Source organism: Chloroflexota bacterium, assembly GCA_020850535.1.
Taxonomy (GTDB): domain Bacteria; phylum Chloroflexota; class UBA6077; order UBA6077; family JACCZL01; genus JADZEM01.
Window position 1 is genome coordinate 1 of record JADZEM010000081.1, and the last position, 57,671, is coordinate 57,671.

The 57,671-nt window shown below is 68.9% G+C and carries 45 protein-coding genes and 1 pseudogene (1 of these 46 running past the window's edge); 16 read left to right on the forward strand and 30 right to left on the reverse strand.

The window, feature by feature from the left end; translation table 11 throughout:
- Positions 1 to 181: 181 nt before the first annotated feature.
- The 8 genes from IT306_12015 to IT306_12050 all read right to left on the reverse strand — a co-directional run bounded on the left by IT306_12015 (position 182) and on the right by IT306_12050 (position 6,926).
- Positions 182 to 802, reverse strand: a complete 621-nt coding sequence (locus IT306_12015; GenBank protein ID MCC7369144.1) for a hypothetical protein — start codon at positions 800 to 802, stop codon at positions 182 to 184.
- Between the two features lie 51 nt (positions 803 to 853).
- Positions 854 to 1,516 (reverse strand): hypothetical protein, encoded by a 663-nt coding sequence (locus tag IT306_12020; protein MCC7369145.1) that lies wholly within the window; start codon positions 1,514 to 1,516, stop codon positions 854 to 856.
- Between the two features lie 21 nt (positions 1,517 to 1,537).
- On the reverse strand, positions 1,538 to 2,902 hold the full coding sequence (locus IT306_12025) for a hypothetical protein (protein ID MCC7369146.1): 1,365 nt from the start codon (positions 2,900 to 2,902) through the stop codon (positions 1,538 to 1,540).
- Positions 2,903 to 3,150: 248 nt separating this feature from the next.
- Positions 3,151 to 3,795, reverse strand: a complete 645-nt coding sequence (locus IT306_12030; GenBank protein ID MCC7369147.1) for a cupin domain-containing protein — start codon at positions 3,793 to 3,795, stop codon at positions 3,151 to 3,153.
- Positions 3,796 to 3,869: 74 nt separating this feature from the next.
- Entirely contained in the window at positions 3,870 to 4,958 is a 1,089-nt protein-coding gene (locus IT306_12035) for a Gfo/Idh/MocA family oxidoreductase (protein MCC7369148.1), read from the reverse strand.
- Positions 4,959 to 5,109: 151 nt separating this feature from the next.
- Positions 5,110 to 6,144, reverse strand: coding sequence for an LLM class flavin-dependent oxidoreductase (locus IT306_12040; GenBank protein ID MCC7369149.1), 1,035 nt, complete (start codon positions 6,142 to 6,144; stop codon positions 5,110 to 5,112).
- Positions 6,145 to 6,308: 164 nt separating this feature from the next.
- On the reverse strand, positions 6,309 to 6,599 hold the full coding sequence (locus IT306_12045; GenBank protein MCC7369150.1) for a hypothetical protein: 291 nt from the start codon (positions 6,597 to 6,599) through the stop codon (positions 6,309 to 6,311).
- A gap of 48 nt (positions 6,600 to 6,647) precedes the next feature.
- Positions 6,648 to 6,926, reverse strand: coding sequence for a MoaD/ThiS family protein (locus IT306_12050; protein MCC7369151.1), 279 nt, complete (start codon positions 6,924 to 6,926; stop codon positions 6,648 to 6,650).
- 289 nt (positions 6,927 to 7,215) lie between these two features.
- Here IT306_12050 and IT306_12055 point away from each other — a divergent pair, with 289 nt between their 5' ends.
- The 3 genes from IT306_12055 to IT306_12065 all read left to right on the forward strand — a co-directional run bounded on the left by IT306_12055 (position 7,216) and on the right by IT306_12065 (position 10,564).
- Complete coding sequence (locus IT306_12055) at positions 7,216 to 8,535, forward strand: MFS transporter (GenBank protein MCC7369152.1); 1,320 nt, start codon at positions 7,216 to 7,218, stop codon at positions 8,533 to 8,535.
- An 86-nt stretch (positions 8,536 to 8,621) separates the two neighbouring features.
- The gene (locus IT306_12060) at positions 8,622 to 9,500 is read left to right on the forward strand and encodes a hypothetical protein (protein ID MCC7369153.1); all 879 of its coding nucleotides are present in this window, start codon (positions 8,622 to 8,624) and stop codon (positions 9,498 to 9,500) included.
- A gap of 95 nt (positions 9,501 to 9,595) precedes the next feature.
- On the forward strand, positions 9,596 to 10,564 hold the full coding sequence (locus IT306_12065) for a phytanoyl-CoA dioxygenase family protein (protein ID MCC7369154.1): 969 nt from the start codon (positions 9,596 to 9,598) through the stop codon (positions 10,562 to 10,564).
- A gap of 56 nt (positions 10,565 to 10,620) precedes the next feature.
- Here the strand turns inward: IT306_12065 and IT306_12070 are convergent, their stop codons facing one another.
- Positions 10,621 to 11,799 carry an LLM class flavin-dependent oxidoreductase gene (locus IT306_12070; GenBank protein ID MCC7369155.1) on the reverse strand — a complete coding sequence of 393 codons (1,179 nt, stop codon included), beginning with the start codon at positions 11,797 to 11,799 and terminating at the stop codon, positions 10,621 to 10,623.
- Between the two features lie 259 nt (positions 11,800 to 12,058).
- On the opposite strand from IT306_12070, the gene IT306_12075 reads away from it, so the two are divergent.
- Positions 12,059 to 12,661, forward strand: a complete 603-nt coding sequence (locus IT306_12075; protein ID MCC7369156.1) for a DNA-3-methyladenine glycosylase I — start codon at positions 12,059 to 12,061, stop codon at positions 12,659 to 12,661.
- A gap of 87 nt (positions 12,662 to 12,748) precedes the next feature.
- On the opposite strand, the gene IT306_12080 is transcribed toward IT306_12075, so the two are convergent.
- A complete protein-coding gene (locus IT306_12080; GenBank protein ID MCC7369157.1) occupies positions 12,749 to 13,252 on the reverse strand; it encodes a GNAT family N-acetyltransferase in 504 nt (167 codons plus the stop codon).
- A gap of 210 nt (positions 13,253 to 13,462) precedes the next feature.
- Here IT306_12080 and IT306_12085 point away from each other — a divergent pair, with 210 nt between their 5' ends.
- The gene (locus IT306_12085; protein MCC7369158.1) at positions 13,463 to 14,194 is read left to right on the forward strand and encodes a haloacid dehalogenase type II; all 732 of its coding nucleotides are present in this window, start codon (positions 13,463 to 13,465) and stop codon (positions 14,192 to 14,194) included.
- 430 nt (positions 14,195 to 14,624) lie between these two features.
- Here IT306_12085 and odhB read toward each other — a convergent pair whose 3' ends face one another.
- The 7 genes from odhB to IT306_12120 form a co-directional block, all read right to left on the reverse strand.
- Positions 14,625 to 15,875 (reverse strand): 2-oxoglutarate dehydrogenase complex dihydrolipoyllysine-residue succinyltransferase, encoded by a 1,251-nt coding sequence (odhB, locus tag IT306_12090; GenBank protein MCC7369159.1) that lies wholly within the window; start codon positions 15,873 to 15,875, stop codon positions 14,625 to 14,627.
- Positions 15,865 to 18,684 (reverse strand): 2-oxoglutarate dehydrogenase E1 component, encoded by a 2,820-nt coding sequence (locus IT306_12095; GenBank protein MCC7369160.1) that lies wholly within the window; start codon positions 18,682 to 18,684, stop codon positions 15,865 to 15,867. Before IT306_12095 ends, odhB begins: the two co-directional genes overlap by 11 nt.
- Positions 18,685 to 19,002: 318 nt before the next feature.
- The gene (locus IT306_12100) at positions 19,003 to 19,770 is read right to left on the reverse strand and encodes a gamma-glutamyl-gamma-aminobutyrate hydrolase family protein (GenBank protein ID MCC7369161.1); all 768 of its coding nucleotides are present in this window, start codon (positions 19,768 to 19,770) and stop codon (positions 19,003 to 19,005) included.
- A 597-nt stretch (positions 19,771 to 20,367) separates the two neighbouring features.
- On the reverse strand, positions 20,368 to 21,462 hold the full coding sequence (locus IT306_12105; protein ID MCC7369162.1) for a M24 family metallopeptidase: 1,095 nt from the start codon (positions 21,460 to 21,462) through the stop codon (positions 20,368 to 20,370).
- Positions 21,463 to 21,982: 520 nt separating this feature from the next.
- Positions 21,983 to 22,525: a hypothetical protein gene (locus IT306_12110; GenBank protein MCC7369163.1), complete on the reverse strand. Its 543-nt coding sequence runs from the start codon at positions 22,523 to 22,525 to the stop codon at positions 21,983 to 21,985.
- A gap of 15 nt (positions 22,526 to 22,540) precedes the next feature.
- Positions 22,541 to 24,127 (reverse strand): sulfurtransferase, encoded by a 1,587-nt coding sequence (locus tag IT306_12115; protein MCC7369164.1) that lies wholly within the window; start codon positions 24,125 to 24,127, stop codon positions 22,541 to 22,543.
- 104 nt (positions 24,128 to 24,231) lie between these two features.
- Complete coding sequence (locus tag IT306_12120) at positions 24,232 to 24,813, reverse strand: hypothetical protein (protein MCC7369165.1); 582 nt, start codon at positions 24,811 to 24,813, stop codon at positions 24,232 to 24,234.
- A 724-nt stretch (positions 24,814 to 25,537) separates the two neighbouring features.
- Between IT306_12120 and IT306_12125 the strand changes: the two genes are divergently transcribed.
- The 3 genes from IT306_12125 to IT306_12135 are packed head-to-tail and all read left to right on the forward strand — an operon-like array spanning position 25,538 to position 29,940.
- Positions 25,538 to 26,917 (forward strand): peptidase M75, encoded by a 1,380-nt coding sequence (locus tag IT306_12125; protein ID MCC7369166.1) that lies wholly within the window; start codon positions 25,538 to 25,540, stop codon positions 26,915 to 26,917.
- Between the two features lie 33 nt (positions 26,918 to 26,950).
- Entirely contained in the window at positions 26,951 to 28,489 is a 1,539-nt protein-coding gene (locus IT306_12130) for an FTR1 family iron permease (protein ID MCC7369167.1), read from the forward strand.
- A gap of 8 nt (positions 28,490 to 28,497) precedes the next feature.
- Positions 28,498 to 29,940, forward strand: a complete 1,443-nt coding sequence (locus tag IT306_12135) for a c-type cytochrome (GenBank protein MCC7369168.1) — start codon at positions 28,498 to 28,500, stop codon at positions 29,938 to 29,940.
- Positions 29,941 to 30,041: 101 nt separating this feature from the next.
- On the opposite strand, the gene IT306_12140 is transcribed toward IT306_12135, so the two are convergent.
- Positions 30,042 to 30,527 carry a DUF4411 family protein gene (locus tag IT306_12140; protein MCC7369169.1) on the reverse strand — a complete coding sequence of 162 codons (486 nt, stop codon included), beginning with the start codon at positions 30,525 to 30,527 and terminating at the stop codon, positions 30,042 to 30,044.
- 1 nt (position 30,528) lies between these two features.
- Positions 30,529 to 31,707 (reverse strand): ImmA/IrrE family metallo-endopeptidase, encoded by a 1,179-nt coding sequence (locus tag IT306_12145; protein ID MCC7369170.1) that lies wholly within the window; start codon positions 31,705 to 31,707, stop codon positions 30,529 to 30,531.
- Between the two features lie 345 nt (positions 31,708 to 32,052).
- On the opposite strand from IT306_12145, the gene IT306_12150 reads away from it, so the two are divergent.
- From IT306_12150 to IT306_12175, 6 genes are all read left to right on the forward strand, one after another.
- The gene (locus IT306_12150) at positions 32,053 to 32,919 is read left to right on the forward strand and encodes an aldo/keto reductase (protein ID MCC7369171.1); all 867 of its coding nucleotides are present in this window, start codon (positions 32,053 to 32,055) and stop codon (positions 32,917 to 32,919) included.
- Between the two features lie 412 nt (positions 32,920 to 33,331).
- A complete protein-coding gene (locus tag IT306_12155) occupies positions 33,332 to 34,336 on the forward strand; it encodes a Gfo/Idh/MocA family oxidoreductase (GenBank protein ID MCC7369172.1) in 1,005 nt (334 codons plus the stop codon).
- A 448-nt stretch (positions 34,337 to 34,784) separates the two neighbouring features.
- The gene (locus tag IT306_12160) at positions 34,785 to 37,268 is read left to right on the forward strand and encodes a biotin/lipoyl-binding protein (GenBank protein MCC7369173.1); all 2,484 of its coding nucleotides are present in this window, start codon (positions 34,785 to 34,787) and stop codon (positions 37,266 to 37,268) included.
- Positions 37,269 to 37,383: 115 nt separating this feature from the next.
- Positions 37,384 to 38,205, forward strand: a complete 822-nt coding sequence (locus tag IT306_12165) for an ABC transporter ATP-binding protein (protein MCC7369174.1) — start codon at positions 37,384 to 37,386, stop codon at positions 38,203 to 38,205.
- Positions 38,206 to 38,282: 77 nt separating this feature from the next.
- Complete coding sequence (locus IT306_12170; protein MCC7369175.1) at positions 38,283 to 39,551, forward strand: ABC transporter permease; 1,269 nt, start codon at positions 38,283 to 38,285, stop codon at positions 39,549 to 39,551.
- 42 nt (positions 39,552 to 39,593) lie between these two features.
- The gene (locus tag IT306_12175; GenBank protein ID MCC7369176.1) at positions 39,594 to 41,219 is read left to right on the forward strand and encodes a hypothetical protein; all 1,626 of its coding nucleotides are present in this window, start codon (positions 39,594 to 39,596) and stop codon (positions 41,217 to 41,219) included.
- A gap of 823 nt (positions 41,220 to 42,042) precedes the next feature.
- Here IT306_12175 and IT306_12180 read toward each other — a convergent pair.
- The 3 genes from IT306_12180 to IT306_12190 are packed head-to-tail and all read right to left on the reverse strand — an operon-like array spanning position 42,043 to position 44,917.
- On the reverse strand, positions 42,043 to 43,056 hold the full coding sequence (locus IT306_12180; GenBank protein MCC7369177.1) for a VWA domain-containing protein: 1,014 nt from the start codon (positions 43,054 to 43,056) through the stop codon (positions 42,043 to 42,045).
- A gap of 42 nt (positions 43,057 to 43,098) precedes the next feature.
- Positions 43,099 to 44,058, reverse strand: a complete 960-nt coding sequence (locus tag IT306_12185) for a DUF58 domain-containing protein (GenBank protein ID MCC7369178.1) — start codon at positions 44,056 to 44,058, stop codon at positions 43,099 to 43,101.
- Entirely contained in the window at positions 44,039 to 44,917 is an 879-nt protein-coding gene (locus IT306_12190; protein ID MCC7369179.1) for an AAA family ATPase, read from the reverse strand. Before IT306_12190 ends, IT306_12185 begins: the two co-directional genes overlap by 20 nt.
- 493 nt (positions 44,918 to 45,410) lie before the next feature.
- On the opposite strand from IT306_12190, the gene IT306_12195 reads away from it, so the two are divergent.
- Positions 45,411 to 45,839 carry a hypothetical protein gene (locus IT306_12195; GenBank protein ID MCC7369180.1) on the forward strand — a complete coding sequence of 143 codons (429 nt, stop codon included), beginning with the start codon at positions 45,411 to 45,413 and terminating at the stop codon, positions 45,837 to 45,839.
- Positions 45,840 to 46,464: 625 nt separating this feature from the next.
- The gene (locus IT306_12200) at positions 46,465 to 46,656 is read left to right on the forward strand and encodes a hypothetical protein (GenBank protein ID MCC7369181.1); all 192 of its coding nucleotides are present in this window, start codon (positions 46,465 to 46,467) and stop codon (positions 46,654 to 46,656) included.
- A 28-nt stretch (positions 46,657 to 46,684) separates the two neighbouring features.
- On the opposite strand, the pseudogene IT306_12205 reads toward IT306_12200, so the two are convergent.
- From IT306_12205 to IT306_12240, 8 genes and pseudogenes are all read right to left on the reverse strand, one after another.
- Positions 46,685 to 48,757 (reverse strand): annotated as a pseudogene (locus IT306_12205) (hydantoinase/oxoprolinase family protein).
- A 117-nt stretch (positions 48,758 to 48,874) separates the two neighbouring features.
- The gene (locus IT306_12210) at positions 48,875 to 49,864 is read right to left on the reverse strand and encodes a hypothetical protein (protein MCC7369182.1); all 990 of its coding nucleotides are present in this window, start codon (positions 49,862 to 49,864) and stop codon (positions 48,875 to 48,877) included.
- A 19-nt stretch (positions 49,865 to 49,883) separates the two neighbouring features.
- Positions 49,884 to 51,299, reverse strand: a complete 1,416-nt coding sequence (locus IT306_12215; GenBank protein ID MCC7369183.1) for an SWIM zinc finger family protein — start codon at positions 51,297 to 51,299, stop codon at positions 49,884 to 49,886.
- On the reverse strand, positions 51,289 to 52,461 hold the full coding sequence (locus IT306_12220) for a VWA domain-containing protein (protein ID MCC7369184.1): 1,173 nt from the start codon (positions 52,459 to 52,461) through the stop codon (positions 51,289 to 51,291). Before IT306_12220 ends, IT306_12215 begins: the two co-directional genes overlap by 11 nt.
- On the reverse strand, positions 52,445 to 54,931 hold the full coding sequence (locus tag IT306_12225) for a hypothetical protein (GenBank protein MCC7369185.1): 2,487 nt from the start codon (positions 54,929 to 54,931) through the stop codon (positions 52,445 to 52,447). The genes IT306_12220 and IT306_12225 overlap by 17 nt, the downstream gene beginning before the upstream one ends.
- 20 nt (positions 54,932 to 54,951) lie before the next feature.
- Complete coding sequence (locus tag IT306_12230; GenBank protein MCC7369186.1) at positions 54,952 to 56,052, reverse strand: AAA family ATPase; 1,101 nt, start codon at positions 56,050 to 56,052, stop codon at positions 54,952 to 54,954.
- A 191-nt stretch (positions 56,053 to 56,243) separates the two neighbouring features.
- Entirely contained in the window at positions 56,244 to 57,239 is a 996-nt protein-coding gene (locus IT306_12235) for an oxidoreductase (protein ID MCC7369187.1), read from the reverse strand.
- 3 nt (positions 57,240 to 57,242) lie between these two features.
- Positions 57,243 to 57,671, reverse strand: the 3' portion of a protein-coding gene (locus IT306_12240) for a haloacid dehalogenase (GenBank protein MCC7369188.1). The gene runs 240 nt beyond the window's last position; only the last 429 of its 669 coding nucleotides appear in the window; its start codon lies beyond the right edge, outside the window — the gene reads right to left on this strand; it ends in the stop codon at positions 57,243 to 57,245.

Below are 57,671 nucleotides of genomic sequence, written 5' to 3' on the forward strand. Positions count from 1 at the left end.
CCTACTACTGCGCCATGGTGAATACGAGGGGTGTCATCCCGACCGAAGCGAGGCACGAGCGGAGCGGAGGGATCTTCTCCGGCCACACACCAGGTCCACCGGGGAAGATCCCTCGACTTCGCTCCTTCGTCGCTTCGCTCGGGATGACGGATACGCCCATCAGCTTCATCGTGGTCGTGTACTACGCGCGCCGTCGGAGATTGAGCAGGGCCAACCCGCTGAAGGCCGCCAGCGCCAGCCCGGCCAGCGCACCCACGACGACACGCTCCTCGCCGGGATCAGGCAGGCTCGCCAGGACGCGCCCGCCGAACCAGCCGACGACCAGCATGTTCAGGCTCAGCGCCAGCAGCGCGTGGAGCGGCGCCAGGAACGATGCACCGTGCCAGGAGCGGTGCAGCACCCACCACTGCGTCAGGCCGGCCACCATGCCACCGAGGGCTGGCGAGAGCCGGAACACGGCGTCCCGATCCAGAACGATCCACGGAGCGATCCATCCGATCGTCATCACCGTCAGGAAGAACGCGATCAGGTAGAACCAGAGCGAGCTGATCCCCAGGACGACCGCCGCGACGGCGATGACGGTCGGCTTCTTCGAGGTTGGCGCGAGCGGACGGAGCAGCAGCGTCTGCATCGCGCCGATGGCGACGGGATACCAGAATGCCCAGTAGACTGCCTGCGCCTGAGGTGTTGCCCGGGCGTTGACCACCAGCACGGCCAGCAGCGCGGCGTGGGTCGCCAGCCAGAGCGTGACCAGCGGCCGGCTCACGAGCGGCCGAACGTCTCCACTTCCCGCCAGCATCATCCAGGGCCGCGCCTCCTCATCAAGCTCAACGGATTGCGCTGCGCCCGAGGGTCACGCGGGAGCCGCTGCGCCTCGGGCGGCCAGCAGGCACAGGGTCGCTGCGCCGAGGAGCAGGGCGGCGGCCAGGCCACCAATCGCTGCCCCCGCGACGGTCACAAACACCAGAATGGCCATCGGGCCGAGGCTGCCAGCGGGCGAACTGAACAGCAGGAACGGAAGCCACCGATGCGACGTGAGCAGGATCGGCGGCGCGAGCGTGTGCGCCAGCAGGAAGCCCACCGCCACACCGTGACGGCGGACCGCCCCGCCGAGCAGCCGGCGCTGCACCACGCCGAGGCCGAGACCAGCGCCGGCCGCTGGCGTCAGGATGACCGTGTCCAGGGCGTCAGACGCAAGCTCAGCAGAGACCAGACTCAGGAGCAGTACCAGTGCAGTGGCGCACGCGGCCGCGATCAGGCCGCCGACGGCTGGCACGACGATGGACGGCAGCAGCCACCCCCGTCCCAGCGAACGCGCCGAATGCGTCCCCGGCCGCAGGATGAGCGCCTGGAGCACGCCGAAGGTGGGGCCGTAGCCGAGCGCGCCGAGCAGGAGCATCGTGCCTGCGGAGGATGCCGCCACACTGGTCAGGCTGGCGAGGATCATATGGCCGAGCAGCCACGCCACTGTGAGCACGCTCAGACGCGCGCCCCCAGCGGGCGTCACGGTGGACATGCCTCACAGTATCTCACACCGTCACGCGGCGAGCTGCATCGGCGTGTCCTGGGCTGGCCGCTCGGGGCGGACCATCAGCCAGAGCGCTCCGCCCACCAGCAGCGCGACCACCAGCCCCGCCACGCCGGCCCCGGCCACCGCGTAGACCGACCGATGCACCAGCAGCGCCCCACGCACTCCCTGGTGACCGGGCGACACGAGCAGCAGCCCGTGGGTGATCCCCATCAGGACGAGCGGCGCCAGCGCCTGCGCGAGCAAATACAGCCCGCTCCAGCCCGGGCCGCGGCTGTACGAACGGATGCGCCGCCACTGGAGCCAGCCCAGCGTCAGGCCCACACCCGGGAACGTCGTGACGGCCAGGTACGGCGACAGAATCGGGAAGCCGGCCGGCGAGTGGCCCACCGGTGACGGGATGAGGTGGATCATCGCCGCCGCCGTGAGGAGCCCCAGCCCCAGAATCAGGGACGGGATGCCGGCCAGCGGCGGCAGCACTGCAAGGCACATGACGCGGACTTCCGTGAGGCCGGTGTCGCCGCCGAGCCACGGTCCAATCAGCAGCGCTTGCAGCAGCCCGACCGTCAGCGCGTAGCCGAGCAGGCCGAACAGCGGCGACTGCGGCACGCTGGGAATGATGGCGTTCAGCACCACCAGCAGCAGCACATGCGCGCCGAGCCACAGCCCGACGATGAACGCATCGGGCCGCTGGGCAAGGTCACGGGGCGGCGGTGGCTCCGTCGTTGTGCGCGCAGACGGCAGGTCAGGCTGTGGCTCGAGGCGGCGCAGCACAAGCCAGATACCTGCCGCCACGCCCAGGCCCAGCAGCGCGCCGGGCGCGAGCCGCATCGGATCCCAGAGGTCACGGGTGGTCATGAACAGGCCTGGCACGCCCGTGAACAGGCCAGCAGCGATGCACCCCACCAGTGTGGCGAGGATTGCGTGGCCGCCCACCAGCAGGATCGTGCGCTGCCAGTACGGACGGAGCACCCAGGCCTGCACCAGCCCGGCCAGCGCACCGGTCAGGGCCGGCGTGAGGAACGGCAAGATCTCGTCGCTTCGCGGGATGAGGCGAAAGAACACCTCGAAGACGAGAAACAGCAGCAGCACGGCCACCATGTAGAGCGGCAGCCAGAGGAGGCCGACGACGACCGGCGCGCAGGCGACGATCCACGGTCGGCGCGACCCTGGCGTCACCGAGCGCAGCGCGACGACCTGGGCCGGGACCAGGACCACCGCGTAGGCTACCCCGATGAACACCACCAGCGAGTAGGCATCCCGAACGTTGAGCGCGCAGATGCCCGCCAAGACGGCCGCGTTGACGCCAAACCAGATCGACCAGAAACGACCACCGTGAGGAACTGCCGGGGACAGATGCCGCGGATGCATCATCAGTGTGCGCCTCCGTGATAGGAGAACGCTCTTTCGACCGGGGAAGTGTCGCAATGTCGGCGCGGGCGACCGTGGCCCGCGCCTGACGCACGGTCGTCAGGGGTCAGTGGTCAGCAGCCTGCCGACGTCAGGCGGCCTGCACCTTGCCCGGTCCGCCCCAGTTGCAGAGACCGATGGCGAGGTGGTCAGCAGCCTGCCGACGTCAGGTGGCCTGCGCCCGACCGCGGGCCGCCTGACGTCGGCGGTTGCTACGGGCGGTCGGCCGCTCGCGGCGCGAGGTCGTTCCAGGCGTTCGTCATGGCGTCGAGCCGATCGTGGCTGGCGCGGACGTGCGCCCACAGGCCATCCATCGCGGCGACGACGCCGGCCTGGTCATCAGCCTCGGCAGCTGCCGTGAGCGCCGCGATACCCTGCTCGTGGGCCGCGGCAGCCGCCCGCACGGTCTCGGCGAACTGGCGGAACGCCTGGAGCTGGCGCTCGGCAAGCTCGACGGTCGGGACGCCGGCCACCCGGTCCGGCTGATCGAACGAGCCGGGCGGATTGTAGCGGGGCGGCAGCTGCTCGCCCGTCTCCTGGTCGTAGTGGGTGTGGGTCGGCTCGACGTGCGGCGTCACCGAGAGATACATCGTCATCGGGACGGTACCCGGGTTGCTGGCCTGATGCATCTGATGCGCCCAGGCTACGCACATCTGCCCGGGCAGGAGCCGCTCGGTCTGCCCGTCGATCTCCATATCGCAGATGCCTTCCAGAATCAGGAAGATCTCGTGCCCGAGATCGTGGCTGTGGCGTCGGGCCACCTCGCCCGGCTCCATCTTGAGGAAGCGGCTCCGAATCCGCGAGGTGAAGAACAGACTCTTGACATCGGTACGGTAGTCGAACACCTGATACGGCATGGTCACTCCGACGCTCGCGGTGCGGATTCTCCATCATTTCGTTCGCCGTGTTGCCGAGGCCGACGCAGGCGGGGTCAGCGGTTCAGGTACGCCAGGATGATGTCGCGGGTCAGGGCGATATCGTCGCGGGCGTCTCGGCCGGGCGTGATCGGCTGGCGGCCCGCCAGGATACTCTCACGGAAGTGCCGGATCTCGATCTTGAACGGGTTGTCGTGCCAGGCGTACCCCTTCGTCCAGGGCGTCCCGTCTTCGTCCATGCCCTTGACCGTGACGTGGGTCGGCAGGCCACGCGAGAACCCGGTCGGGAACGACACGATCACCCGATCCCGCGAGCCGTACACCTCGAACGTTTCGTCGAAATCCTGAAGCTCGGGCAGGTCAACCCAGCTCACCACCGCGCGGATGTCGCCCGCGTACTGCAGCACGATGGTGATCGCCCGGCCGCCGCCCCAGATCTCCGTCGAAACGACGCGCTCGGGCGGTCCGAAGCAGCCGTACAGGTTACCAAGGTCGTGAATCAGGCTGCCGAGCACCAGGCTGAACGCCTGGACGATGTCGTCGGGCGCCGAGGGCAGGCCGAGCGCTTCGGCCACCAGCCGGCGATGCTCCGCCCGCACGGCATCCCGCGCGCCGGGCGGGAAATCGTCGAACGTGTGCAGGTTGAACTCGGCGAGGTGCAGCGAGTTGTCGGGATGCAGGTGGTTGACCTGGATGAACCTGACATCCGGGATCGCTTTGATCCGCGCCTGTGCGAACTGGTAGGCCGGCTCGTGCCGCTTCATGTAGCCGACCTGGAGGATCACGCCGGCCCTCTCGGCGGCAGCGACCATCGCGTCAGCCTCGGCGACGGTCACGCACATCGGCTTCTCGACGAACACATGCTTGCCGGCCTCGGCGGCGGCGATGCTGGCCGGGGCATGCGTCCCAGACGGACAGACGATCACCGCCTCGACATCCGAGGCCAGCAGGTCGCGATAGTCCTGGAACTGGCGTTCCGGCGAGACGCCGTACTCCTGGCCCAGCCGGGCCATCAGGCCCTTTGAGAGGTCGCAGAGCCCCGCGATCTCGAAGTCATCAGGCAGCTCACGGAGATGCGGAAGGTGCTGAACCTGGGCGATGGCGCCACAGCCAATGATGCCGATCTTCAACCGGGTGCTGGCCACACTCGTCCTCCTCGACGACCGGCCGGTGCGGCTTCGCGCAGGGAAGCCCGCGACGGCCACGCGACGGCCTCGCCGCCGCGGCCAGAGGATAGCCCGGCGGGCACGGCGAGCGCGTCAGCATGGCAGTCGCGGTGGCCGTAGCGCGAGGGCGTCAGACCGTCGCGGCGACAGACGGCTCGGGACGGCCAATCCCGTCAGCATGCAGGCCACCCACCGCCTCGGCCACGATCTCCAGCGAGCGCACTCGCGCCGCGTGGTCCCAGATCGCGCTGACCAGCATCAGCTCACTGGCCCCTGTCTGCTGGACAATCCGCTCCAGGCCCGCCCGCACCGTCTCCTTCGAACCGACGATGGCGTACTGGAGCTTGTGCATCACCTGCGCCTTCTCCTGCAGGGTCCAATAGCTGTCGATGTCGTCGGTGGGCGGCGGCAACTGGCCCCGGGTGTTTCGCAGCTGGTTGGTGCTGGACTGCAGCGTTGAGGTGAACAGGTGCTGGGCCTCGGCGTCCGTCTCAGCCGCGACGACGGGCAGGCCGACCATCGCGTACGGCTGCTCGAGCTGCACGGACGGCTTGAACCGCTGCCGGTAGAGGTCGAGCGCCTCCATCAGCAGGTCCGGCGCGAAGTGCGAGGCGAAGGCGTAGGGCAGTCCGAGGATGCCCGCCAGCTGCGCGCCGTAGGTACTGGACCCCAGAATCCAGAGCGGCACGTTGGTGTCGGCGCCGGGGACCGCCTGGATGATCTGGCCTTCCTGCACGGACCCCATCAACGCCTGAAGCTCCTGCACGTCGCGTGGGAAGTTCTCGGCGGCCATCGGGTTCCGGCGCATCGCGCGGATCGTGTAGCCGTCCGTGCCGGGCGCCCGCCCCAGCCCGAGGTCGATGCGGCCCGGATAGAGCGATTCGAGCGTCCCAAACTGCTCGGCGATCACGATGGGCGAGTGGTTCGGCAGCATGATGCCGCCTGAGCCGACCCGGATCGTCTTCGTGCCACCGGCCAGGAACCCGATCACGACGGAGGTCGCGGCACTGGCGATGCCCGGGCTGTTGTGATGCTCGGCCACCCAGTAGCGCGTGTACCCGAGCCGCTCGGCGTGCCGCACGAGGTCGAGGCTGTTCTGGAGGGCATCACCGGGCGCGGAGCCACGTGGGACCGGAACCAGATCGAGGATGGAGAGGGGGACCATGCAGGCATCTCCACACCGCCATGGCGGTCGTCAGGATTTGGTCAGGCTATGGGCGTCGGCAGTTTCGCGCGTACCTCTCACCACAACACGATTCGCGGAGCCGATATTTCGCACGGACGATTGGGGCGGGGCTGGCGCGCATGCCGCCCGACGTCGGTGCGAGATCAGCCGCCGCCGCGGAAAAGGCGCGGCGCAAGCCGGGAGAGCATCCCGCGCACCTCGTCGGGATCGCCGGTGACGCGCAGGCGGACCTGGCCGCTGCTCAGACCGCCGATCCGGTAATCCTCCAGCTGCGTGAGCGTCGCCTGCCAGCCGTCGCCGTCGACGATGTCTTCGTCAGCGCCGGCCGCGCCGTCGCCACGCTCACGCGTCGTACCGCCGAGGTCTTCCAGGTAGCCGCACAGCAACCAGCGTGGCATCCCACGCAGCACGCGCTCGTGGACGGCGTCACTCATTGTCGGCCTCCCTCGCGCTCACCCGGCCCTCCACCCGGCCCTCGCACGTCAGCCTCCCCCGACCGGCGGAAAGACGTCGATCTTGTCCTGCTCGCGCAAGGGCGTCTCCATGCCAGCCGTCAGGTACGGCGCGTCGCGCCCGTTGACCATGACGTGAACGTGGCGGGCCAGCTTCCCATCCCGATCGAGCAACTGCGGCCCGAGCGCCGGGTACCGCTCGATCATCTGCGTGACGAAGCCCCAGACGGTCAACCCGTCGTACCAGTCAACGTCCACGTGCTTGCCGCCGACCGCCTGTCTGAGCGTCGCGTGAAACCGCACGTCCACTCGATACCCTCCCAGGGTCCCGTCGCCGCAGCGTCTCACGCTCGACTAGAAGCAATCGTACCGAGCGCGCGCCCCGCCCGACTACTGTGGCGACCGGCACACGGCAACATGCGCGTCGCAGCATGCACGATGTCTGGTCCCACCCGCGAGTCGCTCCGCGAACTGTGACAGGCTGATCTACTCGCCGGCCGCATCTGGCAGAGTAAAGTGGGGGGCGCGGTCGCCGACACGCAGAGGCATGGGACGGTAGTATCCGATCCGTGGGTGACGCGCAGGGGAGCGGGCAGGCGTGGATGTGACACCTGAAACAGCGGGCGGGCCACACGCGGCGCGCCCGGCGAGCCAGAGCGGGACCGGCCAGCGCATCTCGCCGCTGGCCGTCGCAAGCTGGGTCTCCTACGACCTTGCCAACACGATCTTCTCGTTCAACATCGTCTCATTCTTCCTGCTCCAGTGGGTCGTCAACGACATGGGCGGCAAGGACGGCAACTACGGCCTTGCCAACAGCCTCTCGATGGGGCTGATGTTCGTCACGGCCCCGCTGATCGGCGCGATCTCCGATCAGGCCGGCCGCCGGATGCCGTATCTGGTCGGCACCACGCTCGCCTGCATCACCTTCACGCTGCTGCTGGGGCAGGGCGGCCTCTGGGTCACCCTCGCGTTGTTCGTCTTCGCGAACTACTTCTACCAGGCAGGCCTCGTCTTCTATGACGCCCTCTTGCCCGTCGTCAGCACGCCGGAGACGCGCGGCCGGATCGGCGGGCTTGGGGTGGGCGTCGGGTACGTCGGATCGTTCATCGGCATCGGGACGGGCCTGCTGCTGGTGGCCGACAACGCCCCGGTGCCGCCGCTGATCTTCCAGGTCACCGGCCTGCTCTTTCTGGCGTTCGCCGTGCCGTGCTTCCTGTTCGTCCACGAGCCGAAGCGCCTCGACACGCAGCCGCTGAGCATGCGGACGCTCAAGGCGGCCGTCTCCGAACTGTCCCACACCGTTGGGCGGGTGCGCCACTATCCGGGCCTGGGGCGCTTCCTGTTTGGCCGCATGTTCTACGCCGACGCCGCCAACACGCTGATCGCGTTCATGGGCATCTACATCACCAACGAGATCGGCTACAGCAAGAGTCAGAGCCAGCTGCTGCTGCTGGCGGGCATCGTGGCAGGGATTGTCGGCGGCCTCGGGTGGGGACCGATCGTCGACAAGCTCGGGGCGAAGCGGACCCTCGACATCATCCTCTGGCTGTGGCTCGTCGTGTTCGGGCTGGTGGCCGCCATCGGGGCGTTCGATCTGCCGGGCTGGCTGTTCTGGATCGCCAGCCCGGTGGCCGGCATCGCGCTGGGCGGCACCTGGACCGCCGACCGTCCGCTGATGCTCCAATTGGCGCCGCCGCGCTACCTGGGCCAGTTCTACGGGCTCTACTCGATGGTCGGGCGGTTCGCCGCCATCACCGGGCCGCTGCTCTGGTGGCTGGTGGCGGACTACCTGGCGCTCGGCCGCCCGATGGCCGTGCTGACGCTGGCCGTGTGGATCGTCGTGTCGTTGGTCATCTTGCGCGGTGTCCCGAACACTCCGCACACCTGGAGACCGGAAGACCTGCCCGTCTCCGCCTGAGCGCGCCCGTCGCGTTGCAGCCGGGCCTGAAACCTGTATCGTCGCCCTGCTACACTGCCCGCGCGCAACGTCGCAGGGAGGATCAGATGCCACGGGTCAACCGGGCGATCGAGCTGCTCGCGCAAGACCAGCCGATTTACTACCACACCACGCAAGATCTGACGTACGAAGGCGGCAAGGCGGCCGCCGCGACCTGGGCCGACTTTATCAACGTCGATATGGAGCATCATCCGTACGACATCGCCGGCCTGAGCAAGTTCATGCAGGGCCTCGCCGACGCCGGCCCGACGCGCAGCGGCCATCGGATGCCCGCCGTCATCGCCGTGGTGCCCGTCACGGCGAAGGAGGAGTACATCATCCGCGCCAACGCCTGGATGTTCACCCAGGTGCTGTGCGCGGGCGTCCACGGCATCCTGATGACGCACTGCAACAGCCCCGCGGCGGTGCGGGCGTTCGTCGAGAGCTGCCGCTACCCCTTCAACCTCGAAGGCGTCGGCAAGGGCCTGGGCGAGGGCCAGCGCGGCAGCGCCGGGCAGGCGCACGCGGCCTCGATCTGGGGCCTCGAGGTGCCGGAGTACCTGGCGAAGGCCGATCCGTGGCCGCTCAACCCGAACGGCGAGCTGCTGCTGGGCCTCAAGATCGAGAACCGCCACGCGCTCCAGTACGCCGAGATCCTGACCCAGATCCCGGGCATCGGCTTCGTCGAGTGGGGCCCTGGCGACATGGGCATGTCGATGGGCCACCCGGACGCGCACGATCCGCCGTACCCGGCCGAGATGTGGGCCGCTCGCAATCGCGTCTTCGCCGCGGCGAAGGCGGCCGGCATCGCGTTCCTCGAAGGGATGACCAGGGAGAACGTGGCCGAGCGGATTGACGAGGGCGTCCGGATCAGCTCGGCTGGCCGGGGTGGCGAGGAGATCGCCGAGATCGGCCGCAAGCACTCCAAGCGGACGATGCCCTGGTAAGCTCCAGGTGACAGGTCCTGGATCGTGGGTCGTGGGGACACGTGCCCCTTGACCTGCGATCCACGACCCTCGACCCACACGCACAGGAGGCAATGATGCCCGGCCTGACCGCCGCGCAGTTGGAGCAGTTCAACCGTGAAGGCTACCTCGTCGTCGAGAACGTGCTCGACCCGGTGGCCGATATCCAACCCCTCTTCGCCGAGTATTCGGCAGTCCTCGACGGCATCGTGGATCGGCTGGTGGCCGAGGGGACGCTGCGCGAGCGCTACGAGAACCTGAGCTTCGCCGACCGCCTCACCCAGGTCTGCATGGACGCCCGGCGAGTGTTCTCGAGCAACTTCGACATCAGCCTGCCCCAGAAGGGCATCAAGTACGACACCCCGATGCATGTCGGGCCGGCCGTCTTCCGGCTGCTGACCTCGCCGCGCCTGCTCGACGTGGTGGAGAGCATCATCGGGCCGGAGGTCTACTCGAACCCGGTCCAGCACATCCGCACCAAGCTGCCGCCGAAGGTCTTCAAGAACGGGGCGCAGGGGAACGGCCTCGTCAGCAAGATCGAGTGGCACCAGGACAACGGCGTCGTGCTGCCGGAGGCCGACGAGGCGACCATCCTGACGGTCTGGCTGCCCCTGACCGACGCGACCGAGGCGAACGGCTGCATGCAGGTGATCCCGCGCAGCCACGTCGAGGGTCTCAAGGACCACTGCCCGCTCGACCAGCTCCGCATCCCCGAGATGCTGTTCGACACCAACCTGGCGAAGCCGCTGCCGATGAAGGCCGGCGGCGCCCTGCTGATGAACCAGCAGACGATCCACTCCTCGCTGGACAACGTGACCGAGGATCAGGTCCGGATCAGCTTCGACCTGCGCTACCAGCCCATCGGCCAGCCGACCGGCCGGCCGAGCTTCCCGGGCTTCGTGGCGCGGAGCCGGGTCCACCCGGAGCAGGTGCTCGACGACCCGGCCGCCTGGGCGAAGCTGTGGCTCGACACCCGCGAGCACCTCGCCCGGCTGGAAGACCCATCGTACAACCGCTGGAGCGCCGACGCGCCGGTCTGCGCGTAGGGGCCGAGCGAAAAGCCCGCACCACCGACAACCGGGGGTGCGGGCCTTTCCCCGTCTTACCCTGCCGCCACCGGCTGCCGCGTGAACTTCGGCATGACCTCCTGGGCGAACCGCTCAAGCTGCTCCAGCACAATGGCCTTCGGCATGCCGACCGGGTGCCCGATATTGACCTCCTGCAGGCCCGGCCAGCGGTCCTGAATGTCGGCGATCTGCTCGGCGATCTGCTCCGGTGAGCCGACCAGCCACGCGCCCGACGCGATCTGATCCTGCATCGTCGGGAGGTTGCCGGTCCGCGCCGTGGCCGGCGAGGCCGCCGCCGCGACCTGGGCCTCGTTCAAGCCGCGCACGAAGCCGAGCGGCGCGAACATCTTGACCCACTCCTCGTAGTACGGGGTGGCCTCGCGGATGCCGGCCTCCTGGCTGTCGGCGATGTGGACCGTCAGCCCGACGATCAGGTCGCCGCCAAGCTCCGTCTCCCGACCGTTCCGGGCCAGGGCGTCTCGCCACGCGACCGCCGTCCGCTCGCTGCCGCCGCCGATGGCCGCGCCGCCGCCCATGATGCCCTTCATGCCGTTGCGGGCCATGAAGTCCAGCCCGCGCGGACTGGCGCTGACGATAGGCTGGTAGCAGTCGACCGGGCGGGTGATCGGGCGGGGGACCAGGGTGATTTCCTGCACGTTGTAGCCACGGTAGGGGACGGGCGGCGGCACCGTGTAGTGCTTCCCCTGGTGGGAGAACGCCCGCTGGTTGAACGCTTTCAGGATCAGCTCAACCTGCTCCTCGAACAACTCGCGGTTGGCGTCCTGGTCGAGCATCGGGGCGCCGAACACCTCGACCTCACGGGTGTGGTAGCCGCGCCCCACGCCGAACACGACCCGGCCCTTCGTCAGGATGTCGGCCATCGCGTAATCTTCGGCCAGGCGGACCGGGTGCCACATCGGCGCGATGTTGAAGCCGCACCCGATCTTGAGCCGCGTCGTCAGGTGGGTGAGGTGGACGGCCATCATCAGGACGTTCGGGATGCACTCGTACCCCTCGCGCTGGAAATGGTGCTCGGCCATCCAGAACGTCGAGTAGCCGCTGCGGTCCATCAGCTTCGCGATGGCTTCGGCCTTCTCGTAGACGGTGTTCAGACGCTCGTCCGAGAGCCAGCGGTCGTTGACCGGCGTCGCTTCGTAGCCGTAGTCGTCAAGATCCACGGCCCCAGCGTACAGACTGCCGAACCGGGTGATCATGGTGCGCCCCCTTGCGCCAGCGTGAACGGGCCGAAGCGCCGTCTGAGCGCCTCGCCCAGGGATGGCCGGCCGCCAACAGGAGCCGGCACGGATACTGGCCTCACGGTACCACGGGAAGCCAGGACGCTGCCGCGCCCCGGAGCCACGGCCGGCCTTCCGGGAGGTCGCCGTCCAGCGCCATCACAGACGCGAATCAGCCGGCTCCCAGCGTAGACACCGAACACCTGTTCGGGTACGATGGTGTGGTTGGAGGGCTGGGATGAGTGCAGAGGTGGCGGAGTCGGCGGCTGGTCTGGACGTACAGGTCGGGCGGTGCGCCTGGGCGGGCACCGACCCGCTCTATGTGTCGTACCACGACGACGAGTGGGGCGTCCCCGTCCACGACGACGCGAAGCTGTTCGAGATGCTGACGCTCGAAGGCGCACAGGCCGGCCTGAGCTGGATCACCATTCTCCGCAAGCGCGAGAACTACCGCGCCGCGTTCGACCGCTTCGACCCGGTCCGCATCGCCGAGTACGGCGAGGAGAAGATCGCCGAGCTGCTGGAGAATCCGGGCATCGTGCGGAACAAGCTCAAGATTCGGGGCACGGTTCAGAACGCCCGCGCCTTCCTGGCCGTGCAGCGCGAGTTCGGCAGCTTCGACCGGTACATCTGGGGCTTTGTGGACGGCCAGCCCATCGTCAACCGTCCCCACGGCATGGGCGACATCCCGGCGAAGACGGCGGTGTCGGACGCCATCAGCAAGGACTTGAAGAAGCGCGGCTTCACGTTTGTCGGCTCGACCATCGTCTACGCACACATGCAGGCGACCGGCATGGTCAACGACCACGTCACGTCGTGCTTCCGGTACGGGCAGGTATGAGCGAGTGGTCAGTTTCGGCCTTCAGTTGCCAGAGGCTGGCCAGCAGACCGGCCGATTCACCGCGAACTGAGGACTGAAGACTGACTGCTATGCGAGCGTCTTGTAGTAGAAGACCGTCGCGTGCAGACTGCCGCCCGCCGAGCGTGCGTAGCCCGGGATCTTGCCCACGTCCAGGTAACCCATCGAGCGGTACAGGTCGTTCGACGGGTCGCCGTCGCGCGTGTCGAGCACCAGCAGCGAGCGCCCGTCGCGCCGCGCGACGTCCTCCAGCCGCACCATCAGCGCCCGTCCCAGTCCACGGCGGCGGGCCTTCGGAGACACCATCACTTTGGCGACCTCCGCGCGGTGGTTGCCGTTGGCGCGCGGCTCCAGGTGCAACTGGGCCGACCCGATGATCGCTCCATCCTCCTCGGCCAGCAGGAGCACGGTGTTCGGCCCGAGCACGCCGCGCCAGTACGCATCAGCCTCGGCGGGGGCGAGCGGCGGCAGAAAGCCGATCGAAGCACCGTCGTCCACCACGGCCACCAGCAGCTCGGCGAGTTGGTCGTACTCGGCCTGGGACAGCGTGTTGGCCTCGCGAATCTCGATCATCGCCGCTCCCCCAGCGTGCCTGACGGCTCTCCCGTTCTGCCCATAGCTGCCAACGCTTGCTCGTTTCGTCGTTCGGATGTGCGCGGAGGGTACCATTCCACGCGACAGGCCCACACGGCGATGGCGTCTCCGGGCCGGTCGGTCAGTGGCGCACCCGACGATGCGACAGTCTGCCCGATGGCGGGCAGCCCGGTGAGGGGAGCAGCAGCGATGAGCTCGGCAGGCATCGGCAGTGAGGTCAAGGCACTCGTCTTCGACGTGTTCGGGACGGTGGTGAACTGGCGTGGGTCGGTCATCAAAGCCGGAGAGCAGATCACCCGCGAAACCGGCCTGACGACGGACTGGCCGAGGTTTGCCGAGGAGTGGCGGCGGGTCGGCTACCACGAGCAGATCGCGAAGATCCGCGCGGGCACCGCGCCCTACCAGACCACCGATGAGTTCATGATGGACAAGCTTCAGGAGATGCTGCCGAAGTACGGCCTGAACGGTCTGTCCGAGGCGCAGGTGGCCTGGCTGCACAAGGTCTGGCATCGGCTGGACCCGTGGGCGGACTCCGTCGAGGGGCTGACGCGCCTCAAGAAGAAGTTCGTGATCGCTACGCTGTCGAACGGAAACGTCGCGCTGCTGACCGACATGGCGAAGCACGGCGGCCTGCCCTGGGACGCGATCCTCTCGGCTGAGCTGGTGCAGAAGTTCAAGCCCGAGCCGGAGATGTACCTCTCCTCTGGGCGGTTCCTGGGCCTGCCGATGCACCAGGTGATGATGACGGCCGCCCACCTTCGCGACCTCTACGCCTCGCGAGAGCACGGCATGCGAACCGGGTTCGTGCGCCGCGACGCCGAGTGGGGCGAGAACGGCCAGCGCGAAGGCGAGCCGGACCGCGAGAAGATCGACGTGGTGGCGACCAGCTTCGTGGACCTTGCGGAGCAGCTGGGCGCGTAGGCTGGGTCGTGGGTCGTGGGTCGTGGGTCGTGGAAGCATGCTTGCTGACGCGCGCCGCTGCGATGTAGTAAAGACGCAACTCTCCATGTCGTCCTGAGCGCAGCGAAGGACCTCACCCACTGACCGTCAACCTGCGCAGCACCCACTGACCGTCAACCTGCGCAGCACCCACTGACCGTCAACCTGCGCAGCACCCGCTGACCGTCAACCTGCGCAGCACCCGCTGACCGTCAACCTGCGCAGCACCCACTGACCGTCAACCTGCGCATCACCCGCTGACCGTCAACCTGCGCAGCACCCGCTGACCGTCAACCTGCGCAGCACCCGCTGACCGTCAACGACCGCGTCAGCGGGTGAGGTCCTTCGCTGCGCTCAGGATGACAGTTGGAGTTCGCGTCCTTACGCCTGTGTCGAACGACAGGCCAGCTCGTCACGAGTCCAGCAGCAGCGCCGTCGGGTCTTCGATCAGCTCCTTGATTCGCACCAGGAACTGGACCGCCTCCTGGCCATCCACGATGCGGTGATCGTAGGAGAGCGCCAGGTACATCATCGGGCGGATCACGACCTCGTTGTTGACGGCGATGGGCCGCTGCTGGATCTTGTGCATCCCCAGAATGCCGACCTGCGGCGGGCTGAGGATCGGGGTGGAGAGCAGCGAGCCGAAGACGCCGCCGTTCGTGATCGTGAAGGTGCCGCCGCGCAGATCGTCCAACGTCAGCGTGTTGTTACGGGCCTTCTCGGCCAGTTGCACGATGGTGCGCTCGATCTCCGCGAAGCCCTTGCGGTCGGCGTCACGCACGATCGGCACGACCAGCCCTTCACTCGCCGCCACGGCGATGCCGATGTCGTAGTACTTCTTCCGAACGATCTCGTCGCCCTGGATCTCGGCGTTGATGTTCGGGAACGCCCTGAGCGCCGCGACGGCCGCCTTGGTGAAGAAGGACATGAAGCCCAGCCCGATGCCGTGCCGTTTCTGGAACTCCTCGCGGCGGGCCGAGCGCAGGGACATGACGCCGCTCATATCCACCTCGTTGAAGGTGGTGAGCATGGCCGCCGTACGCTGGGCCTCCAGCAGCCGCATCGCGATGGTCTGGCGGCGACGGGACATCCGCGTCCGCTCCTCGCCGCGCGGGTCGGCCGGGCGGGCGCCGGCGGTGGGCGTCGGGGCAGCCGCCGCCGCAGCGGACGGAACAGGCGCAGCCGGGCGCTGCTGCGCGAGGTACTGCTCCACGTCCTCGCGCGTGACCCGGCCGCCGGTTCCACTGCCGGTGATCTGCCCGAGATCGACCTGATGCTCGTCTGCCATCCGCCGCGCCACGGGTGAGGCGTGCGGCCGGTCGGCAGCGCTGGCGGTCGCCGCGGCCGGCTCAGATGGCGCGGGAGCGGAGGCTTCGGCGTCGGCCAGGGCGGGGGCCGCGGCTGGCGCGCTCGCGGACGCTGCGCCAGGATCGGCCACCTCCGCCAGCACGTCGCCCGGCTGGACCGTCTCGCCGGCCGCGCGGATGATCCTGGTCAGCACCCCGGAGCGCTCGGCAGCCACGTCGACGTTTACCTTGTCGGTCTCCAGCTCGACGAGCGGCTCGCCGGCTTCGACGATGTCGCCCTCGTGCTTGAGCCAGGAGGCGACAGTAGCCTCGTTCACCGACTCGCCAAGCGTCGGGACGCGAACCTCAACCGGCATGGCTGACACCTCTCTCACGGATAGCGTCTAGGACGGACTCGATGATACGGCGCTGCTCCGCCGCGTGCGCGTCAGACCAGCCCTCAGAAGGACTGGCCATCGGCGGCCGGCCGGCATACTCCAGGGCGATGCCTGCAGGCAGGATCGTCCGCAGCCGCCCCTGCACGAACGTCCACGCCCCCAGATTCTGGGGCTCCTCCTGAAGCCACGTCACCGACTCCAGGTGCGGGTACGCACGGACGATGGCGGCAAGCTCGTCGGCGGGGAACGGGTAGAACTGCTCCAGCCGCACCACCGCCAACGACTCGGCAGCGGCCCGCTGCTTGTGCCCTTCAAGGTCCGTCCAGACCTTGCCCGAGCAGAGCACCAGCCGACGGATGTCGGCGCGACGGGCGGCGGCGTGAGCGTCGTCCAGGACGGGGTGAAAAGCCCCACCAGCGAGGTCAGCCGCGCGGGCGGCGGCCATCGGATGCCGTAGCAGGCTCTTCGGGCTCATGACGACCAGCGGACGCGGGCGCTCGCCCAGCGAGGCCGCCTGTCGCCGCAGCAGGTGGAAATACTGCGCGGCGGTGGAGCAGTTGACAACCTGCATGTTGTCCTCGGCGCACAGCTCGAGGAACCGTTCGAGGCGGCCGCTCGAATGGTCCGGCCCCTGGCCTTCCCAGGCGTGGGGCAGCAGCAGCACCATCCCCGAGAGCATGCCCCACTTGGCCTGCCCCGAGCAGATGAACTCGTCGATGATGGCCTGGGCGCCGTTGATGAAGTCGCCGTACTGGCCCTCCCAGAGCACCAGCGTGTCGGCTGCCTGGACGCTGTAGCCGTACTCGAAGCCGAGGGCCGCGTTCTCGGAGAGCGGGCTGTTCCGCACGTCAAACGAGGCCCGCGCCGACGGCAACGCCTCCAGCGGCGTGAACGGCGCACCGGTCTTCGCGTCGTAGAAGGTCAGGTGGCGCTGGCTGAACGTGCCACGCACGGCGTCCTGGCCGGTCAGGCGGATCGGCACGCCTTCGCGGAGCAGCGTGGCGAACGCCAGCGTCTCGGCGTGGCCCCAGTCAATCGGCGCGTCCGGCGACTCGAAGCCGGCCCGCCGCCGCTGGATGGCGCGGTCGAGCTTCGGATTCAGCGTGAAGCCGTCTGGGAAGCGCAAGAGCGCGGCGTTGAGGTCGCGCAGGGTGTCGAGCGTCGGGCCGCCACCCAGCAGCGAGGCGGCCGGCCGGTCATGGCCGTTCCTCGCCACCTGGAGGTCCGGCACCGGGGCAGCGTCGACGCCGCGCGCCAGCACCGCCTCGCGGATACGCTGCAACTCGTCCAGGCCGGCCTTGAGCAGCGCGGCCGGCTCGTCCGGACGCACGACGCCCCGCGCGATCAAGTCCTCGACGAACATCTCGCGGACCGTCGGCAGCTTCGAGATCGTCTCGTACATGGCCGGCTGCGTGAACGACGGCTCGTCGCCCTCGTTGTGGCCCCAGCGGCGGTAGCCGATCAGGTCGATCAGGAAGTCTTTGCCGAAGCGCGCGCGGTAGGCCACCGCCAGCCGGACTGCCGCCAGGCAGGCCAGCGGATCCTGGGCGTTGACGTGGACCACGGGGATCTCGAAGCCCTTGGCGAGGTCGCTGGCGTAGAGGGTCGAGCGGTCCTCGGAGGGGCCAGTCGTGAAGCCGAGCTGATTGTTGGCGATCAGGTGGAGCGTCCCACCCGTCCGGTAGCCCGGCAGGCCGGAGAGGTTGAGCGTCTCCGCGACGATCCCCTGGCCCATGAAGGAGGCGTCGCCGTGGATCAGGACGGCGACGGCGGCATCAGGATCCTGGGTGGGACGACCGGCACTGTGGCGATCCTCGTCGGCGGCGCGGGCCATCCCCTGCACGACGGGATCGACCAGCTCCAGGTGAGAGGGGTTCGGCACCATCACCACGGCGATGGTGGCCTTGCCCTCGGTGTACTCTTGCCGGCCGCCGGCGTGGTACTTCACGTCGCCGGCCCAGCCCCCCTCCACCGTGTCGTTCGGGCTGCTCCTGAGCGCCCGGCCGCGGCCCTCGAACTCGCCAAGCACCTGATCGTACGGCTTGCCGAGGACGTGGGTCAGCACGTTGAGCCGGCCCCGATGCGCCATGCCGAGCAGGATCGAGCGGGTGCCGCCCTGGGCCGCCCGCGCGATCAGCTCGTCCAGCATCGGGATCATCATGCCGACGCCCTCGACGGAGAAGCGCGTCTGCCCGGGGTAGGCACGGTGCAGGAACCGCTCGAAGGCCGAGACCTCGGTCAGACGGTCGAGCAGCTCGCGCTCGTCCACGGGGTCGGACGGCGGAGCGTAGCGGCCCTCTTCGATGGCCTCGATCAGCCAGGCGCGCTCGGCCGGCGACTGGACGTGCGCCAGTTCGTAGCCGGTCGAGTGGGAGTAGAGGGCGCGCAGCCGCCTGATGGCGATGGCGGCGTTGGCGGAGGTCCGCCCGACCGGCCCGCCGACGGCGCTGCCGGGCAGGCGCGCCAGCAGGTTCTCGTCGATGCCGTGAGAGGACGCGTCGAGCTGCGGATCGCCCGGCGGCGCGGTTCCCAGCGGATCGAGGCTCGCGCCGAGGTGGCCGTACAGCCGGATCGCCTGGGCGAGCGCCGCCGCGCCGGCAGCCGCCGACACGTCGAGCGCGTCGGCGGCAGGCGTCGGGACGACCGTGGACGGGGCGGGGGCCGATTTCCAGGCGTCGAAGATCGCGCGGGTCTCGGCATCCACCGAGGCCGGGTTCTCCAGATACTGGTCGAACAGATCGGCGACGTAGCCGGCGTTCGGCCCGAAATACTCTTCGAGACTCGTCATGCTGTTGGCCCCCGCTGCGAATCAGAGCGGCTCACTCGGGAGAGTACTGTAGCGTGGCCGAGTATGGCAGATCATCATGCTCATGGCTGGAGCGTGACGATGCTGTGCCGCCGTCGGCGCACGCTGCAAGATTGACGCCGGCAACCGGCACGATCGACAGTGCGCGCGTCCGCCCCGAGGGCCGACAGGGTGCGCGATGAAGACCGGGCGGTACTGGCCGACGGAGCGTCAGGGCCGAGCCGCCACGGACCTGGCGCGCGGGGATACCCCCTTCGACAGAATTGACGTTTTGACACAATACGCCGTGCCGCGCCCGTTTCAGGTGGCGATGGCGACCGTTGCACGGGAGCGCTCGGCGCAGGCCGCCACGAACGCCTCGAACAGGCGACGGCTCGGCTCGTGGGCGGGCGTCAGATCCTCGGGGTGAAACTGGACGGCCAGGAGCCACGGATGCTCGGTGCTCTCGACCGCTTCGATGACGCCGTCCGGCGACCACGCCACGGGCGTCAGGCCACGGCCCGGCCGCTTGACCGACTGGTGATGGAAGCTGTTCACCGAGAACTCGCCGCTGCCGAAGATCGCGGCGAGGCGTGAGCTTTCCTGGACGTTGATCGGATGGGCCAGCTCGTCGCGGAGGGCGGCGGCGCTCTGCGGATGCGCGATGCCGTGGGTCGGCAAGTCCTGGATCAGCGTGCCGCCCAGCGCCACGTTGAGCAACTGCTGCCCTCGGCAGATGCCGAGCGTGGTCAGCTCGCGCTCGGCGGCCCAGGCTGCGAGTTGCAGCTCCAGGGCGTCGAGCGGCTCATCGGCGTTGACGGTCGGGTGCGTCTCCTCGCCGAAGCGCGACGGGTGAACGTCCAGCCCGCCCGGGAAGAGCATACCGTCAAGCGTCGAGAAGATCCGTTCGAGCGCTTGCCGGTCCTCGATAGGTGGGATCAGGACCGGTGCGCCGCCGGCCGCCGTGATGGCGATGCCGTAGCTCTCTGGCAGGCGCACGTAGGTCCGGCCGAGCCGATCAGTGTGGCGGCCAATCGAGATGCCGATCAGCGGGCGGCGGGCCTGGGTGTGCGTCGACAGGCTGGACACGGTGGCCTCCTCAAGGTGCGGCCAATTGTATCGGCGGTCAACGGTCAGGCGTCAGCCAGTGGTGATTGCATGATGGGCGCGTCCTGCAGCTTCGTCGGGGCTTGATGGCGATTGACGAAGCGTTGCGGTATTCCACACGGCGTGGACGACCCCTCACCCCCGGACCCGCCGCGCGGCGGGTCGGGGGTGAGGGGCTATTGCCGCGGCACTTCGTCAATCTGCACAAACCCGCGACCGCCCGTTCACCGTGTTCGGAAACACGAGCGATTGTGCAATCGCCCTGTGTGTCATCCTGGCTGTGTGTCATCCTGCCTGTGTGTCATCCTGGCTGTGTGTCATCCTGGCTGTGTGTCATCCTGCCTGTGTGTCATCCTGGCTGTGTGTCATCCTGAACGAGCGAGCTTGCGAGCGACGTGAAGGATCTCCCAACCGTGACGGTCAGCGGGTGAGGTCCTTCGCTACGCTCAGGATGACAACTGGGACTTGCGTGCTTTCACCGACATCGTAGGTCGTAGGTCGTAGGTCGTAGGTCGTAGGTCGTAGGTCGTAGGTCGTAGGTCGTAGGTCGTAGGTCGTAGGTCGTAGGTCGCTGATGGCTCAGGCGCGTACCAGCACGTCGGGTCGGGGCCGGCCGTCCACCTCGACGCTCGGCCAGGCCGGGTCGATGGTCAGGATCTCGATGCCGCCGCGGCTGGTGATCACCGTGTCCTCGATCTTCGCGCCCGGGAGGCTCGGGTTCCAGGCGAGCGCGGTGTTCTCGTCGATGGGCAGGCCCAGCCCTGGCAGCGCGAACGCCTCGCGCGAGAGGTAGCCGGTGGTGCCTCCCTGGTGGTGCTGCTGCTCCTGGCCGGGGTGGCCCAGCTCGGCGTAGGCGCTGACGATCACGTCGTAGACCGCGCCGGCCGTCGTGCCCGGGGTCGAAGCGGCGAAGGTCACCGCCTCGACCCGCGCGACGTGCTCGATGAGCGTCTCTTCCTCGGCGGTCGGGTTGCGGAAGTAGACGAAGCGCGTCAGATTGGCGTAGAGGCCGTGCCGCCGACCGCAGAAGACCAGCATCGCGCGGGAGCCGAGCGGCTTGCGAGTGGCCGTGGCGTGGCGGAAGTGGGGCAGGCGTTCCTCGCCGCCCACGAGGGTGAGGGTCGGCTCGATGCCGCGCCGCCAGAGCGCCTCGGCGCCGGCTCCGGCCAGCTGCCACTCGGTCCAGTCGGGCGCGGCGCGGTGAAGCACCTCGGTCATCGCCTCGGCGGCGTCCCGCCCGAGCAGACGGTAGCGGTCAAGCTCGGCTGGCAGGAGCCTGCGCTTGGCGGCCACCAACTCGCCGGGGAGCGGCATCTCGGTCAGCAGCGGACGGTCGCTGACGACCTTGCCGCCCGCCACCACGCTATCCACGAACGCCTGCCGGGCCAGCCCGTCGTTCCACGGGGCGGCCCAGACCGGCAGGCCCAGCGGCGCCTCTTCGGCGGCCAGCCGGCCAGCCTCGATCTCGTCGGTCAGCACCCAGGCGGCGTCCGTCGTGATGAAGACCTCGCCGACACCGGTCTCGGTGGTCAGGATCACGACGTTGGAGCCGCCACAGGTGGCCCAGGCAAACCAGTCAACGCCGCGCAGGCGGGCAGCAACCGCGCCGTCCCGCTCCAGCGCCCCGCGAACGATGTCGAGCTTTGTCGCCAGCTCGGCCGAGATCCCGTTCATTGGTGTCGCTCCCGTTCTGTCGAGCACGCCCGCCATGCATCAGGATGCAAGCGCCTCTCCGTAGAGGGTACGCCACGGCAGGAGCGCCCTGCTTCTCCTGTCGCGAGTGTCGCAGGGGCGTGGGGCGTGGGGCGCGGGGCGTCGTCGGGGCTTGAAAGCCCCGCCTACCATCCTGCAGTCGCTGCGCGACGCTCCAGTCGCACCAGTGCCGGCCGTTCCCGGCGGCCGTCGCACAGCGACGGAGTGAGTGTAGGCGGGGTTGAAACCCCCGCCTGCGCGTTTCACGGCGTTGCGGGAACATCAACGAACGTGCAATCGCCCTGGCGAGTGTCGCAGGGATGTGGGGCGAGGTGAAAGCATGCGACCCCCCATTGTCATCCTGAGCGCAGCGAAGGACCTCACCCGCTGACGCGGGCGTTGACGGTCAGCGGGTGAGATCCTTCGCTGCGCTCAGGATGACAATGGGGGTCGCACTATTTCACCCGAGATCCCTGCCTGGCGCCTGACCACTGCGAGCCCCTCAGCGGCGCGGCGCCAGGGCGGCCACGCCGTGCAGCAGCATCGCGACGCCGGCGACGGACAGCGCGTACAGGATCACCAGCACGCCCTGGCCGTAGACCATCGCCACCAGGAAGCCGCCGACGGCGATTGACGCGCCCGACACGATGTAGACCAGGCCGCGACGGCGGTGGGCCGCCGGGTCAGTCGGCGTGGCCACCGGTTGGGCCTCAGCGCGGGCGCGGGCTTCAGCCTCCTCACGCTCGCGCTGCTGCCGAACGCGCAGCCGTTGAGCCTCGGCGCGCGCCCGCACGCTCAGATCCTGGCGGCCTTGCACCGCGTACAGCCGGCCCAGCGACTCGTACACGTCGACGTCATGGTGGCCGGCCTCGATGCAGGTCACCAGCAGTTCGACGGCCTCGTCGGGCATGCCACGCCGCTCGAAGATGCGGGCCAGCCCGATCCGCGCTGCGATTTTCTGGTCGTGCGGGCCGTCCTTGAGCACGCCGAGCCAGTGATGGGCCTCGGCCTGCTCGTTCGGAAAGCGCTGTGGCGACGATCCCATCAGGCTGGACGCCGGTCAGCTCGGCGCGTACTTCTTGCCGAGCGCCTCTTCCCAGCGCAGGTATTCGACCATGTCGGCATGGCCGCGGTCGGTGCCGGCCGGCACGATGTCATCTGGTGGGTCCATGACGCCGGTCAGGCCCCGCTCGACGGGCAGTCTGGCGGCAGCCCAGGCCCGTGTGCCGCCGGCCAGCACGGCCACGTCGTGGTAGCCGAGGTCGAGCAGCGTGGCCGCCGCCAGCGTCGCATCGACGCCGTCCACGCTCGTCACCACGATGGGCTCGGTCCAGTCTGGGATCAGCGCATCAAGGCGCGGCTCCAGCCAGCCGCGCGGCAGCCAGTGTGACCCGAGCACGTGCCCGGCCGCGAACTCGCGGCTTGTGCCGACGTGCAGCACGATGGGCGGTCCAGGGGTCTTCAGCAAGCCGGCAAGCGCCCGCGGGTCCATCGGACGAACCCGCGCCTGCGCCTCCGGCAGCCCGGCCGGGAGCTGCTCGGACGCCCCCGACTCCAGCGCTCGGCCGCTCGCCGCCCAGGCCGCGGCTCCGCCATCCAGCACCGAGACGTTCGGGAAGCCGAGCTGCCGGAGCCAGGACGCGGCGACGCCGGCCCGCGCGATGCCGTCGCAGGTCAGCACGACCGTCCCGTTCCGCACGGCGACGGCGTCGTCGCTGCGCTGCACGACCTGTCCGCCGGGAAACCACCAGAAGCCGGGGATGTGGCCCTGCTCGTACTCGGCCTGCGTGCGCACGTCGATGCAGTACAGGCTCCGACCGTCGTCGCGGGCCTGCAACTCGGTCAGTTGCTCCGGGGCCACGGTCCGCACGCCATCTTCGGCCATGATGCGGCGGGCGTAGGCCTCGGCCTGCGCGCGCGTCTCCGGGGACGGCTCGGGCAACTCCAGGCGGCGCGCGCCGGCCTCCAATTGCTGGCCGGCCAGGACCCAGCCGCTGGTGCCGTTCTTCAGCCCGACGACGTTCTGCAGACCCATCCGCTGGAGCGTGCGCGTCCCGATGATGCCGCGGGTGCGCCCGGCGCAGTTGACGACGATCTGCGCCGTCGGGCGCTCGCGCTGGATCTCGCCGATGCGGTACGCCAGCTCGCCGTTCGGGACGCTCCGGCCGCCAGGGATGCAGAACCGGGCGTACTCGTCGGGGGTGCGGGTGTCGAGGATGGTGAGATCGTCGCCCCGCGCGATGCGTGCGGCCAGCTCGCGCGCGTCGATGCTCGGGACGTGCTGCTGGATCTCGACCTTCTCGCCGAACTCCTTGCTGGGGACGTTCATGCCCCACTCGGTCGGGCGCTCGTCGGAGGCCCAGCCGTTCAGACCGCCATCCAGCACGGCGACGCGCGCGTATCCCAGCCGCTCCAGCGTCTTCGCTGCGAGTCGCGAGCGCAGGCCGGTGTCATCACAGAGGACGATCTGGGTCTGCCGCCCGGGCACCAGCTGACGGATGCGGTGCTCGATCAGCCGGCGTGGCAGCGCGGACGCACCGGGGATGTGGGCGCGGTTGTACTCGCCGTGCTCGCGGACGTCGAGCAGCGCAAGGGTCGAGCCGGTCTGAAGGAGGTGCTGGAGCGTGTCCGCCCCGATATCGAGCATGTGCGAGTCCTCGGTGGTCGGTGCTCAGTCATCAGTGGCCTGTCACGATGTCACGGCCTGCCCCTCATCTCTGATCACCGACAACTGAGCACTGACGACTCCTCTCAACAGTTATCGAACTTGCTGCTCTTGAAGTGTTGGACCTTGCCGGTCTCCAGGCTGTACTGGCAGCGGTCCAGCCCGACGAGATCCTTCCCATAGACGTGAATCTCGTAGGTTGCGCGGTCGCTGAAGTTGTCCATGGCGTGGATCTCGTCGATCTCCGGGACCAGCACGCTGACGTCCCCAGGCTTGACCAGGGTGGTACGGTCCTTCTCCAGCCGCGCGTAGTCCGCGCGGTCGCGGTCGTCCACCCGACGGTAGCGCGTCTCCTGAATCGCGTTGCCGGCCACCCCGATCATGCCCCAGGTCATGTGATCGTGCGGACCGATGTGGTCGCCCGGCCCCCACACGACCGAGCTGACGAACAGGCCCGGCCCTCGGTAGATGGCGTAGCTGCCGTGGTTCGGCCGCCGGCCCTTGCCGGACGGCACGCGGAACTCCTCGGGAATCGCGTCAGGTGTCGTGACGAGCCGCTCCAGGTAGGCCGAGCCCTTGTCGAACAGTTTCTGCTGGTCTGGCTGCGCGTCCACGAGCTCTTGCATGTCGGCGATGAACTGGTCGAGCGTGTACGTGCTGATCGCCATGCGGCCTCCTTTGCGCGCAGCCTGGCTCGGTGCCGGTCCGGTGAGCGGCGGCCTCCCCAGTATATCGCTGGCCGGGGCGCAGACGGGCCTTTCCCACGAGCGCCGCCCGGCGCGCGCCAGGCGACCTCCCAGGACCGTTCCTGAAATCTCCGTGACGCGTCCAGGGCGATTGCCTGTTCATTGGTGTCCCTGAAGCATCATGGAACGAGCGGTCGGGGACTGAAGTCCCCGCCTACAGTCACGCCGTCGCTGCGCGACGGACGCAGGGAACGGCTGGGGCTGGCGAGCCTGGAGCGTCGCGCAGCGACTGCAGGATCGTAGGCGGGGCTTTCAAGCCCCGACGCCGCCGCACGACGCGCTCAACATACGATTGCACTGGTAGCAGCATCAGGGCGATTGCATGTTGATTGGTGTACCCGAAGCATCATGGAACGGGCGGTCGGGGGTTGAAACCCCCGCCTACAGTCATTCCGTCGCTGCGCGACGGCCGTCGGGAACAGCCGTCGTCCGGTGAGACTGGAGCGTCGCGCAGCGACTGCAGGATCGTAGGCGGGGCTTTCAAGCCCCGACGAGGTGACACGACCACATCAACATGCAATCGCCCTGGGCGTACCCCTGGCGATATTGTCTTAGATCGTACTAATATACGTCACCAGTGAATGCTTGTCTCTTGTATTAGGCCTATCGAGAAGCTGTGCTCCATCGTCCTTCCCGGAGAGCCATCATGACCAGATTGATCCGCGTTCTGCTTGTCGTTGTCTGTCTGCTGCAGGCGCTACCGCGCCCGGTTGCCGCACAGGGAGCCCCGTCCGAGGCTGATGTCGCGCTGGCCTACGTCGACAACGTGGTACTGCCGACCTACACCCTGCTCGCGCAGCGTCTCACCGCGCTCAAGTCCGCCGTGGTGACGCTCAGGCAGTCGCCCACGCCAGGGAATCTCCAGGCGGCGCGGGCCGCGTGGCTGGCCGCTCGTGAGCCATGGGAGTGGAGTGAAAGCTTCCTGTTTGGGCCGGTGAGCAGCCTGGCGCTGGATCCAGCGCTGGACTCCTGGCCGATCAGCGAGGACAACCTGAAGGCGCTGCTCGCCGAGACGACGCCGCTCAACGCCGCCGTGGTCGAAGGGCTGGAGCCGGACGTCAAGGGATATCACAGCCTGGAGCTGATCCTCTACGGTGAGAAGGGCGCCAAGGAAGCCTCGGCGCTCACCCCGCGCGAGCTGGAGTACGCGCAACTGGTCGCCGAGGATATGGAGGGGATCGGTCAGACGCTTGTCGCGGCCTGGACGAGCGGCGTCGAAGGGGAGCCAGCCTTCCGCTCGGTGGTGACGGGGGCTGGCGCTGGCAACGCAGTCTACGCCAGCTCGTCCGCCGTCGTGGAAGAGCTGCTCGTGGGCATCACCGACATCCTGAACGAGGTCGCCGAGGAGAAGATCGGGCTGCCGCTCGACAATCGCGATCCGGCGCTGGCCGAGAGCTGGTACAGCCAGACCTCCATCGACGACTACCGCAACAACGTCCAGGGTGCGCTCCAGGCCTATGCGGGCGCGCTGCCGGGGCGGGCGGCGGCCACCTCCCTCCAGGCGCTGGTCAAGGCGAAGGATCCGGCCCTCGATGCCGACATCATGGCCGGCTTCCAGCGGACCCGTGCTGCCCTCGACGCCATCCCTGCACCATTCGAGCAGTCCGTATTGAACGCCGCCAGCAGTGCCCAGGCTCGGGCGGCACGCAACGCTGCCGCCGATCTGGCCGATCTCTTCGACAACGAGACGTATGCCCTCCTGATCGGGGAGCACGAGGCGCCGGATGTGGCGCCGGCCGACCAGTTGATGGAGCTTTCAACGGCGATTGACGACGCGTCCCAGGCCCTCGGGCGCGGCGATGTCGCGGCGGCCCAGACGGCGTTCCGCCGGTTCGACGATGGCTGGGGCGACGTCGAAGCGGGCATCCGCTCGGCCTCCCGCGAGCGCTACCGTGAGATCGAGAGCGCCATCGCCGAGGTCCGCTCGACCCTGCTGAAGCCGGCGCAACCCGACCGCGCGGCTGCCAGCGCCGCCCTGACAAAGCTGCGCTCGGTCATCGACACGGCGCTCCCCGAGCTCCGTTAGCACGGCGGCCAGCGGTGCCTGTGGAGGCATGACGTGAGAGGCAGCAGCGCCGTTCGGGTGCTGGTGGCTGGCCTGCTCATGCTGGTGGCTGGTGTGGGCGTCAGCCTCCCAGCCGGGCTGGCCTGGGCGGCGACGCCTTCCGACGATGTTCAGGAGCTTGTTGGCGAGGTTGACCGGGCCCTGGCGGCCGTCAAGGCCGGCGACCCCGTGAGCGCCGAGGCGGCGATCGGGCGCTTCAATGACCGCTGGCTGGACGTGGAAGAGGGTGTGCGCGCGCTCTCACGTTCCAGCTATCGGGGCATCGAAGATGCGCAGGCCGAGGCATCGCTCGCCCTCAAGGCGCGGCCAGTCGACGTGACGGCTGCCGTCTGGCAGTTGGAGCGTTTGCGGGCCGAGTGCGACGCCTTCGTCCTCGGCTACAGTGGTGCCGTCCCGTCGGCGCGGGCGACGGCGGTGCGCGCGTCCAGCGCGGCCCCGAGCCTCGCAACCGTCGTCAGGCGGCTGGGCACGGCCACGACCCGCCTGGACGCCAACGATCCCGCTGGCGCGCGCAGCGAGATCGACGCCTTCGCCCGGGAGTGGCCGGACGTTGAGGGGCTGGTCAAGGCGCGGTCGGCGCGCGTCTACACGGACACCGAGAACAACACGGCACGGGTCCGCGCGGCGCTCAATGCGCGCCCGCCGGACACGGCCCTTGCGCGCGACACCCTGGGGACGATGCAGCGCGATCTTGCGCCCATCGTCGAGTCTGGCGGGCGGTACGGCCCGTTCGACGCCGCCGCTATCCTGCTCCGCGAGGGCCTGGAAGCGCTGCTGGTGATCGGGGCGCTGCTGGCGTTCCTCCGCAAGAGCGGCAATGCCGACAAGGGGCGCTGGATCTGGGCGGGGAGTGGCCTGGCACTGCTCGCGAGCGTGCTGGTGGCGCTCAGCGTCAACGCGATCTTCTCACGGGCCAGTGCGGGGGCCAACCGTGAGCTGCTCGAAGGGCTGACGGGCCTGGTGGCCGCCGTGCTGTTGCTCTACGTCAGCTACTGGCTGCATGCCAAGAGCAGCCTGGGCGCGTGGCAGCAGTACATCCACACACGCGGCACGGCGGCCCTGGCGGGGAACAGCATGCTGTCCCTGGCCGCGCTGGCGTTCCTGGCGGTGTTCCGCGAGGGCGCTGAGACGGTGCTGTTCTACCTGGGGATCGCGCCGTCCATCGAGACCGGCGACCTGCTGCTCGGGCTGGGGATCGGGACCGCCGGCCTGGTGGTCTGTGGCGTCTTGATCCTGGGACTCGGGGTTCGGCTGCCACTGCGGCCCTTCTTCCTGGTGACCAGCGCCCTGATCTACTACCTCGCGTTCAAGTTCGTCGGGTCGGGGGTGCATGCGCTCCAGGTGTCCGGCTACGTGACGGCCACCCCGGAGCCGTTCCTCCCATCCAGTGACCTGATCGGCCTGTTTCCCACGCTGGAGACGACCATTCCCCAGGTGCTGCTGGTCCTGGCAGCAGCAGCCGTGTTGATCTGGCAGCGCCGGCAGGGCAGCCACGCGTCCGCGCCGTCGTCGCAGCTCTCCCATCATGGATGACCGCAGTCATGAGTGAACAGCCATTGCCCCGGCGCGCCCCAGTGCCTGGCCTTCAGAAGCCGTACCCCCGGCTCAACAGCCGCTGGCAGTGGCTGTTCCTGGCCGTGCTGGTGGCAGGGATCCCGTTCGTGCTGGTCGCCTCCGCCGCCGTGGCTGCGCCCGGACGCCAGCCAGCCACGCCCGTTGTGCCGGAGGATGGGCGGCTCGGCGGCGATCTCACCGTCGTCAGCCGCACATCACGGGCGTTCGGGCTGCCCGGCCCGACGTTGAGCGCCGAGGAGCGCGCCCTGTTCCTGACCGGCGATACCGCGTTTGAAGCGACCTTCGTGGCCGGCGCGGCCCCGACCAACAGCGGCCTCGGGCCGCACTTCAACAACGCCTCGTGCGCCGGCTGTCATGTCGGGGACGGCCGCGGGCAGCCGGTGGTCGGGAGCGGCGCGCGGCGGAGTCAGGCGCTGGTGCGGGTGAGCCTGCCAGCGGGAGCGCCATACGTCCCCGGTGGCCCGGCCGCCGTGCCGGGGCTTGGGACACAGGTCCGCGATCATGCCACGTTCGGCGTTCAGCCGGACGCGGGCGTGGCGCTGCAGTGGCAGACCGTTGACGGCCAGTACGCCGACGGCACGCCGTATCAGCTCCGTACGCCGAGCCTGACGATCACCCTGCCAGACGGGACGCCGCTCGGCCCCGAGGTGCTGCGCTCGCTGCGGGTCACGCCGCCGAGCTTCGGGCGCGGCCTCCTGGAAGCTGTGCCCGAAGCGGCCATCCTGGCGCTGGCCGATCCTGAGGATCGTGATGGCGACGGCATCTCCGGCCGGCCGAACTGGGTCTGGGATGTCCCGAATGCAGAGCGCCGATTGGGGCGGTTCGGGCTGAAGGCGAACGTGGCCGGCCTGCCGCAGCAGGTGGCCCAGGCCTACAGCGAGGACATGGGCATCACCAACCCGATGTTCCCGGCCACGGACGGCAGTACGGAGATCGACCAGAGCACGCTCGACGCCGTCATCTTCTACGTCCGCACGCTGGCAGTGCCGGCTCGTCGGACGCCGTCTGCCGAGGCCCGCGCGGGCGAGGCGCTGTTCGTCGCGGCCGGCTGCACGGGCTGTCATACGCCTTCCGTCCAGACGGGACCAGGCCCGATACGCGCCCTGGCGAACCAGACGATCTACCCGTACAGCGATCTGCTGCTGCATGACCTGGGCGCCGAGCTGGCCGATGGCCGCCCGGACTTCGAGGCGAGTGGGACGGAGTGGCGAACGCCGCCGTTGTGGGGCATTGGGCTGACCGAGACGGTTGCTGGTGCGTCCTCGACCTTCCTGCACGACGGCCGGGCCCGCTCACTCGACGAGGCGATCCTCTGGCACGGCGGCGAGGCTGAGGCGGCGCGCAACTGGTTCGTCCAGGCGACGGCCGAGGAACGCGCCCGCCTGATCGCCTTCTTGCGCTCACTCTGAGCGGTCACCTGATGCACCTGGCGTGCGTGGGGAGTGCTCTGTGACGAGACGTGTATGCGTTGAGCCTGTCCTACTGTAGGGGATCAGCAAACGTACACGTATCAGAATCTCCAGCCAACATCGTGAAGGAATTCTTCCCAGGTCAGGCAAGGGACACCGAGATCGTCACACACGTCGGGGATCTTCTTCCTGCCCGAAGGAGCCCTCCGACGTCGCTCATCAGTTACGACTTTGCCACCGTTCAAGTACGCGAGGGCGATGAGATAAGGATCTGCCTTGTCGACCTGGCCTGTCGGATCAACAAGATCCTGACCATGGACAAGGACGTCTTGAAGCGCCTGTTGGAGCGGAACATCGAGCGGAACGAAGAGTCCGTCGTATCCCTTCAGCGTTGCATCGAGGCCGTCTCTCACTGAAAGGCGCTCCACCTCGGCCAGCACTACATCTGGGCACCGGAGACTGCCGCTGACGACTGCTGCCGCGATTGCCTCCCACAACTGCACGAAGATGTCGGGAGGGCAGCCGCGCCGGATATCTATCCATACGCTGGTATCAAATACATACAAGGGAGTGGGCCGCGCGAGCACGCTAGAGTCCCAGCCGGTCCGCCATCTCAGCGAAGTGCCGTGCCTTCACATCGAGGTAGTCGGAGGCATCCTTGATGCTGATTTGCTTGCGCTCTAGAGCGCCCAGGACAAGTTGGCTAAACCTCCGACCATTGTTGCGGATCGCTAGCACCGTGTAAGGTGGCCCACCGGTTGGCCGCGAGGTTTCCGACGGTGGAGATACGTAGGCTGCGCGATACTCGCCCAGCTTTCTGTTCACAAAGCTGCGAGGCACCATGTTCAACTCGGCTAGGCGAATGACTACCACCTCTCGGCTCACGAAGTGGGCTGAAGCGATGCTGGCGATCTCTGACTCTGCTGCCTCGCCTTCATGAACTCGCGACAAGCCCTCTGCATCTTGCAGTAAGGTATTGCCTGGTAGCAAGATCGCCCCCGCCACTCGATTGCAGAAGCCTTCTACGCCCGAGTCATTCTCGACGGACGTGGATGTAGCCGCGACCAACCCGCATACGCCGCCCTCTCGGATCATAAGATGCACTAACTCATGCATCAAAGTGAAGATCCGGGCTGTTGCGGCATCAGCTCCATTGAGGATGATGATGGGCAGACGGTCCCCGCTGATCGAGCAACCACGCATCATGCGGACAGGTATGCGTGATACTTGGCAGACCAGGATGTCACGTGCTTCGATTCGCTCTATCCATCCAGCAAGCGCCGCTTCCGCGGTCTTTGGTGGAATGGGTGTGAGCGAGGCTTCGAGCCACTCTCTCGCCTTGGATGCAACCATTTCTGGGTCTTCGGTGACTTCTGCATGCAGGGTGAAAGGCTTCGGTTCGATGCCCGACTCAGCGAGGAGCCGCAGCGCAATTTCGCGTCGACGGCGGGCACGCCGCAACTCAAGCCGGAGTGTGGGTGAGATCTCAACTGATTCGTCGGCCGTCAGTCGCCGAAAATCTCGTGCAAGTGGCTCGGGAGCCGGCGGGTGGGGCAGGAAGAATGCCGCTAGCGGACGCTTGTATACGCGGGCAGCGTCCCGCAGTTTTGCAAGGGTGAGTTGACTTCGACCTTGCTCAGCATCAGCAAGCTTCGATCCGTCTTTGAAACCAAGCTTGTGAGCGGCCTCGTCAATTGAGTATCCGGACGCTTCTCGTGCCCATACCAGCAACTCTGGACGGACAACTGCTGGCACGCTTGCGGGCATGAGGGTAGCCGAGACCTCGAAATGTCTTCACAACCGTGCAGAGACGGCAAGTGAACTCGAACAGGGCGCAGCGACTCACATCAAAGCCTGTCCAGGCGATGGTAGGCTAGGCTGGGCCTCTGTGTCCATCGGAATTGTGCTACGGACAGGTGGCGCGCCTTAGTTTTCGAGTTGGTCCCAACGAACTCTCAGTTCCGTCTCTCCCCCAACCCCTGCCGCGTGGGCCACAATGCAGGGGCGATGTTGTGGGGTAGGAAGGGAGTCACCGTCATGCCGAAGCTTGATCTTCCAAGGCGCACGCTGGGGCGCACTGGTCTGGACGTCACCGTGCTCGGCTACGGCTCGATGGAGATGCGCGGCGTTCCACGGGGCCGCGACGTGACCGACGAGCAGTCCGAGCGGATCCTGAACGCCGTGCTGGACGCCGGCATCAACTTCATCGACACCTCGATCGACTACGGCCTCGCCGAGGGCCGCATCGGACGGTTCATCGGGCGTCGGCGCTCCGAGTATTTCCTGGCCTCGAAGTGCGGCTGCCTGACCGGCGAGCTGCTCGATAACCCGCCGCCCGCGAAGGCTGGATCGAGCCAGCCACACGTCTACACGCCTGAGAATATCGTGCGTGGGGTCGAGCAGAGCCTCCAGCGCATGAACACCGACTACCTCGATCTCGTGCAGTTCCACGGCTCGCCGTCGCGGGCCCAACTGGAGGAGCATGGCGGCCTCCAGGCGCTCCGAGAGCTCCAGCGGCAGGGCAAGGTCCGCTTCATCGGCATCTCGGGCACCCTCCCGAACCTGCCAGAGCAGATCGCGATGGGTGTGTTCGACGTGTTCCAGATCCCGTACTCGGCGCTGGAGCGCCAGCACGAGCTGCTGATCGAGCAGGCATCCGCCGCCGGGGCCGGCATCATCATTCGAGGCGGCGCGGCCAAGGGCGGCCCAGGCAAGGAGCAGGGCGCATCGTGGGACGCCTGGCAGCAGGTCGGCATCGACGACTTGCTGGGTGGGATGTCGCGGATGGAGTTCGTCCTCCGCTTCACGATCACCCACCCCGACCTTGACACCACCATCGTCGGGACCATCAACCCCGCGCACCTCGCCGATAACGTCCGGGCACTGCTGGCCGGGCCGCTCCCACACGACATCTACGCCGAGGCCAAGCACCGCCTTGCAGAGGCCGGCTCGGAGCCGGTCGCGATCCCGGCCACCTGATGGCTCCCGCGTAGTCGCTCGGAGCAGCCGCGAGGATCGCAACGGGTCGTGGAACGAGCCTACCCCATCCCCGTCATCCAAGCGACTGTGAGCCGGCCCCGTCATCCCGACCGAAGCGAGGAACGAGCGAAGTGGAGATCTTCCTCAGGCCCCGTGCATCGTCGTTCCGGGAAGATCCCTCGACTGCGCTCGCACGCTCGCTCCGCTCGGGATGACGGGGTAGTGGCGCGGGGTCGCTCCGCTCGAGAGGACGGACACGGTGTCAACATCGGCGTGGTGACGTGCTTGCCCGTGTGCCGTGTCAGACCGGGGCCGGCGTGGCGGCGGATCAAGCGCACCTGGCGGCCGGGCTACAGTATCCCCAGCCGTCGCTGGCCCATCGCGGAGCCGCCGGCGGCCTGGGAGAGTATTGATGCGCGTGATGTTGGTCGGCACGGGCGCCATCGCCTACCGGCATGCGGCGGCCTGCCGTGACCTGGACGGCGCTGATCTGGTGGCCGTCTGCGACGTGCGGCGCGAGGCCGCCGACGCCCTGGCTGACACCTTTGGCGTCGAGAGCCGCTACACCGATCTGAACGTTATGCTCGGGCAGGAGCAGGCGGACCTTGCGATCATCGCGACCTGGGGCCTGTACCACGCCGAGTTGGTGGACAGGCTGTCCGCCTCCGGGAAGGTTCGCGCCATCCTCTGCGAGAAGCCGTTGGCAATGGACACCGCCCAGGCCGCTGAGATGGCCCGGCTGGCCCAGGAGCGCGGCGTCCTGCTGGCCGAGGCGTTTCGTCTGCGACACCAGCCGATCCACCACCGGGCCATCGAGATTGTCCGCTCGGGCGGCATCGGCGAGGTGCGCCACGTCCGCAACGCCATGATGTCCGTCACCGCCGAGGAGGATCGCGATCCGCAGAAGAACTGGCGGTTCAACAAGGCCGTCGGCGGCGGCGTCACCTACGACATCGGCTGCTACTGCATCAACCAGTTGCGCTGGGCGCTCGACGCCGAGCCGGAGACCGTCCAGGCCATCGGCACCTGGGGGCCGACCGGCGTCGACGAGCACGTCGTGGCGATGGCGACCTTTTCCGGTGGCCGAACGGCCGAATGGTGCGTCTCCTGGCAGGCCGGCCCGCGCCACGTCGCCGAAGTGATGGGCAGCGAAGGCTCGCTGCGGATCGAGAACGCCTGGGGCGACAACCTCGGCACCGCCACCACGCTGGAGATCTTCGACCGTAAGCGCAACCGCACCGTCGAGACCTTCGAGCCGACCGACCAGTTCTGGCTGCAACTGCAGCACATGCAGGACTGCCTGGACAACGGCGTCCCACACCGGCTGCCGCCGGAGAACAGCATCGCGCAGATGCGGGTCATCGACGCCGTGTACGCCTCGCTGGCGTCGGGCCGCCCGGAGCCGGTGGCACGATAGTTGCCGTGGGCTGGCCGGGCTTCCGGAGGCTGCACATCGCTTCAGGAAATCTTCAGCTTTCTCGCCGCTGGAGTTCAGCCTCCGCGCACCATCATAGGCGTGTCCCGCTTCACTCCCTGCCAGTGCGCTCTGCCCAGCGCTGGCAGGGAGTGTCTCGCGGGCGGCCACCCTGCTGGCTCGGAAGCGCATGATGACCGTTGTTCGCCATCCTCTTCGCCGCCCCTGCCGCCTGCCACGGCTGTGTGGATGATGCGCGCCCTTGCCGCGCCTTGCACGGCCCGTCAGCGGCCGGCTATCGTCCGCTCGCGCCGGGGGCACGGGAGCGTGAGGGGTGGCTGCGTGCATCCTGGCGGCACGCTGCTGTGGGTTCGGCGCTGAGCAGATGGTCTTCCCCCCACACACAAGACGCGGACGCGCGTCGGCGTACCTGAGCTAACCGAGGCGATCCATGGCTACCGCTGTCCTCTCGCGTATGCGCCCCCGGCGACCCGGCCGGCTCCCTCCGATTGGCCGTCGCTGGCTGATCCTGCTTGTGCTGATCGTGCTGGGCGTGGTCGCCGGGATCATCTGGTGGCAGTACACTCGCTCGCAGACCACCCGCCCCAACTACCAGTCGTCCGAGGTCAACCGCGGCACCCTCCGCACCACCATCGCCGCGACGGGCCCGATTGCCAACCCGACCAGCGTGCCTGTCAGCTTCAAGAATGCTGGCAAGCTGGTGGAGGTCAACGTCTCCATCGGGGACCGCGTCCAGCCCGGGCAGATCCTGGCGCGCCAGGACACCGGAGATCTAGAAACCGCGGTCCGGCAGGCCGAGGCCTCCTACGAGCAGGCCCTGGCCAACGAGCGGCAGGTGCGTGAAGGCCCGCGCGATGAAGAGGTCGAGCAGGCGAACGCCACGCTCGAAGGGGCGCGCGTCAGCCGCGAAAGCGCCGTCCGCAGCCTGGAGTCAACCCAGGCCAGCGCCGCGACGGCCATCACGGCCGCCGCCGCCGACGTAACCTCTGCGCGCGTCGATCTCGAAGGCGCGCAGAGCTCGCTGGCCAGCGCCGTCGAGCAGCGCGACACGGCCCTCGCCAGCAGCCAGCAGGCCGTCGAGAACGCCCAGGTCTCGCTGGAGAACGCCCGCGCCGACTACGAGACGGCCGTCACCCAGGCCAGCATCGCCAACGCCGAGGCCCAGGTGGCCGTGGACAGCGCCCTCAACGACGTCGCGGCGGCGAAGGCGAGCCAGGCCGCCACCACCGATGTCGGCACACAGAACGGTGTCAGCGACCGTGTCTCCGTCGAGAACGCGCGGAAGGCGCTGGAGAACGCCCAGAAGGAGTTCGAGGCCCAGAAGAGGACCACCGAGCGCGAGCTGACCGTCCAGCGGCGGCAGCGCGATCAGGCCAGGGTCAGCGTGCAGTCCGCCGTCTCGGCGCGGCAAGAGGCCTGCTCTGGCAGCGGCAACAACTCCACCGCCTGCAACTCCGCCAAGCGCAACGAGAACGAGGCCCGCGCCAGCCTCCGCACCTCCGAGGCCCAGCTCGATCAGGCCGAGGCCTCGGCGCGGCAGTCCGTCACGTCGGCCGCCTCCTCGGTGACCAGCGCGCAGAGCGCCGTCCGCACCGCCGAAGCCAGCATCAACACCGGGCTTGCCAGCACGCGCCAGTCGCAGACCACCTCCCAGAACTCGGTGCAATCGGCCTCGGACGCGCTGAAGGCCGCGATGGTCTCGGCCGCCAACACCAAGAGCCAGAGCGTGTCGAACGTCGCGCAGGCGAAGTCGTCCGTCGATCAGGCGGACTCGACGCTGCGGACAGCCCAGAAGTCGCTCGAATCGACACGGGCACAGCAGCAGGCCAGCGTCACCCAGGCGCAGAACGCCCTCGAACAGTCGCGGGTGGCGCTGCAACGGGCCGAAGCGTCGCTGGCCAACACCCGCGCGGGCCAGGCCGGCACGGTCCAGAGCGCCCAGAACACCCTCAGCCAGCAGGATGCCGCGCTCAGCTCGGCCCAGGCCGCTCACGCCGTCAGCGTCGCGCCGAGCCGCCAGACGGAGATCGACCAGGCGGCCTCGGGCACCCGACAGCAGGCCGAAGCGCTGGCGACGGCCCAGCTCAACCTCAACTCGGCAACCCTGTCCTCGCCGACCGAGGGGACGGTCTCCAGCATCAGCGGCGTCGTCGGGCAGTGGGTCAGCGGCTCGGGCTCCTCGAACACCAACGGCACATCCTCCAGCTCCACCTCGGCGACGGCGGTCTCCTCCACCGGCGCCACCAACGCCACCGGCGGCTTCATCACCCTGACCGAGGTCGGTACGCTCCAGGTGACGCCCCAGGTCAGCGAGGCCGACATCGGGCGGATCGCGGCGGGGCAGGGGATCACCTTCACGGTGACGGCGTTCCCCGGGCGGACCTTCACCGGGCAGGTGCTCGCGATCCAGCCCGTCGGCCAGACCGTCTCGAACGTGGTCGTCTACAACGTCATCTGCCAGGTGGACAAGACCGACGCCCGCCTGCTGCCGGCCATGACGGCGACCGTGAACATTATCGTCGAGCAGCAAGACGACGTTATCCTGATACCAACGTCGGCGATCTCCTACGCTCGCTCGCAGACAGGGACGGCAGTCACCCGGACAGCCTCGCCCACCCCGAGCGGGCAGACGGCAGGCGCTGGCGGCACGCCGTCGACGGTCCTCGTCTTGCAGGATGGGCAGGCAGTCCCGACGCGCATCCAGATCGGGAGCAGCGACGATCAGAATACCGTGGTGCTGAGCGGCCTCAACGTGGGTGACCGGGTCATCACCGGCCAGAGCGTGGCCGCCCCCACCAGCAGCGGCAGCAGCCTGTTTGGCCCCAGCCCGAAGCCCGGCGGTGGTGGCGGCAATCAGGCCAAGCCCAGCAACACCGGCGGCGGTGGTGGCGGCCCGCCACCGGGCGGCCCGTAGCCGTCCAGCGAGCAGCCAGCAGGCGCTGACGGACCAGCAGGCTCGACAGGCACCAGGACAGGCAGCAGGCGAAGAACAGAGGCTCCAGATGTCAGACGAGCGCGCAACCAGCACCATGTCGGCGGTGGCCCCCCACGGGGCCGCCGCTGACGCGCTGGACGACGCCCCGACGCAGGTCGCGCCCATCCATCGCGAAGGGCAGCCGGTCATCGAGGTGGCAGACCTTCGCAAGGAGTACCACATGGGTGACACCGTGGTGGCGGCCTTGCGTGGCGTGGCGCTCAAAGTCTGGGCCGGCGAGATGGTCATGGTCATGGGGCCGTCCGGCTCCGGCAAATCCACCTTCATGAACGTGATCGGCTGTCTGGATCGCCCGACGGCCGGCTCCTACAAGCTCGACGGCGTCGAGGTCTCCTCGCTGGCCGGCAACGAGCTGGCGGACCTTCGGAACCTCAAGATCGGGTTCATCTTCCAGGGCTTCAACCTGCTGCAGCGTACGGATGCCATCGGCAACGTGATGCTGCCGATGATGTACGCCGGCGTGTCGCCCCGCGAGCGCGAGGAACGGGCGATGGCCGCGCTCGAAGCGGTCGGGTTGGCCTCACGGGCGCACCACCGGCCGAACGAGCTGTCGGGCGGCCAGCAGCAGCGCGTCGCGATCGCCCGTGCGCTCGTCAACGCCCCCAGCCTGATCCTGGCCGACGAGCCGACGGGGAACCTGGACAGCAGAACCAGCGTCGAGGTTATGGCGATCCTGCAGCGGCTCAACGCCGAGGGCGCCACCATCGTGCTGGTCACCCACGAGCCGGATATCGCGGCTCACGGCACCCGGAACGTCGTGTTTCGGGATGGGCACGTCATTCAGGATCGGCTCGTCGAGAAGCCGCTCCAGGCCGAGGCCGAGCTGGCATCCTGGCAAACGACGGAGGACTGGTGAGCATCGCAACTCCCCCCGCAACCCCTGCTGCTGCCGCCGCTGCTCCGCCGTCTACCCCATCGGCGGTCTCGCCCACGATGCGGGCGGCGTTCGAGGCCCTCGCCAAGCGCCCGACACGCCGCCCTGGCACCCTGCGCTTCACCCAGAGCATCCCCTCGGCCCTCGAAGCGCTCCGCGCGAACAAGGGCCGCGCCATCCTGACCACCCTCGGCATCGTCATCGGCGTGGCGGCTGTCATCGCCATCGTGGCCCTCGGGCAGGGCTCGCAGGCGTCTGTCACGTCGCGGCTGGCCGGCCTGGGCACCAACGTGTTGACCGTCTCACCGGCCAGCGCGCGGTCGAGCGGCATCGCGGCCGGCGCCGGCACCGGCAGCTCGCTGAAGCTGCCGGACGCAGACGCGATCGAGGACATCAACGGGGTGGTGGCCGTCAGCCCGATTGTCCAGGGCAACTCGCAGATCATCGCCGGCAACCAGAACTGGCAGACGCGCGTGCAGGGCGTCCGCGCCAACTACCAGCAGATCGGCAACTGGGAGCTGGCCACGGGCGGCTTCTTCACCGAGGCCGACGATGCCGCCGCGCGGAACGTCGCGGTGATCGGGCAGACCGTCGCCACCAGCCTGTTCAGCCGTCCTGAGTCGGCGGTCGGCCAGTACATCGTCGTCAGAAACATCCCGACCATCGTGGTCGGCGTGCTCGCGCCGAAGGGCAGCGGCTTCGGCGGTGACCAGGACGACGTGGTCTTCGTGCCGTTCAACATGGCGCGCGTGCGGCTGTTCGGGGCGGCCTCGCTCAACTCGATCAGCATCCAGGCGGAGGATGCCGACTCGATGACGCGCATCACGACCGAGATGACGGCGCTGCTGCGGAGCCGCCATCGCCTCCAGCCGAGCCAGTCGAACGACTTCAACATCCGTAACAACAACAGCCTGGTGGAGACGGTCACCAGCGTCAGCCAGACCATGACCTACCTGCTGGGTGGCGTGGCGGCGGTGTCGCTGGTGGTCGGCGGCATCGGCATCATGAACATCATGCTGGTCTCGGTGACGGAGCGGACCCGCGAGATCGGCATCCGGATGGCGATAGGCGCGCGCGGCAGCGACATCCTGGCCCAGTTCCTGATCGAAGCGATTGTGCTCTCGATGTTGGGCGGGATGATCGGGATCGTGGTCGGGATCGCCGTCGCCTACGGTGCGAAGGCCGTGGCCGGCTGGGCGATTGCCGTGCCGCTCTGGTCAATCGCCCTGGCGTTCGGGTTCTCGGCAGCGGTGGGCATCTTCTTCGGGATCTACCCGGCGCGGAAGGCGTCGAAGCTGGACCCGATTGACGCGCTGCGCTACCAGTAGGGCGCGAAGCGTGGTCATCGTGCAGAGCGGGGCAGCTACCCTATGACCGTGACCACCGAGCGCCCAGACACTGTCAGAAACACCGTCGAGCCGGTCAGGCGGGCGCTGCGGCCGGCCCCGGACCTCCCGACCCTCGCCCCGAAGACCTGGCTGGTGGGACATCTGACCGAGAGCGCGCTCCAGAGTCCGCCGTGGGCCGTCGAGCGGTCCGGACGGGGCTACATCCAGATGGGCGAGCTGGCCTACCTCGTTGCGGAGCAGGCGACGGGCCAGCAGACCGTCGAGGAGATCGCGCGGGCCGTCTCGGAGGCGCAGGGCCGGCCCGTGAGCGCCGGGGACGTGCAGGCGCTGATCGACTTCGTGCTGATCCCGCGCGGCGTCCTGGCCGACCCAGCGGACGAGCCGGCCGAGGAGTGGCTCGGCGCAGTTGATGCAGCCGAGGCCGCGGAAGAAGGCCCGTCCGGGCTGGCAGCCACTGGACTGGCCGCGACCGGGCTGGCCGGGCGGCAGCGACGTGGCGCCGGGCCAGGGCGGCGCGCGCCCGGCCCGCCCCGCGAGATCGTCGTCGGGCCGCGAGCGCTCGAAGCCGTGGCGTCGGTGCTGATGTGGCTGTTCTGGCCGCCGGCGATGCTGGTCGTGGCGGGCATCAGCGCCGCCATGCTCTTCTGGTTGTTCGTGTTGCACGGGCTGGCGCAAAGCGTCGTGGCCGTCCTGGTGCAGCCGCTGCTGCTCGTGCCGGTGGCGTCGCTCGCGGCGCTGGCCGTGGCGGTCAGCCCGCTCGGCCCGATGGTGGCGCTCTACGGCGGCGGCGGCGCCATCGAACGGCTCCGCGTCAGGCCGAGCCTCCTGCGTTTGCGCCTCGTGGTGGACGTGGACAACGACTACGGTCTCTCGCGGTGGGCGCGGCTGATCGTCAACCTGAGCGCCGTCTATCTCCAACTGGTGCTCGCGCTCGGGTTGTGCCTGCTGGGGAGCATCACCGGTTGGGAATGGCCGTATCTCTCGGTGGCCCTGCTGACGCTGAACATGCTGCGGCTGCTGGCCCCCTTCGGACGGCCCGAGGCGGACCGGCTGCTCTCCGACGTGCTGCTGGTTCCGCACCCGCTGCGGTACGCCGGCCAGTGGCTCGGGCGGCTTGTCCCGAAGCTCGCCGGCGATGGGGAGCCGTTGCCGCCGCTCAAGCCGTGGGGTACGGCCACGATTGTCGCGTTCCTCGTGGTCTCCGTGCTTGGCGTGTGGCAGGTCGGGCTGGCGTTCCTGTGGGCCACCCCGACGCTGCTCACGACGCTCGCCGAAGCCATCCTGGCGTACCTCGGCAGCCTGTTCGACGCGGTGGGCTCCCGCGATCCATTCCTGTTCGTCGTCTCGTTCGTGAAGGGGACGGTCCTGCTGCTGGCCGCGTTCGTGCTGGCCGTCAGCGTGCTGGTGGGGCTGCGCCGGGCGCTGGCCGACCTCTGGCGGTGGGGTGCAGACAGCCCGGCCCGGCGGCGCGCCGTCCTCGGCGGACTGGTGATATCAGCCCTCCTGCTGACGATCTTCTGGCTGCCGGTCAACCTCACCAGCCCCGGCCGCGTGGCGCTTGACGAGCCGCCGCGCTCGCTGGTCGGGACGCCGTGGGCCTCCCTGACGCCGTCCTCGCGCGGGGCGCTCGGAGACGTGCCGCGGTAGCCCTGGCCAGTCTGCCCGCGAGTCTTCAGCCCCGACGTCTTTCCCTGGGCACGGACCTGGAGACGACCTCAAGAAACCGCTCATGCAGCGTGGGGTCTGTCAACCTGAGACAAGCTCTCATGGTCTGATGGTTCAACCAGGTGACTGATGGCAGATGCACAGTAATGCGAGCGAAGTCCTATGACATCCTGAGCTTGCGAAGGACCTCACCCGCATACCGTCAACGCTCGCATCAGCGGGTGAGATCCTTCGTTTCGCTCGCAGGCTCGCTTCACTCAGGATGACACGATTGCTCTCGTGCAGCGCTCTGAATCTGTCATCTGTCGCTCTGTTTCAATGGTCCACCCAGAAGCCCCACTGCCGTTCAGAGAGGACGCCATCCGCACCGCGAGCGTCAGCGAGTCGGACCTGCGACCATGCGGGTCCACTCGCCATGCGGGTCCACTCGCCATGCGGGTCCACTCGCTGACGCTCGTGGTACGGAAGCGCGACGCGTGCCAAACTGAACGGCATCGCCCAGAAGCCCTGTGTGCGTGAGAAGGGGCCGGGCGGTGAGGCAGGGCGATTGCACGTTGAGCGGGTCGCGCAGCGCCGTCGGGGCTTGAAAGCCCCGCCTACCATCCTGCAGTCGCTTCGCGACGCTCCTGGCTCACCTGTTGCCGCTGCTCCCGGCGTCCGTCGCGCACGACGGAGTGAGTGTAGGCGGGGGTTTCACCCCCCGACGGCGCGTTTCACGGCGTTGCGGGAACATCAACGAATGTGCAATCGCCCTGGGCGGTGAGGGCGTTCCCGTGCCGGTGGTCAGTGATGCCTGTGCCGGCCGTCAGGGCAGGCCGTGCAGCCAGCGCAGGCTGAACAGCCCGGCCGCCACCATCAGCAGCGTCCCGGCCGCGCTCATGAGGGCCGTCACCTCGGTCTTCTCCTCGTTCCAGCTAACCTGCGTGCTGATGCTGGAGTAGATGCGCTCCAGGTCCGCCGACTGCGCCGCGTAGAAGTACTCACCACCCGTCGTCCGGGCGATCTCCTGCAAGCTGCGCTCGTCGAGGTCAGCCGGGGTGCCGCCGCGCACGCGGACGTTCGAGTTCCGCTGCCCCATGCCGACGGTGTGGACGGTCACGCCGGCCTGGGCCGCCCGTGAGGCCGCCTGGGCTGGCGGCTGCCCGGCCGAGGTCGCCCCATCTGAGAGCAGGATGACCGTGCCGACCAGCGGCTCGTTCGCGGCGGCGTTGCCAGCCTGGGAGCCAGCCTGCTGGCTGCCGGACTGCGCGCCGGGCTGCTGGCCGCCAGCGCCCTCGGTTTGCCCGCGCCGGAGCACCTCCAGGCCGAGCGCCAGCCCATCGCCGATGGCCGTCCCGCCCTCGGCCTGGAGCGTTCGCAGGGCCGCCAGGACCGCCGTATGGTCCCGCGTCAGCGGCGCGACCACCTGGGCACGATTCGAGAAGCTGACCAGCCCGACCTTCGTGTTGGCCGGCAGGGCTTGAATGAACGAGAGCGCCGCCTGCCGCGCGGCCTCGATGCGGGTTGGCTTCAGGTCGGAGGCGGCCATCGAGCCGGACACGTCGAGCACCAGGACGATGGACGCCTCGTCACGCGGGACGGCGATGACGGCGCTCGGGCGGGCGAGGCTCACCAGCAGCGCCCCCAACCCGAGCAGGAACAGCAGCGGCGGGAGGTGTCGGCGCAGGCCCGGCCGCCGCCCAACGACCTCCTTGAGCAGCGCCAGGTTGGTGAACCGCAGGGCGTAGGCCCGGCGTCGCCGCTGGGCCAGCAGGTAGAACCCGAACAGGATCGGGAGGAGGACGAGACTCCAGAGCAGCAGCGGCCACTCGAAGGTCATGGGGGCTCTCCAAAATGGGACAGGGACAGGGAAGCGGCGTGGTCAGCGGGCGATGATTCCTGCACGCCGGCGGGCATCCAGCCGTCGCCGGTCGAGCAGGTCCAGCAGGGTCGGGAGCAAGTCGGCGTCGGTGCTGGCGATGACCCGCCGCACACTGCTGATCGTCAATCGCCGGTCGATCTCGGCGGCCTGGGCCAGGGCGGCGGCCTGGAACCGCTCGCGCAGGCGGCGGTCTGCCGTATCGACCAGCAATTGTTCGCCGGTCTCGGGGTCTTCCAGGGTCACGATGCCGACGTCGGGCAGCGATGCTTCTCGGGGGTCCGTCAGCCGCAGCCCGACCACCTCGTGTCGCTGCGCCAGCCTCCCGAGCGCCGCCGACCACCCATCAGAGACCAGGAAGTCGGAGAGGAGCACCACCACGGACGGCCGCCGAATGACCGTCCGCGCGAGGTCGAGCGCCGCCTCCAGGTCAGTCGCGCCGCGCTCGGCTCGCCGTGGCGTCTCGCGGAGGCGAGCCAGCAGGCGCAGCAGGTGGTGGCGGCCGGTGGCCGGCGGCAGCACCTCGACGGGGCGCTCGGCGAAGAGGATCGCGCCGACCCGGGTGTTGTGCCGGCCGAGTACCTGGGTGATCGCCGCCGCCAGCTCCTCGGTCTGGCTGCGCTTGGTGCGCCGCGCCGTGCCCCAGTCAATCGACGGGCTGACGTCGATCAGCAGCCAGGCGTCCAGCGCGCGCTCGGCGTAGGTCTGGCGAACGTGCGGCACACCTGTCCGCGCCATCGCCGCCCAGTCCAGGAAGCGCACGTCGTCCCCGGGCTGGTACTCGCGGATCTCGGCCAGGTCGAGGCCGCTGCCGCGCTGCGCCGAGCGCCGGTCCCCGCCCGGCCGCAACGCCAGCGGACGGAGCACCGTCCACTCCAGCCGCCGCAGCACCTGCGCGATGGGTTCTTGCCGCTCGGGGGCCGGCGGCTCGGGCCCGCGCCGCTTACGCCACGTCCCGATCATGCTCGCTCCCTCCCAGCTCCAGGCGCGGCGGCGGGAACCGCCCGAGCAGCGCTTGAACGACGGCATCCGGCGTCACGCCCTCCGCGATGCCCTCGTAGCTGAGGATCAGGCGGTGCCGGAGCACGTCCGGCGCAAGCTCGGCCACGTCACGCGGCAGGGCATAGTCCCGTCCGCGCAACAGGGCCAGCGCCCGCGCCCCCAGCACGAGGTTGATCGAGGCGCGCGGGCTGCCGCCAAACTGGACGGCCGTCGCGTACTGGGGCAGCCCGTGCTGCCCCAGCGCACGGGTGGCGGTGACCAGCCGTGCCGCGTAGGCCGTCACGCGGGGGTCGACGTAGACGGCCTCGATCGCCTGCTGGAGCCAGCGCAGCCGCTCCAGCGTGACGCGCGGCCGGAGGGTGATCCTGGGGCCGATCATCCGCTCGACGACGGTGATCTCGTCTTCGTAGGAGGGGTAGTCCACCAGCACCTTGAACATGAAGCGGTCGAGCTGGGCCTCGGGCAGTGGATAGGTCCCATCCGACTCGATGGGGTTCTGCGTCGCCATGACCAGGAACGGGTCTGGTACGGCGTAGGTCTGCCCGCCGATGGTGACTTGCCGCTCTTGCATCACCTCCAGCAGCGCGGACTGGACCTTGGCGGGCGCGCGATTGATCTCGTCTGCCAGCAGCAGGTTGGCGAAGACCGGCCCGACCTCGGTGCTCAGATCGCCGGTGCGGGGGTTGTAGACGCGGCTGCCGACCAGGTCCGAAGGCAGCAGATCGGGGGTGAACTGGACCCGTCCGAACGTCCCGCCAACGGTGTCGGCCAGCGCCTTGATGGTGGCGGTCTTGGCGAGGCCGGGGACGCCTTCCAGCATGATGTGGCCGCGCGCCAGCAAGGCTACCAGCAGCCGCTCCAACAGGTGATCCTGCCCGACGATCAGCCGTCGGACCTCGAAGACGATGTGCTCAGCCAGTGAGCCGACGGACAGGGCATCCAGGGTGTCGTCGTTCGCTGGGCGGCCGGGGAGTGCATCAGTCACGCGCGTCCTCCATCCATGACCGAACGGCGGGGACGCACGGCACACGCCCGCAGGCTGCCCGTTGGCTGCTCGCGTTCGGGCCACGCCCCCTCAGTCAAAGACTGTACGGAGCCGGCTTCAGGGCCAGATGAGGCCCAGGTGAGGACCGGATCAAGATGTCAGGTGAGGCGTGACAGCAGTTCTGCCGAGCCAACCTCACTTGCGACGAAACGTTCGTCGGTTCTTCATGGCCCTTTCACTGCGCGTTCATGCGGCCCGCGGATGCTGGCCTGGATACTCGCTGCAGCCGGGCGATGTCGCCCGAATCGGAGGCCCCATGCCAGGAGGAATGCTCGTTCGACGCCTGTGCGCGGCCCTCATGATCGCTATCGTGGTAGAGAGCGGGGCCATCGTGCCCGCTGCGTTCTCACCGTCAGCGATCAGTGTGGTCGAAGCGGCGCCGGCGCAGGGCAAGGACCGCGACAACAAGGATCGGAAGAACCAGGGTAGCGACGACGACGAGGATCACACCCTGAACGGACAGGTGCTGGAGATCGACACGCTCAAGGATCCGCCGGAGCTCGTGCTTGGGAGCGTGGATGGCCTGACCGTCATCCGCGTGCTCAAGACTGACGAGATCGCCATCAACGGCGTCCGACTGGGGGATTACATCCAGGCCAAAGGCGAGAAGCAGAGCGAAGTGCTCTTTGAAGCTACCGAACTGAGCGTCAGCGAGCACTACACCGCGCCATCCGACGACGGTAAGAAGAAGCACTGATTCGTCCGGGCGATTGCACGTTGGGCGGGTCGTGCAGCGTCGTCGGGGCTTGAAAGCCCCGCCTACGATCCTGCAGTCGCTGCGCGACGCTCCAGTCGCACCAGTGCCTGCCGTTCCCGGCGGCCGTCGCGCAGCGACTGAATGCGTGTAGGCGGGGGTTTCAACCCCCGACCGCCCGTTCCATGATGCTTCGGGTACACCAACGAACAGGCAATCGCCCTGGGGGAGCCAGGGCAATCGCATGTTGATGTCGTCGTGCCGCCGCGTCGGGGCTTGAAAGCCCCGCCTACGATCCTGCAGTCGCTGCGCGACGCTCCAGTCGCACCAGTGCCTGCCGTTCCCGACGGTCGTCGCGCAGCGACGGCGTGACTGTAGGCGGGGACTTCAGTCCCCGACCGCCCGCTCCATGATGCTTCGGGGACACCAATGAACAGGCAATCGCCCTGGAGCAGTTCCGCCGTTAGAACACATGGGGAGTGGTCGGACCACGATGAGACGGGGTATTGAGCCCTGGATGCGAGAGTCCTCCGTGTTCCGCGCGATTTTGAGGAAGGCTGCGCCGCGGGGTCTACACGAGGGCAGTACGAAGCGGGCGTGCTTGATGGACGTGTCGGAGGCTCGCGCGATGCTGTTCATATCGGGCCAGACCCGGCTCGACGTGCCGCCGTCCCATGCCGTTGCTGCACTGATGCGTCTCTCAGACATCGACGCGTTTCATCGGATGTTTGACGTCCTTATGATCGCTGCATCCTGGCATGAGGTGCTGGCGGCCGGAGACATCGAAACTCACCAAGACGACGGCCCCGTCGGTCCGTGACGCGAGCATTGCGTGCCGTCTATTCAGATCAGGCGAAGTCGACGCGCAGGTTGCGGAGGGCGTCGATTGCGCAGCGAGCGCCAGGCCCGATGACCACCGTGGACTCGCGCTCCTCGACGATGGCCGGTCCGTCAAAGGTCGTCCCCGGGGCGAGCCTGTAGCGGTCGTAGACCGGCGACTCGCGATACTCGCGCCACTCGGGGTGGTAGACGCGCCGCGACCCCTTGAGCGCCTGCTCGGCGGTGCCTGACTCCGGCCCTTCAGCCCTGAGGCGCAGATCCGGGCGCGGGCCAGAGACGACCAGCCGCCAGGAGATCACCTCAAGGCCGACGTTCGGTCCGATCCGCCCGTAGAGCTGCTTGTAGACCGACTCGAACGCTTCGACCACCGCCGGCAGCGAGTCTGCGCCCAGCGCACCGGCGAGCAGCGGCACTCGCACCTCGTACCCTTGCCCGACGTACCGCACGTCCGCCGAGCGGATGTACTCGATCTCGCTCGCGGCGACGCCCGAGGCGAGCAGGATGTCCCGCCCGCTGGTCTCCATCTCCGTGTAGATGCTGTTGACCGCCGACCAGTCCAGCTCGTCCAGGCGACCGTACGACGTCCGCACGAAATCGAACGCCAGCGGGGCAGACAGGAATCCAACGGTCGACGTAACCCCCGCCGCGTATGGCGAGATCATCGACGGGGCGTGCAGCGCCTCGGCCACCCGGTAGGCATGGACCGGCCCGGCCCCGCCGAACGCAAAGACCGGGAACGAGCGCGCGTCCTTTCCGCGCTCAATGGCGTGGACGCGGGCGGCGTTCGCCATGCTCTCGTTGACGACCTGGTGGATTCCCCAGGCGGCCTCCGGCACGCTGATCCCGAGTGGGTCGGCGATCTTCTCCTTGATCGCGCGCTCGGTCGCGGCGAGGTCGAGCTGCATACGACCGCCGAGGAAGAAGGCGGGATCGAGGTAGCCGAGGATCAAGTCAGCGTCGGTGACGGTCGGCTCCGTGCCGCCGCGACCGTAGCAGACCGGCCCGGGCTCGGCCCCGGCGCTGTCAGGGCCGACCTTCAGCAACCCGAGCGAGTCGATCCGCGCGATGCTGCCGCCGCCCGCCCCGATCTCGATCATCTCGATGACGGGGGTCTTGACCGGCAGACCGCTGCCCTTCTTGAAGCGGTACTTCCGGTCAACCTCGAAGTCGTTGGCCGTCAGCGGCTGTCCCTTCTCGATGACGCAGAGCTTGGCTGTGGTGCCGCCCATGTCGAACGACATCAGGTCGGCCGCGCCGATCCGCTGCCCGAAATACGCTGTCGCCAGCGCGCCGGCGGCCGGACCAGACTCCAGCAGCCGAATCGGAAAGCGGGTCGCCGTCTCGATGGTGCCGATGCCGCCACTCGACAGCATCACGAACAACTGCCCGCCGAACCCGAGCGTTCGCAGGCGGCTCTCCAGCTCGCGCAAGTACCTGTCCACCCGGGCCTGGACGTAGACGTTCGCGCAAGTGGTGCTGGTCCGCTCGTACTCGCGGATCTCGGGGACCACGTCAGACGAGATCGACACGCGGATCTCGGGCGCGACTTTCGCGATCAGGTCGGCCACCTGGCGCTCGTGGGTCGGGTTGGCGTAGCTGTGGAGCAGCGAGACGGCGATGGCCTCGATGCCCTTCTCCTGCATCTCCCGTACGAGTGGCTCCAGGTCTTCGAGATCAGGGGCTTTGACGACCTCGCCGCTCGCCAGCACCCGCTCGTCAACCTCCAGCCGCAAGTAGCGCGGGACCAGCGGCGTCGGCATCTCCAGGAACACGTCGTACAGGTCGTAGCGGTGCTCACGACCGATCTCGACGGCGTCCCGAAAGCCCTTCGTCGTCAGCAGCGCCGTCTTCGAGCCTTTGCGCTCGATCAGGCTGTTGGTGACGAGCGTCGTGCCGTGAATGATGTTCTCGACCCGAGCAGCCTCGACGCCTGAGCGTGTCAGCGCATCGCGAAGCACCGTCTCGACGGCTTCAGACGGGTCAGATGGCGTGGTCAGCGACTTGCCGACAGACATCGCGCCGGTCGCCGTCTCGACGAGGATCAGGTCGGTGAACGTGCCCCCGATGTCGACGCCGACTCGGTAGGTGGCGTCGGGCCTGGTGTCACTCACTGGCTGGTCGCTCCTCCGGGATGTGCGCCGACATGCTACAGCAATCGGCGCGTCCTCCGGCGCGCGATCGGTGTCAGGAAGGCTGCGTCAGGGCAGCGGTGAGACTGGATCCCAGGGCAGTCCCGGCAACAGGTGGACGATCCGGGCTGGCCGATTGAGCTTGCCCGGCTCCAGCATGGCGAGCGGCGTCAGGAACTGCCCGGCCGGGCCACTCCAGGCAAGCACCCAGGCCGGCCCGAACCGGTAGGCGTCGAAGGCGGCCCGAGCCGATGGATCGATCCAGGTGGAGCCTGTCAGCTCCTTCGCATCAGCCGGCACGACGTGCAGGCCGGAACCCCACCATACCACCGGCGTCTCGCGCTTGAGGTTGTCTACGGCGAGCGTCATCCTGAACTGTTGGAACTGGCTCGCCTCGGAGGAGTCGGGCTTCTCGATCCACTGGGCTTCGTCCATGGCGCAGAGCGCGGTCTCGCCGCTCGCACCGAGTGGGTAGCGGCCGACCCAGCTCAATGCACCTCGCAGCTGCCAGTGCATCCAGACGGAGCCAGGGGCTGCGTCGGCCGGCTGGCCGGTCAGCCGCTGCTTGATCCGTCCCAGAAAACCGGTCGACTGCTCCTCAACGACCGGCCGCTCGGGAGGAGCGAGGGGCGGCTCCAGCAGCACGACCTGGTAGCGTACTCCCCACGAGCAGGCCCAGACTTCGCGTTCTTCAAGCTCCAGTCTCGCCAGCGGGATGAGCGTGTCCTGAGCCGTGCGCTGGCGTCGTCGAGGCGGCTTGACCGCCGTCCATCCATCAGGCGGCTGCTGCGCCAGCAGGCGCAATCGGAGCAGCCGGCAGGCGCTTTCGGCCAGCGCCAGGGCGCGCAGACCGGTGGCGGCGTCGGGCGCATCGGCGACAGCGGCCACATGTGCTGCGACGGCCGGCAGGCCGACCTCGGCGAGCCCCTCGGCCAGCCGGCAGAACTCGTCGGCTTCGGCCGACGCCTGCCGCCAGCCGGAGGTCAGGAGCCGCTGTACGCGCTCCTCAACCTGGAGCAACTGGGCGGTGAGGCCACGGGCAGCCTCGCTGTCGATCATGTCCTGCGCCTCAACACATTCATCCGGGGAAGATCCGACCGTAGCTGCCGCGCCCCGTCGAGCGCGGGGTCATCCCGACCACCGAGAGCGGGCGCAGGCGCGGTCCGAACGCCGTCGGCGTCACGATGCCAAACAGGGCGAACGGGTCGTCCGGCGGCGGGGCCAACTCAAGTCCGGCCACGGCGAGTGCGCTCCAGTCCAGCGCCAGAAACTGTCCGCTCCTGTCGAGAGCGCCGGCCGGCGCCCCGGCGCGGGTGGTCGCGAGACCAGGTGTGCCCTCCGGCGCGGTCAGCAGCGCCGACGGACGGAACAGGACCGCTGCCTCGGGTTGCCCGAATGGGGATGCCGCCCGCTCGATGAGCCTTCGCTGGATCTCGGTCACATCGGAGGCCGCCCCCTGAACCAGTCGGTCCAGGTGCTCGCTCCGCAGTGTGGCGCGCTCATACTGCGCGAGCTTGATCCGTCGTGGTGCCAGGCCCGGGTAGAGGCCGGCCGAGCGGACCAGCAGCCGCAGCCGATGGTTCGGCGGCTCAGTTCCGCGCAGGCGGCGCGGCGCGATCACGCGGTCGACGTAGATCGTCAGGGACGCGAGGTCCGCCAGGTACGAGGTCGCGACCAGGAACTCGCCGTCGCTCTCCTGCGTCGTTGCCACCTGCACCAGCTCCAGGTCGGCGACCGGCTCCAGCTCCTCCGCGCGCCAGGTCTTCCCGAGCAGGTCCTCGGCGAGGCGCGGATCGAGCGCGACGCTGCCGTCGAGCATCGCGCCGGTCGCGGTGCGACAGCGGTACAGGTCGAGCAGCAGGCTGGTGAAGGTGGCGGCATCGATGCCCTGCGAGTCGGCCACGGCCCGTTGGAGCTGCATCAACAGGTTGCCGAGCCGCCGCAGCTTGAGCGCGCGCACCAGCTCGCCGCACTGCGCGATCAACTGCGACTTCTCCGCGCCGAGCGCCATCAGGCCGCCGTCGGTCAGCTCCAGCAGCAGGCGGTCCAGGACGTCGAGTCCGGCTGCGCGCTGCGCGGCCGGCTCGACCTTCGTCTTCGATGCACCGCCCGCACGACTGGTCTTCTTCCTGGCCGCCGGCGCAGGCGGCTCCGGCAGCGAGTCCAGCACCGAGAAGGCGGCCGGCTGTTCCAGCAGCGCCGCGCAGACGGCCACCACGTGCTTGCAGAATTTGTTGCGCCGATGGGCCGGACAGGTACAGGTCACCCTGGCCTCATCGGCGGCGGGCAGGCGCACTGAGACCCGGTAGTCCGTCGAGCCGGACACCAGGGCGAACGCGGCCGGCTCCTCGACGCCCGGCGCGACGGACCCATCCTTGACATGGCCCTTGCGAAGGTAGTCACGACCGGCCTTGTACGCGGAGTCGCCGGCCAGTTTCTGGAGTCGCTGGCCGAGGCTGGTCAGTTGCGGCAGCGTGGCCGGGTCAAACGACATCGTCTGCCCCCCGCCCGTCGCCCCGCAGCGCCCGTTCGACGGCATCCACCAGCTTGCCTGGCGTGGCGGCGAAGGTCGGGATGTCGAGCGCCGCGACTTTGCGCGCCATATCTGCGTCGAACGATGCCGTGCCCTTGTCGTTGAGCGCCAGCACGCACAACACGTGCGCCCGCGACTCCTTCAGAGCGCCCAGCCCCGCCAGGAGGTTCTCGCGGCTGCCGCCCTCGATCAGGTCCGTGATGAGCAGCAGCAGGGTCTTCTCCGGCTGGGTCACCAGCGACGCCCCGTACTGGACAGCCCGCGCGATGTCGGTGCCGCCGCCGAGCTGCACGCCGAACAGCATCTCGACGGGGTCCGACAGTTGATCGGTGACGTCGGCGACGGCCGTGTCGAAGAAGACGAGGCGGGTGTCCAGCGCCGGCAGCGATGCGAAGACCGCCGCCACGATGGACGAGTACACGACCGACTCGCCCATCGATCCGCTCTGGTCCACCAGGATGATGACGCGCCACTCGTGGAAGCGCTGCTGATTGGCGAAGAAGTGGACGCGCTCCGGCACGATCTTCCTGAGCGACGGCTGATAGTTGCGAAGTCCCTCGCGGACCGTCCGCTTCAGGTCGAGATTGCGTGCCACGCGCAGCGGACTGTGCCGGTCGCGCCGCATCGCCCCGAGCAGCGCCTGCCGGGTCTCGTTCTCCAGCCGCTTGCGGAGGTCGTCCACGATCTCGCGGACGACCTGTCGGGCCGTCTCACGCGTTTGCTCGGGCATCAGGTGCTTGAACGCCAGGATCGTCGCGACCAGCCCGACATCCTTCTGCAGCGACTGGAGCGCTTCCGGTTCGAGCAGCAACTGGCGCAAGCCTCTCCGCTCGATGGCGTCCTTCTCCATGAACGCCACCACGTCCCGCGAGAAGTAGCGCCGAATGTCGCCCAGCCAGCTTGCGACGTAGGGGCTGCTGGCCTCCGAGCCGCCCCGCTGGCCGCCGTCGCCGTAGAGGAAGTCCAGGGCACGGTCAACCTCGCCCAGCCCGGACTCGGACTGCACGGCCTGCTCGGCCTCGGCCCAGATGCCGCCGGCCTGCTGCCGCGACTGCTCAGGCCCGAGCACCAGCCGCCAGCGCAAGAGCGTCCGTTGGGCCGCGTCGTCAGGCGCCGATGCCATACCGATCCTTCCAGTCCTGGAGCGTGGCTGCGACGGCCCGGTCGGCCTCCTCCAACCACGCCCGGTCGGTGGAGGTCACCTGAAGCGCGCGCCCCGCCGTCGTGGCGCTCAGCCCGAGGAGCGCCCCCAGCGTCTCCGAGAGGTAGACGCGCTCCGGGCCGCTCAGGTTGCCGAGGCTGCGCCGAAGCACCGGCAGCAAGGGGGTCAACTGCTCCAGCTCGAGGCCGGCCAGGAACTCCGTCACCGCGCCGACGAGCGCCCGATTTCGCACCAGCGTCGCCCGGTGCAGCACGAACAGGCCCGACACCAGACGTGCGTTGTCGACGGCGTCCGTGACGGAGGACAGCCAGTAGCGCAGCCGGGCGGTCAGGTCGCCGTCGGCGAGCCGACCGCCAAGCTCCAGCAGCACCAGCGCCAGGCCGCGCAGCATCGGGTTGCTGGCCGGGCGCTCGGCAACCGAGGCGATGGCCTCCCAGAACGCGTCAAGCTCGCCTGCGACTACGTTAGAGCGACGCTGCACCAGCTCGTGCAGGGCTACCAGGGTCGTGCGAACCTCGTCTGCCGCTTCGTCGGCGCAGACGGTCGCGGCCGGCAGGTGCAGCACCGCTCGCGCGAACAGCCGCCGTGCGAGGTCGAGAAGTCGCGCGGACGGCAGCTTGCGCGCGGCACCGTAGGCCAGCAGGCCGTCCAGGTGGTACGTCGCCCGCGCCAGCGCCGGAAAGCTGCCGCTGTCCGCCGCCAGCGACTCGCAGCGGGCCAGCGCCGCGCCGAACGCCGGGCTCTCGGCCAGGTCGCACAGCGCCATCTGCAACAGCGCCTCGGTGCCGCTGTCCACGCGCTGCGCGCCGTCCAGGCGCTCGCGCAGGACGCGCCCCGTCGCCTCGGCCAGCGTGCTGCCCCAGGCCGTCCGCTCGATGAGCCGACCGTCCGTGGCCGGGCTCCACTGGACCTCCCAGCGCTCGCGGACCCGCCCGAGCTGTTCGAGCGGTCCCCTCGCCAACTGCCCACCCAGCCCGCTGGCCTGCTCCGACGCGAACGGCACGCCCAGCGCGCGCAGGCGGTGAAACAGCACCGACTGCTCGGCCTCGGCAGCGTTCCCGGCCAGGTGGACCAGCACGATCTTTGGCGTGTCCTGAAGCGGGAGCCGCAGACGGTCCACCGTCGCGTAGAACTCGTCCTGGAGTGGCGTTCGGCCGGCCCGCCCGGTGACCCGCCCGACGGCGTCCCCGATCAGCACACCCTGGATCGCCGTGGAGACCACGTCGCCGTGCCCCTGGCCGAAACAGGCGATGGCCGCGTCCACCAGCTCGTCGACGCCGGGGGCCTGCTTGTCCCGCATCGCGGCCAGCGTTGCCGCCAGCGTCTGCGCGTCGATGGCCTGGGCGACCGATGCGCCATGACCCCGCCGCCGTAAATGCCGCGCGAGCACGACCAGCCCGCTCCGGGTGGCGGCGGCATAGTCGCCGTTTCGTTCCCAGACCTGCTGGTAGTACCAGGGCGCGCGGTTGCCAGCGCCGTACCCGGCCTGCTCGCTGAGACGCGGATACGAGTAGGGGATCAGGGCAAGCTGGGCCGCCGTGGGTTCTGGGTGTTCGGCTGCGGGCTCCGGGGAGGGCAGGGCCGCCGACAGCTCACCCGCATCGGGCGGCAAAACGGGATCGGGGGACGCATAGGCAGCGGCGATGGGGCCGGCGTGCGCTGCGCCACACACCAGCAGGATGTCCGCGTCGGCAATGCCTCGGCTCAGCGACGCGGAAGCGGCTGCAGCCATCGCCCGTTCGCGCGCGTCGTCGTATCCGCGATCTCGCCCGCTCAGAAGCTCGCGGGCCTGCGCTCCGAACGCCGTCATCAGCTCGACATAACGCGCAGAGTGACCGCTGCCGGCCTCCTGCTCGAAGCCCGCTTCCCAGAACGCCTCGAACGAGCCAAAGCCGGCCGCCTCGGCCAGGGCCGCCATGTACTCGGCGTAGCCAACGTTCAGGGGTGCATCCTCCCCCTCTCCGCGCCGGGGATGATGTCGGCGAAGCCGATGGTCGCGCCGCGCAACGGGTTGGGGGGTGAGGTTCGTCGGGGGCCGCGGGGTGAGGCTGTCCGCGCTGCGCCCGGCTGTCTCGCCATCGTCTGCCGTCTCGGTAACGACCGCCTCTTCCACCTGCCACGCCAGCGTCACACTGGTTGGCAGATCGCAGAAGCGCACCTCGGCGCCGACCTCGCGGCCGGCGGTCATCGCTACGTATTCCGGCGAGTACGCGCAGAACGGGTAGTAGGCCGCCCGCACGTCCTCGCCCTGCCGCTGGTAGGCGTACACCGCGACCGGTGGCCGCGTGGCGGGGTCTGTCAACTGCTCGATCAGGTCGGTCGCGTCGGACGGACCCTCGATCAGCACGACGCGCGGACGCCGCTCGCGGATCAGCCGTCCGACATGCAGGGCAGCCGCTGGCGAGTGGTGGCGGATCGGGACGATCAGCACGGGCCGGCCTCTCGTTGCCGCTACCGGCCGAGCAGATCGTGGCCGGCCGCGTACAGGTCGCGCCAGAGCCGCTCGGATCGCGTCTTCGCCACCGTCTCCAGATACTCCTGGAGCACCGCGAGATCGGCCTGGTTCTCCTTGGCGACCGTCCCGACCAGCGCTCCGACGCAGTCCTGCACCGTTGGCTGTCCCTGCCCGCCCACTCCGAAGAATGACCCGACGAGCGCGCCGTCCGCCACCACCGAGATCAGCTCGGCGGTACTGAGGACCGTTGACGGCGACTTGACCTTCGCCTTGCCGTCAACCGTCTGGCCGCGCCGCAGCTCCGAGAACACCGTTGCCAGCAAGCGGATCAGATCGCGCGGCACGGCGGCCGGCACGCCAAGGTCGGCCAGCAGCTCGCCGCTGCGCCGCTCGACCAGTGCCACTTCTTGCTCGATGTCCGCCACGACGGGGATGGTCACGAAGTTGAACCGCCGCTTTAGCGCCGACGACATCTCGTTGACGCCCCGGTCGCGGGTGTTGGCCGTGGCGATCGCGGCGAACCCACGTCGGGCCGGCACCACCTCGTGCAGCTCCGGAATCGCCACCTGCTTCTCGGACAGCACCGAGATCAGGGCGTCCTGCACCTCGGCAGCGCACCGCGTCAGCTCCTCCAGCCGCACGACCTGCCCCTGCTGCATGCCGCGCAGCACGGGACTTTCCACCAGCGCCCGACGCGTCGGCCCCTCGGCGATCAGGAGCGCGTAGTTCCAGGAGTATTTGACCTGCTCCTCAGTGGTGCCGGCCGTGCCCTGCACCACGAGCTGCGACGTCCCCGAGATGGCCGCCGACAGGTGCTCTGACAGCCACGACTTGGCCGTTCCCGGCTCGCCGGCCAGCATCAGCGCCCGATCCGAAGCCAGCGTCGCGATGGCCACCTGTACCAGCCGCCGGTCCCCGACGAACTTCGGCTGCACCTGGACGGGACCGTTGGGACCAGGAACGGCCTCGCGGCTGCCGAGGATGAACGTCTCGACGGCTCGCGGCGAGAGCTGCCACCCGGGCGGCCGCGCACCACGGTCGGCTGACTGGAGCGCCGCCAGCTCGGCGGCGCACCGCACCTCGGCCGGCTGCCGCACAACCCCGTTACTGCCCGCTGGTGCTGTCCCCGCTGCTGACACCGCCACCTCCGTGCGTGCTGACGTCCCGCCAGTCAGTCTGCCGCGCCGGCAATGGCGCGCTCAACCATTCCAGTGGCGGCTGACCTCGCTACCCGTGCAAACGAGAGGGATCGTGCACCAGTCACGGTTCTGTGCGCCTTCCTCGCGTTTCAGGTAGATGTGCGGACCACGGTCCGTCCCTGAATGCCCCCGCCGACGATCCGCTCCAGTACCGACGGCGCCTCCGCAAGCGTGATCTCACGCACAATGGCCGAGTCCAGGTGGGGCGGCCGTAGATCGGTCGCCAGCCGCTCCCACAGCGCGATCCGCGCGGGCAGCGGGACCATCACCGAGTCGATGCCGAGGACGTTGACGGCCCGAAGGATGAACGGGAACACCGTGGAGGTGAACTCCACGCCGCCGGCATTGCCGCTGATGGCGATGCTGCCGCCGTACTGCAAGGTCCGCAGCAGGTAGGCGAGCGTAGAGCCGCCCACGGCGTCAACCGCGCCGGCCCAGCGACTGCGCTCGAGTGGCCGGCCGCTCTCAGCGCTGGTCTCTGCGCGGCCCAGAATCTCGGTCGCGCCGAGATCGCGCAGGAAGGCGTGGGCATCGGCCGAGCCAGTGCTGGCGGCCACGGCGTAGCCGCGCGCCGCCAGGATGTCGATAGCGGTCGAACCGACGCCGCCCGACGCCCCCGTCACGATGACCGGTCCGGCCGCCGGGGTCAGGCCGGCCGCTTCGAGCCGGGCCACCGACAGCGCCGCCGTGAAGCCGGCCGTGCCGAGCGCCATCGCCTGCCGTGTGGTCAGCCCGGCCGGCAACGGCACGACCCAGCCGGCCGGCACTCGGGCGATCTCGGCCAGCCCGCCATGATGGGCGACGCCGGTATCGTACCCGTGCACGATCGCCTTGCTGCCCACGGCCACCGAGTCAGCGTTGCTGGCGATGACCTCGCCGGCCAGGTCGATGCCCGGGATCAGCGGGTAGCCGCGGACCACCCGCCCATCGGCTCGAACGGCCAGCCCATCCTTGTAGTTGATCGACGAGTACTCGACGCGAATCGTCACGTCGCCGGGCATCAGGCGGTCAGCCGACCACTCGCGGACGGCCAGGCTGACGCCGTTCTCGGCCTTATCGACGACCAGCGCGCGGAACGACTGCACGGGCTACCTCTCTAACGGCTCGGATGCCGGGCCACCCTGCCGCGGCGCGCCCCGGATGCTCTGCTCGACGCGAGCGAGCGAGTTCTCCAGCTCCTGCTGCCGCAGCGCGAACGTCAGGTCGCCGCGCGTGCGCTCCAGGATGCCGCGCGTCGAATCCGTCGTGCGCCGCAGGCCGCCGGTCAGCGCGTCAGGGTAGTCGATGGTCACCAGCAGGCTGTAGATGTCGTCCATCGTCTGGAGCAGCTCGTCGGCCCCGCCAAGCTCTCCACGCCGCAGCTTGTCCAGGACGTACCGGCGAAGCTCGCCGACCGTCTCCGCCAGTCCGTTCAGGAACGGCGCGGCCGCCACGCCGAGGCTCAGCGGTTCGGGGAAGGCCGATCCGCTGAGCATCGCCAGCGTGTACGTCGCCTCGACGAACTCCTTCTGCGCGTC

Bases quoted from the DNA above. Each gene is read 5' to 3' on its own strand.
- IT306_12040 (MCC7369149.1), bottom strand. From the start codon at position 6,144: ATGGTCCCCCTCTCCATCCTCGATCTGGTTCCGGTCCCACGTGGCTCC.
- IT306_12105 (MCC7369162.1), bottom strand. From the start codon at position 21,462: ATGAACGGGATCTCGGCCGAGCTGGCGACAAAGCTCGACATCGTTCGC.
- IT306_12045 (MCC7369150.1), bottom strand. From the start codon at position 6,599: ATGAGTGACGCCGTCCACGAGCGCGTGCTGCGTGGGATGCCACGCTGG.
- IT306_12085 (MCC7369158.1), top strand. From the start codon at position 13,463: ATGAGCTCGGCAGGCATCGGCAGTGAGGTCAAGGCACTCGTCTTCGAC.
- IT306_12150 (MCC7369171.1), top strand. From the start codon at position 32,053: ATGGAGATGCGCGGCGTTCCACGGGGCCGCGACGTGACCGACGAGCAG.
- IT306_12175 (MCC7369176.1), top strand. From the start codon at position 39,594: ATGACCGTGACCACCGAGCGCCCAGACACTGTCAGAAACACCGTCGAG.
- IT306_12115 (MCC7369164.1), bottom strand. From the start codon at position 24,127: ATGCTCGATATCGGGGCGGACACGCTCCAGCACCTCCTTCAGACCGGC.
- IT306_12160 (MCC7369173.1), top strand. From the start codon at position 34,785: ATGGCTACCGCTGTCCTCTCGCGTATGCGCCCCCGGCGACCCGGCCGG.
- IT306_12120 (MCC7369165.1), bottom strand. From the start codon at position 24,813: ATGGCGATCAGCACGTACACGCTCGACCAGTTCATCGCCGACATGCAA.
- IT306_12125 (MCC7369166.1), top strand. From the start codon at position 25,538: ATGACCAGATTGATCCGCGTTCTGCTTGTCGTTGTCTGTCTGCTGCAG.
- IT306_12190 (MCC7369179.1), bottom strand. From the start codon at position 44,917: ATGCTGGAAGGCGTCCCCGGCCTCGCCAAGACCGCCACCATCAAGGCG.
- IT306_12180 (MCC7369177.1), bottom strand. From the start codon at position 43,056: ATGACCTTCGAGTGGCCGCTGCTGCTCTGGAGTCTCGTCCTCCTCCCG.
- IT306_12075 (MCC7369156.1), top strand. From the start codon at position 12,059: ATGAGTGCAGAGGTGGCGGAGTCGGCGGCTGGTCTGGACGTACAGGTC.
- IT306_12195 (MCC7369180.1), top strand. From the start codon at position 45,411: ATGCTCGTTCGACGCCTGTGCGCGGCCCTCATGATCGCTATCGTGGTA.
- IT306_12070 (MCC7369155.1), bottom strand. From the start codon at position 11,799: ATGATCACCCGGTTCGGCAGTCTGTACGCTGGGGCCGTGGATCTTGAC.
- IT306_12025 (MCC7369146.1), bottom strand. From the start codon at position 2,902: ATGATGCATCCGCGGCATCTGTCCCCGGCAGTTCCTCACGGTGGTCGT.
- IT306_12030 (MCC7369147.1), bottom strand. From the start codon at position 3,795: ATGCCGTATCAGGTGTTCGACTACCGTACCGATGTCAAGAGTCTGTTC.
- IT306_12220 (MCC7369184.1), bottom strand. From the start codon at position 52,461: ATGGCATCGGCGCCTGACGACGCGGCCCAACGGACGCTCTTGCGCTGG.
- IT306_12080 (MCC7369157.1), bottom strand. From the start codon at position 13,252: ATGATCGAGATTCGCGAGGCCAACACGCTGTCCCAGGCCGAGTACGAC.
- IT306_12020 (MCC7369145.1), bottom strand. From the start codon at position 1,516: ATGTCCACCGTGACGCCCGCTGGGGGCGCGCGTCTGAGCGTGCTCACA.
- IT306_12215 (MCC7369183.1), bottom strand. From the start codon at position 51,299: ATGTCGTTTGACCCGGCCACGCTGCCGCAACTGACCAGCCTCGGCCAG.
- odhB (MCC7369159.1), bottom strand. From the start codon at position 15,875: ATGCCGGTTGAGGTTCGCGTCCCGACGCTTGGCGAGTCGGTGAACGAG.
- IT306_12200 (MCC7369181.1), top strand. From the start codon at position 46,465: ATGCTGTTCATATCGGGCCAGACCCGGCTCGACGTGCCGCCGTCCCAT.
- IT306_12210 (MCC7369182.1), bottom strand. From the start codon at position 49,864: ATGATCGACAGCGAGGCTGCCCGTGGCCTCACCGCCCAGTTGCTCCAG.
- IT306_12095 (MCC7369160.1), bottom strand. From the start codon at position 18,684: ATGACGAGTCTCGAAGAGTATTTCGGGCCGAACGCCGGCTACGTCGCC.
- IT306_12185 (MCC7369178.1), bottom strand. From the start codon at position 44,058: ATGATCGGGACGTGGCGTAAGCGGCGCGGGCCCGAGCCGCCGGCCCCC.
- IT306_12155 (MCC7369172.1), top strand. From the start codon at position 33,332: ATGCGCGTGATGTTGGTCGGCACGGGCGCCATCGCCTACCGGCATGCG.
- IT306_12110 (MCC7369163.1), bottom strand. From the start codon at position 22,525: ATGGGATCGTCGCCACAGCGCTTTCCGAACGAGCAGGCCGAGGCCCAT.
- IT306_12145 (MCC7369170.1), bottom strand. From the start codon at position 31,707: ATGCCCGCAAGCGTGCCAGCAGTTGTCCGTCCAGAGTTGCTGGTATGG.
- IT306_12065 (MCC7369154.1), top strand. From the start codon at position 9,596: ATGCCCGGCCTGACCGCCGCGCAGTTGGAGCAGTTCAACCGTGAAGGC.
- IT306_12135 (MCC7369168.1), top strand. From the start codon at position 28,498: ATGAGTGAACAGCCATTGCCCCGGCGCGCCCCAGTGCCTGGCCTTCAG.
- IT306_12015 (MCC7369144.1), bottom strand. From the start codon at position 802: ATGATGCTGGCGGGAAGTGGAGACGTTCGGCCGCTCGTGAGCCGGCCG.
- IT306_12165 (MCC7369174.1), top strand. From the start codon at position 37,384: ATGTCGGCGGTGGCCCCCCACGGGGCCGCCGCTGACGCGCTGGACGAC.
- IT306_12060 (MCC7369153.1), top strand. From the start codon at position 8,622: ATGCCACGGGTCAACCGGGCGATCGAGCTGCTCGCGCAAGACCAGCCG.
- IT306_12170 (MCC7369175.1), top strand. From the start codon at position 38,283: ATGCGGGCGGCGTTCGAGGCCCTCGCCAAGCGCCCGACACGCCGCCCT.